The 57,671-nt window shown below is 61.8% G+C and carries 47 protein-coding genes, 1 pseudogene and 1 riboswitch (2 of these 49 cut by a window edge); of the genes and pseudogenes, 23 read left to right on the forward strand and 25 right to left on the reverse strand.

The window, feature by feature from the left end:
* Positions 1-613: the 3' portion of a transcriptional activator NhaR gene (gene nhaR / locus CYR32_RS05525; RefSeq protein ID WP_101823395.1), read on the forward strand. The gene continues 284 nt to the left of window position 1, outside the view; 613 of the gene's 897 nt are visible here — the last part of the coding sequence; its start codon lies off the left edge, out of view; it ends in the stop codon at positions 611-613.
* Between the two features lie 120 nt (positions 614-733).
* On the opposite strand, the gene rpsT is transcribed toward nhaR, so the two are convergent.
* Entirely contained in the window at positions 734-997 is a 264-nt protein-coding gene (rpsT, locus tag CYR32_RS05530; protein WP_101823543.1) for a 30S ribosomal protein S20, read from the reverse strand.
* Between the two features lie 397 nt (positions 998-1,394).
* Here rpsT and ribF point away from each other — a divergent pair, with 397 nt between their 5' ends.
* From ribF to ispH, 5 genes are read left to right on the forward strand one after another with little or no spacing between them, the layout of a single operon-like run.
* The gene (gene ribF, locus CYR32_RS05535) at positions 1,395-2,333 is read left to right on the forward strand and encodes a bifunctional riboflavin kinase/FAD synthetase (RefSeq protein ID WP_101823396.1); all 939 of its coding nucleotides are present in this window, start codon (positions 1,395-1,397) and stop codon (positions 2,331-2,333) included.
* A 32-nt stretch (positions 2,334-2,365) separates the two neighbouring features.
* A complete protein-coding gene (ileS, locus tag CYR32_RS05540) occupies positions 2,366-5,182 on the forward strand; it encodes an isoleucine--tRNA ligase (RefSeq protein ID WP_101823397.1) in 2,817 nt (938 codons plus the stop codon).
* Positions 5,182-5,697, forward strand: a complete 516-nt coding sequence (gene lspA, locus CYR32_RS05545) for a signal peptidase II (RefSeq protein ID WP_101823398.1) — start codon at positions 5,182-5,184, stop codon at positions 5,695-5,697. Before ileS ends, lspA begins: the two co-directional genes overlap by 1 nt.
* 3 nt (positions 5,698-5,700) lie before the next feature.
* The gene (gene fkpB / locus CYR32_RS05550) at positions 5,701-6,171 is read left to right on the forward strand and encodes an FKBP-type peptidyl-prolyl cis-trans isomerase (RefSeq protein ID WP_101823399.1); all 471 of its coding nucleotides are present in this window, start codon (positions 5,701-5,703) and stop codon (positions 6,169-6,171) included.
* Entirely contained in the window at positions 6,152-7,102 is a 951-nt protein-coding gene (gene ispH, locus CYR32_RS05555; protein ID WP_101823400.1) for a 4-hydroxy-3-methylbut-2-enyl diphosphate reductase, read from the forward strand. Before fkpB ends, ispH begins: the two co-directional genes overlap by 20 nt.
* Before the next feature lie 84 nt (positions 7,103-7,186).
* On the opposite strand, the gene CYR32_RS05560 is transcribed toward ispH, so the two are convergent.
* Entirely contained in the window at positions 7,187-8,062 is an 876-nt protein-coding gene (locus tag CYR32_RS05560) for an SMP-30/gluconolactonase/LRE family protein (RefSeq protein ID WP_101823401.1), read from the reverse strand.
* Positions 8,063-8,430: 368 nt separating this feature from the next.
* On the opposite strand from CYR32_RS05560, the gene dapB reads away from it, so the two are divergent.
* The 3 genes from dapB to carB all read left to right on the forward strand — a co-directional run bounded on the left by dapB (position 8,431) and on the right by carB (position 14,117).
* On the forward strand, positions 8,431-9,252 hold the full coding sequence (gene dapB, locus CYR32_RS05565; RefSeq protein ID WP_101823402.1) for a 4-hydroxy-tetrahydrodipicolinate reductase: 822 nt from the start codon (positions 8,431-8,433) through the stop codon (positions 9,250-9,252).
* Positions 9,253-9,719: 467 nt separating this feature from the next.
* Positions 9,720-10,868 (forward strand): glutamine-hydrolyzing carbamoyl-phosphate synthase small subunit, encoded by a 1,149-nt coding sequence (gene carA, locus CYR32_RS05570; protein ID WP_101823403.1) that lies wholly within the window; start codon positions 9,720-9,722, stop codon positions 10,866-10,868.
* Between the two features lie 18 nt (positions 10,869-10,886).
* Positions 10,887-14,117, forward strand: a complete 3,231-nt coding sequence (carB, locus tag CYR32_RS05575) for a carbamoyl-phosphate synthase large subunit (RefSeq protein WP_101823404.1) — start codon at positions 10,887-10,889, stop codon at positions 14,115-14,117.
* 143 nt (positions 14,118-14,260) lie between these two features.
* Here carB and CYR32_RS05580 read toward each other — a convergent pair whose 3' ends face one another.
* The gene (locus CYR32_RS05580; RefSeq protein WP_101823405.1) at positions 14,261-14,722 is read right to left on the reverse strand and encodes a winged helix-turn-helix transcriptional regulator; all 462 of its coding nucleotides are present in this window, start codon (positions 14,720-14,722) and stop codon (positions 14,261-14,263) included.
* Positions 14,723-14,887: 165 nt separating this feature from the next.
* Here CYR32_RS05580 and CYR32_RS05585 point away from each other — a divergent pair, with 165 nt between their 5' ends.
* The 4 genes from CYR32_RS05585 (at position 14,888) to kefC (ending at position 19,549) form a co-directional block, all read left to right on the forward strand.
* The gene (locus CYR32_RS05585; protein ID WP_241523751.1) at positions 14,888-16,066 is read left to right on the forward strand and encodes an MFS transporter; all 1,179 of its coding nucleotides are present in this window, start codon (positions 14,888-14,890) and stop codon (positions 16,064-16,066) included.
* Positions 16,063-16,950 (forward strand): EamA family transporter, encoded by an 888-nt coding sequence (locus tag CYR32_RS05590; RefSeq protein WP_101823407.1) that lies wholly within the window; start codon positions 16,063-16,065, stop codon positions 16,948-16,950. The genes CYR32_RS05585 and CYR32_RS05590 overlap by 4 nt, the downstream gene beginning before the upstream one ends.
* 189 nt (positions 16,951-17,139) lie before the next feature.
* Positions 17,140-17,703, forward strand: a complete 564-nt coding sequence (gene kefF / locus CYR32_RS05595) for a glutathione-regulated potassium-efflux system oxidoreductase KefF (protein ID WP_101823544.1) — start codon at positions 17,140-17,142, stop codon at positions 17,701-17,703.
* On the forward strand, positions 17,696-19,549 hold the full coding sequence (gene kefC, locus CYR32_RS05600; protein ID WP_101823408.1) for a glutathione-regulated potassium-efflux system protein KefC: 1,854 nt from the start codon (positions 17,696-17,698) through the stop codon (positions 19,547-19,549). The genes kefF and kefC overlap by 8 nt, the downstream gene beginning before the upstream one ends.
* 60 nt (positions 19,550-19,609) lie before the next feature.
* Here the strand turns inward: kefC and iadA are convergent, their stop codons facing one another.
* The 4 genes from iadA to CYR32_RS05620 form a co-directional block, all read right to left on the reverse strand.
* Positions 19,610-20,773, reverse strand: a complete 1,164-nt coding sequence (iadA, locus tag CYR32_RS05605) for a beta-aspartyl-peptidase (protein ID WP_101823409.1) — start codon at positions 20,771-20,773, stop codon at positions 19,610-19,612.
* 9 nt (positions 20,774-20,782) lie between these two features.
* The gene (locus tag CYR32_RS05610; RefSeq protein WP_101823410.1) at positions 20,783-21,244 is read right to left on the reverse strand and encodes a YjiG family protein; all 462 of its coding nucleotides are present in this window, start codon (positions 21,242-21,244) and stop codon (positions 20,783-20,785) included.
* Position 21,245: 1 nt separating this feature from the next.
* Entirely contained in the window at positions 21,246-21,899 is a 654-nt protein-coding gene (locus CYR32_RS05615; RefSeq protein ID WP_101823545.1) for a nucleoside recognition domain-containing protein, read from the reverse strand.
* A 280-nt stretch (positions 21,900-22,179) separates the two neighbouring features.
* Positions 22,180-22,794: a LysE family translocator gene (locus CYR32_RS05620; RefSeq protein WP_101823411.1), complete on the reverse strand. Its 615-nt coding sequence runs from the start codon at positions 22,792-22,794 to the stop codon at positions 22,180-22,182.
* Between the two features lie 129 nt (positions 22,795-22,923).
* Here CYR32_RS05620 and CYR32_RS05625 point away from each other — a divergent pair, with 129 nt between their 5' ends.
* From CYR32_RS05625 to CYR32_RS05640, 4 genes are all read left to right on the forward strand, one after another.
* Positions 22,924-23,724 carry a threonine/serine exporter family protein gene (locus CYR32_RS05625; RefSeq protein ID WP_101823412.1) on the forward strand — a complete coding sequence of 267 codons (801 nt, stop codon included), beginning with the start codon at positions 22,924-22,926 and terminating at the stop codon, positions 23,722-23,724.
* The gene (locus CYR32_RS05630) at positions 23,721-24,182 is read left to right on the forward strand and encodes a threonine/serine exporter (protein ID WP_165698184.1); all 462 of its coding nucleotides are present in this window, start codon (positions 23,721-23,723) and stop codon (positions 24,180-24,182) included. The genes CYR32_RS05625 and CYR32_RS05630 overlap by 4 nt, the downstream gene beginning before the upstream one ends.
* A gap of 247 nt (positions 24,183-24,429) precedes the next feature.
* Positions 24,430-24,912 carry a type 3 dihydrofolate reductase gene (folA, locus tag CYR32_RS05635; RefSeq protein WP_101823414.1) on the forward strand — a complete coding sequence of 161 codons (483 nt, stop codon included), beginning with the start codon at positions 24,430-24,432 and terminating at the stop codon, positions 24,910-24,912.
* 167 nt (positions 24,913-25,079) lie between these two features.
* Positions 25,080-26,975, forward strand: coding sequence for a PhoX family protein (locus CYR32_RS05640; protein ID WP_101823415.1), 1,896 nt, complete (start codon positions 25,080-25,082; stop codon positions 26,973-26,975).
* Between the two features lie 136 nt (positions 26,976-27,111).
* Here CYR32_RS05640 and apaH read toward each other — a convergent pair.
* The 6 genes and pseudogenes from apaH to lptD form a co-directional block, all read right to left on the reverse strand.
* A pseudogene (gene apaH / locus CYR32_RS05645) lies at positions 27,112-27,918 on the reverse strand (bis(5'-nucleosyl)-tetraphosphatase (symmetrical) ApaH); the annotation flags it as partial.
* Between the two features lie 3 nt (positions 27,919-27,921).
* A complete protein-coding gene (gene apaG, locus CYR32_RS05650) occupies positions 27,922-28,299 on the reverse strand; it encodes a Co2+/Mg2+ efflux protein ApaG (RefSeq protein ID WP_101823417.1) in 378 nt (125 codons plus the stop codon).
* The gene (gene rsmA / locus CYR32_RS05655; RefSeq protein ID WP_101823418.1) at positions 28,299-29,135 is read right to left on the reverse strand and encodes a 16S rRNA (adenine(1518)-N(6)/adenine(1519)-N(6))-dimethyltransferase RsmA; all 837 of its coding nucleotides are present in this window, start codon (positions 29,133-29,135) and stop codon (positions 28,299-28,301) included. Before rsmA ends, apaG begins: the two co-directional genes overlap by 1 nt.
* Positions 29,128-30,132 (reverse strand): 4-hydroxythreonine-4-phosphate dehydrogenase PdxA, encoded by a 1,005-nt coding sequence (gene pdxA, locus CYR32_RS05660; RefSeq protein ID WP_101823546.1) that lies wholly within the window; start codon positions 30,130-30,132, stop codon positions 29,128-29,130. The genes rsmA and pdxA overlap by 8 nt, the downstream gene beginning before the upstream one ends.
* Positions 30,119-31,417 (reverse strand): peptidylprolyl isomerase SurA, encoded by a 1,299-nt coding sequence (gene surA, locus CYR32_RS05665; RefSeq protein WP_101823419.1) that lies wholly within the window; start codon positions 31,415-31,417, stop codon positions 30,119-30,121. The genes pdxA and surA overlap by 14 nt, the downstream gene beginning before the upstream one ends.
* 63 nt (positions 31,418-31,480) lie before the next feature.
* Positions 31,481-33,823 (reverse strand): LPS assembly protein LptD, encoded by a 2,343-nt coding sequence (gene lptD / locus CYR32_RS05670; protein ID WP_101823420.1) that lies wholly within the window; start codon positions 33,821-33,823, stop codon positions 31,481-31,483.
* Positions 33,824-34,004: 181 nt separating this feature from the next.
* Here lptD and djlA point away from each other — a divergent pair, with 181 nt between their 5' ends.
* On the forward strand, positions 34,005-34,823 hold the full coding sequence (djlA, locus tag CYR32_RS05675) for a co-chaperone DjlA (RefSeq protein WP_101823421.1): 819 nt from the start codon (positions 34,005-34,007) through the stop codon (positions 34,821-34,823).
* 53 nt (positions 34,824-34,876) lie between these two features.
* On the opposite strand, the gene CYR32_RS05680 is transcribed toward djlA, so the two are convergent.
* The 4 genes from CYR32_RS05680 to CYR32_RS05695 form a co-directional block, all read right to left on the reverse strand.
* Positions 34,877-36,172 carry a Gfo/Idh/MocA family protein gene (locus CYR32_RS05680; RefSeq protein WP_101823547.1) on the reverse strand — a complete coding sequence of 432 codons (1,296 nt, stop codon included), beginning with the start codon at positions 36,170-36,172 and terminating at the stop codon, positions 34,877-34,879.
* Positions 36,173-36,400: 228 nt separating this feature from the next.
* A complete protein-coding gene (gene rluA / locus CYR32_RS05685; RefSeq protein ID WP_101823422.1) occupies positions 36,401-37,087 on the reverse strand; it encodes a bifunctional tRNA pseudouridine(32) synthase/23S rRNA pseudouridine(746) synthase RluA in 687 nt (228 codons plus the stop codon).
* Positions 37,088-37,143: 56 nt separating this feature from the next.
* Entirely contained in the window at positions 37,144-40,050 is a 2,907-nt protein-coding gene (gene rapA, locus CYR32_RS05690) for an RNA polymerase-associated protein RapA (RefSeq protein WP_101823423.1), read from the reverse strand.
* Between the two features lie 195 nt (positions 40,051-40,245).
* A complete protein-coding gene (locus CYR32_RS05695) occupies positions 40,246-42,615 on the reverse strand; it encodes a DNA polymerase II (RefSeq protein WP_101823424.1) in 2,370 nt (789 codons plus the stop codon).
* Positions 42,616-42,804: 189 nt separating this feature from the next.
* Here CYR32_RS05695 and CYR32_RS05700 point away from each other — a divergent pair, with 189 nt between their 5' ends.
* Positions 42,805-43,572, forward strand: a complete 768-nt coding sequence (locus CYR32_RS05700; RefSeq protein ID WP_101823425.1) for a DedA family protein — start codon at positions 42,805-42,807, stop codon at positions 43,570-43,572.
* Between the two features lies 1 nt (position 43,573).
* On the opposite strand, the gene thiQ is transcribed toward CYR32_RS05700, so the two are convergent.
* The 4 genes from thiQ to sgrR all read right to left on the reverse strand — a co-directional run bounded on the left by thiQ (position 43,574) and on the right by sgrR (position 48,714).
* Complete coding sequence (gene thiQ, locus CYR32_RS05705) at positions 43,574-44,272, reverse strand: thiamine ABC transporter ATP-binding protein ThiQ (RefSeq protein WP_101823548.1); 699 nt, start codon at positions 44,270-44,272, stop codon at positions 43,574-43,576.
* Positions 44,256-45,884, reverse strand: a complete 1,629-nt coding sequence (gene thiP, locus CYR32_RS05710; RefSeq protein ID WP_101823426.1) for a thiamine/thiamine pyrophosphate ABC transporter permease ThiP — start codon at positions 45,882-45,884, stop codon at positions 44,256-44,258. The genes thiQ and thiP overlap by 17 nt, the downstream gene beginning before the upstream one ends.
* The gene (gene thiB / locus CYR32_RS05715; protein ID WP_146000668.1) at positions 45,860-46,861 is read right to left on the reverse strand and encodes a thiamine ABC transporter substrate binding subunit; all 1,002 of its coding nucleotides are present in this window, start codon (positions 46,859-46,861) and stop codon (positions 45,860-45,862) included. The genes thiP and thiB overlap by 25 nt, the downstream gene beginning before the upstream one ends.
* 42 nt (positions 46,862-46,903) lie before the next feature.
* Positions 46,904-47,011, reverse strand: a riboswitch (TPP riboswitch).
* Positions 47,012-47,052: 41 nt separating this feature from the next.
* A complete protein-coding gene (gene sgrR, locus CYR32_RS05720; RefSeq protein WP_101823427.1) occupies positions 47,053-48,714 on the reverse strand; it encodes an HTH-type transcriptional regulator SgrR in 1,662 nt (553 codons plus the stop codon).
* Between the two features lie 100 nt (positions 48,715-48,814).
* On the opposite strand from sgrR, the gene sgrT reads away from it, so the two are divergent.
* Together sgrT and CYR32_RS05730 are read left to right on the forward strand one after the other, a co-directional pair.
* Positions 48,815-48,985, forward strand: coding sequence for a glucose uptake inhibitor SgrT (sgrT, locus tag CYR32_RS05725; RefSeq protein ID WP_101823428.1), 171 nt, complete (start codon positions 48,815-48,817; stop codon positions 48,983-48,985).
* Between the two features lie 196 nt (positions 48,986-49,181).
* Positions 49,182-50,375: an MFS transporter gene (locus CYR32_RS05730; RefSeq protein ID WP_101823429.1), complete on the forward strand. Its 1,194-nt coding sequence runs from the start codon at positions 49,182-49,184 to the stop codon at positions 50,373-50,375.
* 55 nt (positions 50,376-50,430) lie between these two features.
* Here the strand turns inward: CYR32_RS05730 and leuD are convergent, their stop codons facing one another.
* From leuD to leuA, 4 genes are read right to left on the reverse strand one after another with little or no spacing between them, the layout of a single operon-like run.
* The gene (gene leuD / locus CYR32_RS05735) at positions 50,431-51,033 is read right to left on the reverse strand and encodes a 3-isopropylmalate dehydratase small subunit (protein ID WP_101823430.1); all 603 of its coding nucleotides are present in this window, start codon (positions 51,031-51,033) and stop codon (positions 50,431-50,433) included.
* 11 nt (positions 51,034-51,044) lie between these two features.
* Positions 51,045-52,445, reverse strand: a complete 1,401-nt coding sequence (leuC, locus tag CYR32_RS05740; RefSeq protein ID WP_101823431.1) for a 3-isopropylmalate dehydratase large subunit — start codon at positions 52,443-52,445, stop codon at positions 51,045-51,047.
* Between the two features lies 1 nt (position 52,446).
* The gene (gene leuB, locus CYR32_RS05745; protein WP_101823432.1) at positions 52,447-53,538 is read right to left on the reverse strand and encodes a 3-isopropylmalate dehydrogenase; all 1,092 of its coding nucleotides are present in this window, start codon (positions 53,536-53,538) and stop codon (positions 52,447-52,449) included.
* A gap of 2 nt (positions 53,539-53,540) precedes the next feature.
* The gene (gene leuA, locus CYR32_RS05750) at positions 53,541-55,118 is read right to left on the reverse strand and encodes a 2-isopropylmalate synthase (protein ID WP_101823433.1); all 1,578 of its coding nucleotides are present in this window, start codon (positions 55,116-55,118) and stop codon (positions 53,541-53,543) included.
* An 827-nt stretch (positions 55,119-55,945) separates the two neighbouring features.
* On the opposite strand from leuA, the gene leuO reads away from it, so the two are divergent.
* Together leuO and ilvI are read left to right on the forward strand one after the other, a co-directional pair.
* Positions 55,946-56,887 carry a transcriptional regulator LeuO gene (gene leuO / locus CYR32_RS05755; protein ID WP_101823434.1) on the forward strand — a complete coding sequence of 314 codons (942 nt, stop codon included), beginning with the start codon at positions 55,946-55,948 and terminating at the stop codon, positions 56,885-56,887.
* 558 nt (positions 56,888-57,445) lie between these two features.
* Positions 57,446-57,671: the 5' portion of an acetolactate synthase 3 large subunit gene (ilvI, locus tag CYR32_RS05760; protein ID WP_101823435.1), read on the forward strand. It continues 1,493 nt past the right edge of the window; 226 of the gene's 1,719 nt are visible here — the first part of the coding sequence; it begins with the start codon at positions 57,446-57,448; its stop codon lies beyond the right edge, outside the window.

The following is a 57,671-nucleotide window of genomic DNA, read 5'->3' on the forward strand; positions in this document are numbered from 1 at the left end:
GCTGTTTGACGTCGGCGTGGCGGATGCGCTCTCCAAGCGGCTGGTCAGCCGGGTGCTGGAAACGGCGGTGGCGGAGCAGGGGCAGATTCATCTGCGCTGTTATGAGTCGACCCATGAGCTGCTGCTGGAGCAGCTGAGCCAGCACAAGCTGGACATGATCCTCTCCGACTGCCCGGTGGATTCCAGCCAGCAGGCGGGGCTGTTCTCACGGAAGCTGGGGGAGTGCGCGGTGGGCTTCTACTGCTGCGGGCCGCTGCCGTTGCAGCCTTTTCCTGAGTGCCTGCGCCACCGTAAGCTGCTGATCCCGGGCCGCCGGTCGATGCTGGGGCGCACCTTGCTCAGCTGGTTCAGCGCCCAGGGGATTCAGCCGGACATTCTCGGCGAGTTTGATGATGCGGCGCTGATGGCGGCGTTCGGCCTGCATAACCAGGCGATTTTTGTCGCTCCGGCGCTCTTTGCCGCCGAGATGCAGGGCACGATGCAGGTGCAGCAGTTAGGGCAGGTGGACTCGGTGAAAGAGGAGTATTACGTGATTTTCGCCGAGCGGATGATCCAACACCCGGCGGTGCAGCGCATCTGCCGGACGGACTTCTCCGCGCTGTTTAATAGCTGAAACCGGGGCACATCACCGGCATAAAAAAACCGGCAGGCGCCGGTTTCTTTTCAGCGGAATGCAGACGTAAAAAAACCGGCCTGAGCCGGTTTTTTCAACAAAGCAAACAGCGTAATGCGATTATTGCATTGCGTTGATTTGCGCAGTCAGGTTTGACTTATGACGCGCAGCTTTGTTTTTGTGGATCAGGCCTTTAGAAGCCTGACGGTCCACAAGGGGTTGCATTTCGTTAAATGCTTTCTGTGCAGTTTCTTTATCGCCAGTGGCGATAGCCGCGTATACCTTCTTGATGAAGGTACGCATCATAGAGCGACGGCTTGCGTTATGCTTGCGACGCTTCTCTGACTGTACGGCGCGTTTCTTAGCTGATTTGATATTAGCCAAGGTCCAACTCCCAAAATATTCTATTGAGGACAATTCAAAGGCCGAGGAATATGCCCTTTTAGCCTTCTTTTGTCAATGGATTTGTGCAAATAAGCGCCGTTTGTACGGCCGGCACTTGTTACGTTGTGATGGCGCAGGATTTTAACAGCTTCGTCCCGGGGAATACAGCCTTTCCCACGAAAATTCACCAGGCAGGCGAGAAAGGATTGAGAAAAGGCGCTAACCGGTTGTTTACATTCAGCCGCACCAGGCGAACCTGCCGCGGGGCGGCAGTAAAGGATTTTACCGCCTCCATAACTCCGGTATGGTAGGACATCCTACTAAACCCCCAATCGCGGGTTAACCTTAAAGGCTGTACAAGGTATAATCCGCCGATTTCCACTCTCTTGAGCCTGCTATGGAGCTTATTCGCGGCATTTACAATCTTCGGGCGCGCCACCGCGGTTGCGTGCTCACTATTGGTAATTTTGACGGCGTGCACCGTGGCCACCGGGCGTTGCTGGAGCAGTTGAAAGAACAGGGCGAACGGCTGGGGCTGCCGGTCACGGTGATGGTGTTTGAGCCGCAGCCGCAGGAGCTTTTTGCGGCGGACAAAGCCCCGGCGCGCCTGACCCGCCTGCGCGACAAAGCGCGCTATCTGGCTGAGGCCGGGGTTGATTACCTGCTCTGTGTACGGTTTGACCCGCGCTTTGCGGCCATGAGTGCCCAGTCGTTTGTCGCTGAGTTGCTGATGGAGAAGCTGGGGGTGAAATTCCTTACCGTGGGCGACGATTTCCGCTTCGGTGCCGGCCGCCAGGGGGATTTTACCCTGTTGCAGAAAGCCGGGGCTGAATACGGTTTTGCCGTGCAGAGCACCCCGACTTTCGAGGAGCACGGCCAGCGCATCAGCAGCACGGCGGTGCGCATCGCCCTGAAGAATGATGACCTGGCGCTGGCGGAGCGCCTGCTCGGCCACCCTTACAGCATCGCCGGCCGGGTCGTGCACGGGGACGCCCTGGGCCGCACCATCGGCTTCCCCACGGCCAACCTGCCGCTGAAGCGCCTGGTGGCCCCGGTCAACGGCGTCTACGCGGTGCAGGTATACGGCCTGGGGCCGCAGCCGCTGCCGGGCGTCGCCAATATCGGCACCCGGCCCACGGTGTCGGGCGTGCGCCAGCAGCTGGAAGTTCACCTGCTGGACGTTGCAATGAACTTATACGGGCGCCATATAGAAGTGGTGCTGAGCGCCAAAGTGCGTAATGAACAGCGGTTTGCTTCCCTCGATGCATTGAAACAGCAGATCGCCGACGATGTGGTGACTACCCGGAAATATTTCGGGCTGAAGGCACCGGTTTAACCTCTCTTGCCGAAAACGGAACCGAGAATCTGATGAGTGACTACAAAAATACCCTGAATTTGCCGGAAACAGGGTTCCCGATGCGCGGCGACCTCGCCAAGCGCGAGCCTGGTATGCTGCAACGCTGGTATGAGCAGGACCTGTACGGGATGATTCGTGCTGCCAAAAAGGGCAAAAAAACCTTTATCCTGCATGACGGCCCTCCGTATGCGAACGGCAGCATTCATATTGGTCACTCGGTTAACAAAATTCTCAAAGACATTATTATCAAGTCGAAAGGGATGGCCGGTTATGACTCGCCGTACGTACCGGGCTGGGACTGCCACGGCCTGCCGATCGAACTGAAAGTCGAGCAGCTGATCGGCAAGCCGGGTGAGAAAGTCACCGCGGCTGAATTCCGTGAAGCGTGCCGGAAATATGCCGCTGAGCAGGTCGCGGGCCAGAAAGCGGATTTCATCCGCCTCGGCGTGCTGGGTGACTGGGATCGCCCTTACCTGACCATGGACTTCAACACCGAAGCCAACATCATCCGTGCGCTGGGCAAAATCATCGCCAACGGCCACCTGCACAAAGGCGCGAAGCCGGTGCACTGGTGTACTGACTGCGGCTCCTCGCTGGCCGAAGCGGAAGTGGAGTATTACGACAAAACCTCCCCGTCGATTGATGTGATGTTCAACGCCACTGATGCCGCAGGCGTTGCCGCGAAATTCGGCGTCACGCAGTTCAACGGCCCGATTGCGCTGGTGATCTGGACGACCACGCCGTGGACCATGCCGGCCAACCGCGCCATCTCCCTGAACCCGGACTTTGCCTACCAGCTGGTGCAGGTGGACGGGCGCTGCCTGATCCTGGCGACCGACCTGGTGGAGAGCGTGATGAAGCGCGCCGGCATCACCGGATGGACGGTGCTGGGCGAGTGCAAAGGGGCTGACCTGGAGCTGCTGCGCTTCCAGCACCCGTTCCTGAGCTTTGACGTCCCGGCGATCCTGGGCGACCACGTCACGCTGGATGCCGGTACCGGTGCGGTGCATACCGCGCCCGGCCACGGCCCGGATGACTACGTAATCGGCCAGAAGTATGGCCTGGAAGTGGCTAACCCGGTCGGCCCGAACGGCTGCTACCTGCCGGGCACCTACCCGGCGCTGGACGGCCTGTTCGTCTTCAAAGCCAACGACGTTATCGTGAACCTGCTGCGTGAGCAGGGTGCCCTGCTGCACGTGGAGAAGCTGACCCACAGCTACCCGTGCTGCTGGCGTCACAAAACGCCGATCATCTTCCGCGCCACGCCGCAATGGTTCATCAGCATGGATCAGCACGGCCTGCGCAAGCAGTCGCTGGCTGAGATCAAAGGCGTGCAGTGGATCCCGGACTGGGGCCAGGCGCGTATCGAAAACATGGTCGCCAACCGCCCGGACTGGTGCATCTCCCGCCAGCGTACCTGGGGCGTGCCGATGTCGCTGTTCGTGCATAAAGAGACGGAAGTGCTGCACCCGCGCACCATCGAGCTGATGGAAGAGGTGGCGAAGCGCGTTGAGCAGGGCGGCATTCAGGCGTGGTGGGATCTCGACCCGGCTGAGCTGCTGGGCGACGACGCCGCAGACTACGTGAAAGTGCCGGACACGCTGGACGTCTGGTTTGACTCCGGCTCTACCAGCTTCTCCGTGGTTGATGCCCGCCCGGAATTTGACGGCCACACGCCGGACATGTACCTGGAAGGCTCTGACCAGCACCGCGGCTGGTTTATGTCATCCCTGATGATCGGCACCGCGATGAAGGGCAAAGCGCCATACAAAGAGGTGCTGACCCACGGCTTCACCGTGGACGGGCAGGGCCGCAAGATGTCCAAGTCCATCGGCAACACCGTCTCCCCGCAGGACGTGATGAACAAGCTGGGTGGCGACATCCTGCGCCTGTGGGTCGCCTCGACCGACTACACCGGTGAGATCGCCGTGTCTGACGAGATCCTGAAACGCGCCGCGGACTCCTACCGCCGCATCCGTAACACCGCCCGCTTCCTGCTGGCGAACCTGAACGGCTTCAACCCGGAAACGGACATGATAAGCCCGGAAGAGATGGTGGTACTGGACCGCTGGGCCGTGGGCCGTGCGCGGGCCGCGCAGCAGGACATCGAACAGGCGTACGCCCGTTACGATTTCCATGAAGTGGTGCAGCGCCTGATGCAGTTCTGCTCGGTGGAGATGGGGTCGTTCTACCTCGACATCATCAAAGACCGCCAGTACACCGCGAAAAGCGACAGCGTGGCGCGCCGCAGCTGCCAGACCGCGCTCTACTACATCGTGGAAGCGCTGGTCCGCTGGATGGCACCGATCATGTCCTTTACCGCGGATGAGATCTGGGGCTACCTGCCGGGCAAACGTGCGCAATACGTCTTCACCGAAGAGTGGTTCGATGGGCTGTTCGGGCTGGACGCCGCCGAGCCGATGAGCGACGCCTTCTGGGCCGAGCTGCTGAAAGTGCGCGGCGAAGTGAACAAGGTGATTGAGCAGGCCCGTGCCGACAAACGCCTGGGTGGCTCGCTGGAAGCCGCCGTCACGCTCTATGCCGACAGTGACCTGGCCGCGAAACTGCACAGCCTGGGCGCGGAACTGCGCTTCGTGCTGCTGACCTCCGCGGCCGCCGTTGCCCCGCTGGCGGATGCCCCGGCAGACGCGCAGGCAAGCGAGCAGCTCAAAGGGCTGAAAATCGGCCTGGCGAAAGCGGAAGGCGAGAAGTGCCCGCGCTGCTGGCACTTCACCACCGATGTCGGCCAGAACCCGGAGCACGCAGAGATCTGCGGTCGCTGCTATACCAACGTAGCCGGACACGGCGAAGAGCGTAAATTTGCCTGATGCGTAAACCGTTATTTTCTACCGGACTGCGCTGGCTGTGGTTGACGGTCGTGGTACTGATCGTCGACCTCGGCAGCAAGCAGTGGATTGTGAACCACTTTATGTTGGGCGAAACGCAGCCGCTGTTTCCGTTCCTGAACCTGCACTACGCGCGCAACTACGGCGCGGCGTTCAGCTTCCTGGCGGACAAGGGCGGCTGGCAGCGCTGGTTCTTTGCCGGCATCGCCATTGCCATCGCGCTGGCGCTGCTGGTGATGATGTTCCGCAGCAGCGCCCAGAAGAAGATCGCCAACAGCGCCTATGCGCTGATTATCGGCGGGGCGCTGGGCAACCTGTTTGATCGCATGTGGCATGGCTTTGTAGTGGACTTCGTTGACTTCTACATCGGCAACTGGCACTTCGCGACCTTTAACATCGCTGACACCGCCATCTGTATCGGTGCGGCACTGGTGGTGCTGGAGGGCTTTATCGCCCCCGGCACCCACGATAAGGCTGCGGCCGGAAACAAGGGGTAACTGATGGCAGACCACGTTCAACCTGACAGCGCCGTACTGGTGCACTTTACCCTGACGCTGGAAGATGGCTCAGTGGCGGAGTCTACCCGCGGCAACGGCAAACCGGCGCTGTTCCGCCTGGGTGACGGCAGCCTTTCGGAAGATCTGGAGGCGCACCTGTTAAACCTTCAGGTCGGCGACAAGCGCGCCTTTACCCTGTCGCCGGAGTCGGCGTTCGGCCAGAAAAGCCCGGATCTGATCCAGTTTTTCTCCCGCCGTGACTTTATCGAAACCGGTATCCCGGAGGTGGGCACCATTATGATGTTCACCGCGATGGACGGCAGCGAAATGCCGGGCGTGGTGCGCGAGGTGGCGGAGGAGTCGATCACCGTTGACTTCAACCACCCGCTGGCAGGCCAGCACATCAGTTTTGATCTGGAAGTGCTGGAGATTAACCCGGATCTGGAGGCCAATGATGCAAATTCTGCTGGCTAACCCGCGCGGCTTCTGCGCGGGCGTTGACCGCGCCATCAGCATCGTGGAGCGTGCGCTGGAGATTTACGGCGCGCCGATCTACGTGCGGCACGAAGTGGTGCATAACCGCTACGTGGTGGACAGCCTGCGCGCCCGCGGGGCGGTGTTTATTGAGCAGATCAGCGAAGTGCCGGACGGCTCGATCCTGATCTTCTCTGCGCACGGCGTCTCCCAGGCGGTGCGGGCGGAAGCGCGCAGCCGTGACCTCACGGTGTTTGACGCCACCTGCCCGCTGGTGACCAAAGTGCATATGGAAGTGGCACGCGCCAGCCGCAAAGGCACCGAAGCGATCCTGATCGGCCACGCCGGGCACCCGGAAGTAGAGGGCACCATGGGCCAGTACAGCAACCCGGAAGGGGGCATGTACCTGGTGGAATCCCCGGCGGATGTCTTCTCCCTGCAAGTGAAAAACGAGGAGAACCTCTGCTTCATGACGCAGACCACCCTGTCGGTGGATGACACCTCTGACGTGATCGACGCCCTGCGTGAGCGTTTCCCGAAAATTGTCGGGCCGCGCAAGGATGACATCTGCTACGCCACCACCAACCGGCAGGAAGCGGTACGCAACCTGGCGGATGGGGCTGACGTGGTGCTGGTGGTCGGGTCGCGTAACTCGTCTAACTCCAACCGTCTGGCGGAGCTGGCGCAGCGCATGGGCAAGCAGGCCTATCTGATCGACTCCGCTGCTGACATCCAGGAAGCCTGGCTGAAAGGCGCGGCGAGCATCGGCGTCACCGCCGGGGCCTCCGCGCCGGACGTGCTGGTGCAGGATGTGATCGCACGCCTGCAGGCGCTGGGCGGCGGCACGGCGATTGAGATGAGCGGCCGCGAAGAGAACATTGTGTTTGAAGTGCCGAAAGAGTTGCGGGTCGACGTCAAACAGATCGACTGATCGTCCCGCGCTCCGCATTGTTAAGGGTCTGCCTCGGCAGACCCTTTTTTATGCGCGGCGTACGCAACCGCGCGGAGGCGTGACTCAGCCCGGCAGAATAAAGCGGTGTTGCGGAACGCCGGTTTCATTCGTTTCGACCTGCAACAGCGCGCCGTCCAGTTCGCCGGGGTTCTCCAGCCCTTTGCGGGCGGAGGTGATAAACAGCGTCTTGCGCTCCGGGCCGCCAAAGGTACAGCAGCTTGGCTGGCTCACCGGCAACGGGATCGCCTCTTCCGCCAGCAGTTCGCCGTCATTGATCTGGTAGGTAAACAGGCAGTGATGGCCGAAGCAGGCATTCACTAACCGGCCACTGGTGGTGAGGGTGGAGCCGTCCGGCGTCAGCTCGCCGCTGGAGTAGCAGCTCAGGGTGCGCGGGTTGATGCGTTTGCTGTTACCGGAGTAGAAGCGTTTGGCGCTGCTGTCGGCGAACCAGACGCGGTTCTCATGCCATACCAGCGTATTGGGGATGGTGAGCTTGTCCATCATCATTTCCGGCGCGGCGTCCCCGGCGGCGTAGCGATACCAGGCCCCGATCGGGTCATTTTCGGTTAAATCCATGGTGCCGAACCAGAGCGAGCCGTCAGGCGCGATGGCCGCTTCATTCGGCCGGGTTTTGGCGATCTCTTCCGGGTAGTCGCAGAGCACGGCAATCTCCCCGCTGGCGAAGTCATAGGTGGTGATGCCCAGCTGGGAGACCAGCAAAAACAGCTCTTCCTTATCCGTGAGCAGCACGCCGCTGGTGACACCCGGCAGGGTGCGGATTTCTGTTTCCCGGCGTGACGGCCAGTAACGCAGCAGGCGCTGGCGGTTGATGTCTACCCAGAGCAGCGACTGGCTGCGATCGCACCATACGGGCGTTTCACCCAGTTCGGCCCGGTAGTCATTAACCGGGGTGACGTCAGAACGTAGAAATGCGGCCATACGGGGATTGTCCTCTCTGTAAAAAATCGTTCGCACCGCAAAGGGGCGGCGCACTCTCTCAGCGTAGCCAAAAGCGCCTGACGGCGCTGGCAGAATCGGATCATTCCGGCTGTGTGGCGCGCTGGCTGAAATTGCATGACTATGCGAACATCATGCATGGACAAAACAGGCAGGGCGGGTGATTAAAAATCACCCATTTGTGCCGATTTTTGCCTAATCTTTTAACATCATAGGGATAGATTTTACTGATGTTAACAAGCCTATATCATAAATTTCTTATTATCCGAGAATTTATCTGGCTGTGGTGAGAGGGCGTGGCTACCCTGAAGGTGATTCACGGCGAACGATAAAAACAGAAGAGAGAATGTATGCATAATTCTGATATCCGCATTGCGATTGCGGGATCGGGCGGCCGCATGGGCCGACAACTGATTCAGGCCGTGCAGCAGGCCAACGGCGTGGTACTGGGGGCGGCCCTGGCACGCCCCGGCTCCTCGCTGGTAGGGGTCGATGCGGGTGAACTGGCCGGGGCCGGCATGCTGGGCGTGAAGGTCAGCGACAGCCTGGAAGCCGTCATCGACGCTTTTGACATCCTGATCGATTTTACCCGCCCGGAGGCGGCGCTGGCCTACCTGGAAACCTGCCGCCGCCACGGAAAAGGGATGGTCATCGGCACCACCGGCTTCGACGACGCCGGAAAAAACGCGATTAAACAAGCGGCTGAAGAGATCGGCATCGTCTTTGCCGCCAACTTCAGCGTGGGCGTCAATGTGGTGCTGAAGCTGTTAGAGAAGACGGCCAAAATCATGGGCGACTACACGGACATCGAAATCCTGGAAGCGCACCACCGCCATAAAGTGGATGCCCCTTCCGGCACCGCGCTGGCGATGGGCGAAGCGATTGCCGATGCGCTCGGCCGCGATCTGAACGCGTGCGCGGTCTACGCTCGTGAAGGCCACACCGGTGAACGTGACCCAAAAAGCATCGGTTTTGCCACCGTACGCGCCGGGGATATCGTTGGTGAACACACGGCGATGTTTGCTGATATTGGCGAGCGCGTTGAGATTACCCACAAGGCCTCCAGCCGCATGACCTTTGCCAATGGCGCCGTTCGCGCTGCTGCCTGGGTTTCCGGCCATAAAAACGGGCTTTATGACATGCGGGATGTGCTGGATCTCCATAATTTATAGTTTTTCCAAACCATTGTGATGTGGTTTTTTGATCATAATTATTTGATTAACGGGCAATTCCTTGATTGCCCTTTTTTTATTATGCAAAAACAGGAGTTAAGAATTTATAAACAGGCGTGATAGACAAAATAGTTACTTTACCTTCCTTGTTTTCCGTGTCGCCTGACTGGGTTGTATAAAAAACATCCTTATTCTCGTTTTTCCTCCTCTTTCCTGCTGCCGGCAGACTCGCAACCGTTTACTCCCCCGACTTATGCGGTGTTTTTGCCGTTGATAAGAGGCAATTTGTCTGAATGCAGAGAAAACATAACAAAAAAGGTGGGTTTGGGTAGACAAAGGGGATCGCCCTCATTAGAATGCGCGCAATTTGCCGAAAATTAGCTCTTGCAGCGATTTTTGCATTGATTTAGTGCGCCTGTTCTGAATTAATATGCAAATATTGTGATTGATTATTCCTGGAGGATGCTTTGATTAAGTCAGCGCTGTTGGTTCTGGAAGACGGAACCCAATTCCACGGTCGGGCCATCGGGGCCGAAGGTACGGCAGTGGGGGAAGTGGTCTTCAATACGTCGATGACCGGTTATCAAGAAATCCTCACTGATCCCTCCTATTCCCGCCAGATCGTTACCCTTACTTATCCCCATATCGGCAATGTCGGCACCAACGCCGCCGATGAAGAATCCTCCACTGTTCATGCGCAAGCCCTGGTTATCCGCGACCTCCCGCTCATCGCCAGCAACTACCGCAATGAAGAAAACCTCTCCGACTACCTCAAGCGCCTCAATATCGTCGGCATTGCAGACATCGACACCCGTAAGCTGACGCGCCTGCTGCGTGAGAAGGGCGCCCAGAACGGCTGCATCATCGCCGGGGACAACGTTGACGCCGCGCTGGCGCTGGAGAAGGCCAAAGCCTTCCCGGGCCTGAAAGGCATGGATCTGGCGAAAGAGGTCTGCACCCGCGAGAGCTACAGCTGGCAACAGGGGAGCTGGGCACTGGAAGGCGGCCTGCCGGAAGCGGCCGAGGCGTCCGCGCTGCCGTTCCACGTGGTGGCCTATGACTACGGCGTGAAGCGCAACATCCTGCGGATGCTGGTGGATCGCGGCTGCCGCCTGACGGTCGTCCCGGCACAGACCCCGGCAGACGAGGTGCTGGCGATGAACCCGGACGGCATCTTCCTGTCCAACGGCCCGGGTGACCCGGAGCCGTGCGACTACGCCATCGCGGCAATCCAGCGCTTCCTGGAAACCGACATGCCGGTATTCGGCATCTGCCTCGGCCACCAGTTGCTGGCGCTGGCCTGCGGCGCGAAAACCCGCAAGATGAAGCTCGGCCACCACGGCGGCAACCACCCGGTGAAAGACTGGGACAACAACACGGTGATGATCACCGCGCAGAACCACGGCTTTGCCGTCGATGAAGAGGATCTGCCGCCGACGCTGCGCATCACGCACTCTTCGCTGTTTGACCACACGGTGCAGGGCATCCACCACACCAGCAAGCCGGCCTTCAGCTTCCAGGGCCACCCGGAAGCCAGCCCCGGCCCGCACGATGCCGCACCGCTGTTCGACCACTTTATCGAACTGATCAAGACTTACCGTTCCACCGCCAAATAATCAGGAGCCATAACAGCCATGCCAAAACGTACTGACATAAAAAGCATCCTGATCCTCGGCGCCGGCCCGATTGTTATCGGCCAGGCATGTGAGTTCGACTACTCCGGCGCGCAGGCCTGTAAGGCGCTGCGTGAAGAGGGTTACCGCGTCATCCTGGTGAACTCCAACCCGGCCACCATCATGACCGACCCGGAAATGGCCGATGCCACCTACATCGAGCCGATCCACTGGGAAGTGGTGCGCAAAATCATCGAAAAAGAGCGCCCGGATGCGGTGCTGCCGACCATGGGCGGCCAGACGGCGCTGAACTGTGCGCTGGAGCTGGAGCGCCAGGGCGTGCTGGAGGAGTTCGGCGTCACCATGATTGGTGCCACCGCCGACGCCATCGACAAGGCGGAAGACCGCCGCCGCTTTGACCAGGCGATGAAGAAAATCGGCCTGGACACCGCCCGCTCAGGCATCGCGCACACCATGGAAGAGGCGCTGGCCGTGGCGGCTGACGTCGGCTTCCCGTGCATCATCCGCCCGTCGTTCACCATGGGCGGCACCGGCGGCGGCATCGCCTATAACCGCGAAGAGTTTGAAGAGATCTGCGAACGCGGCCTCGACCTTTCCCCAACCAACGAGCTGCTGATCGATGAGTCGCTGATTGGCTGGAAAGAGTATGAGATGGAGGTGGTGCGCGACAAGAATGACAACTGCATCATCGTCTGTTCGATCGAGAACTTCGATGCGATGGGCATCCACACCGGTGACTCCATCACCGTGGCCCCGGCGCAAACGCTGACCGACAAAGAGTACCAGATCATGCGTAACGCCTCGATGGCGGTACTGCGTGAGATCGGCGTCGAGACCGGCGGCTCCAACGTGCAGTTCTCGGTAAACCCGAAAAACGGCCGCCTGATCGTCATCGAGATGAACCCGCGCGTCTCCCGCTCCTCGGCGCTGGCCTCGAAAGCCACCGGCTTCCCGATCGCCCGCGTCGCCGCCAAGCTGGCGGTGGGCTACACGCTGGACGAGCTGATGAACGACATCACCGGCGGGCGCACCCCGGCCTCGTTCGAGCCTTCCATTGACTACGTCGTTACCAAGATCCCGCGCTTCAACTTCGAGAAGTTCGCCGGTGCCAACGACCGCCTGACCACCCAGATGAAATCGGTGGGTGAAGTGATGGCCATCGGCCGCACCCAGCAGGAGTCGCTGCAAAAGGCGCTGCGCGGCCTGGAAGTCGGCAAAACCGGCTTTGATCCGATGGTCAGCCTCGACGATCCGGAAGCCCTGACCAAGATCCGCCGCGAGCTGAAAGATGCCGGTGCGGATCGTATCTGGTACATCGCCGACGCCTTCCGCGCCGGGATGTCCGTGGACGGCATCTTCAACCTCACCAACATCGACCGCTGGTTCCTGGTGCAGATTGAAGAGCTGGTGCGGCTGGAAGAGAAAGTGGAAGAGGGCGGTGCCAATGTGCTGACCGCCGACTTCCTGCGCCAGCTCAAGCGCAAGGGCTTCGCCGATGCGCGCCTGGCGAAACTGGCAGGCGTCTCGGAAGGCGAGATCCGCAAGCTGCGCCACAAATACAACCTGCACCCGGTCTACAAACGGGTGGATACCTGTGCGGCGGAGTTCTCCACCGATACCGCCTACATGTACTCCACCTATGAGGAAGAGTGCGAATCCAACCCGACCAACGACCGCCCGAAAGTGATGGTGCTGGGCGGCGGGCCGAACCGTATCGGCCAGGGTATCGAGTTTGACTACTGCTGCGTCCACGCCGCGCTGGCGCTGCGCGACGACGGCTATGAAACCATCATGGTCAACTGCAACCCGGAAACCGTCTCCACCGACTACGACACCTCTGACCGCCTCTACTTCGAGCCGGTGACGCTGGAAGATGTGCTGGAAATTGTGCGCATTGAGCAGCCGAAAGGGGTGATTGTGCAGTACGGCGGCCAGACCCCGCTGAAACTGGCGCGTGAACTGGAAGCGGCCGGCGTGCCGATCATCGGCACCAGCCCGGACGCGATTGACCGCGCCGAAGACCGTGAGCGCTTCCAGCAGGCGGTGAACCGCCTCGGCCTGAAGCAGCCGGCCAACGCCACCGTGGCGACCATTGAACAGGCGGTGGAGAAGTCCGCCGGGCTGGGTTACCCGCTGGTGGTGCGCCCCTCCTACGTGCTGGGCGGCCGGGCGATGGAGATCGTCTACGACGAAACCGACCTCAAGCGCTACTTCCAGAACGCGGTGTCTGTTTCCAATGACGCGCCGGTACTGCTGGACCGCTTCCTGGATGACGCCGTAGAAGTGGACGTTGACGCTATCTGCGACGGCGAGCGGGTGCTGATTGGCGGCATCATGGAGCATATCGAACAGGCGGGCGTGCACTCCGGTGACTCCGCCTGCTCCCTGCCGGCCTACACCCTGAGCAAAGAGATTCAGGATGAGATGCGCCGCCAGGTCGAGAAGCTGGCCTTCGAACTCTGCGTGCGCGGCCTGATGAACGTGCAGTTCGCGGTGAAAGACAACGAAGTCTACCTGATCGAGGTAAACCCGCGTGCCGCCCGTACCGTACCGTTCGTCTCCAAAGCCACCGGCGTGCCGCTGGCGAAAGTGGCGGCGCGGGTGATGGTCGGCCAGACGCTGGCGGAACAGGGTGTGACGGAAGAGGTCATCCCGCCGTACTACTCGGTGAAAGAGGTGGTGCTGCCGTTCAACAAATTCCCGGGCGTTGACCCGATCCTCGGGCCGGAAATGCGCTCCACCGGGGAAGTGATGGGCGTCGGCCGCACCTTCGCGGAAGCCTTCGGCAAAGCGATGCTGGGCAGCCACTCCGGCCTGAACATGAAAAAGAGCGGCCGTGCACTGCTCTCCGTGCGCGAGGGGGATAAATCCCGCGTGGTGGATCTGGCCGCCAAGCTGCTGAAACGCGGTTTCGAGCTGGACGCCACCCACGGCACCGCCGTGGTGCTGGGCGAGTCGGGCATTAACCCGCGCCTGGTCAACAAGGTGCATGAGGGCCGCCCGCACATTCAGGACCGCATCAAAAACGGTGAGTACACCTACATCGTCAACACCACCGCCGGGCGTCAGGCGATTGAGGACTCCAAGCTGATTCGCCGCAGCGCCCTGCAATATAAAGTGCATTACGACACCACCCTGAACGGCGGCTTCGCCACCGCGATGGCACTGAGCACCGACCCGACAGAGCAGGTGATCTCAGTGCAGGAGATGCACGCGCAACTCAAAGGCTGATTTTTCTCACCTCAGCAAAAACCCCACGGCAACGTGGGGTTTTTTTATGCCTGTCCTGCCAGCGCATCACGCTTGCGGCCGTGCGCCAGGCGGGAAGGGGCATCGCGCCCGGCACCCTGCCGGCGTCCCCCACAGGGCAGATATCACGCTTTTTTGCCTGCCATCACACGCTGGCGGTGGCAGTCGCCGGGTTCCAGTTTATGCCCGTGAAGTGAACGCACCTCCAGCGGCTGCACTGGCTGCCCGCAGGCGTTATCCAGCAGCACAGAATGTGTCTCGCCCTGCTCAAACAGATAGCGTTCTCCCCATTGCCGTATGGCCACCACAATCGGAAAGACGGAACGGCCCTTTTCGGTCAGGACATATTCGCTGTACGCACTGCCGTCTGACGCGGGGCAGATCTCAAACACGCCGATATCAACCAGCAGTTTCAGGCGGGAAGCCAGAATATTTCTCGCCAGGCCCAGATTCTTTTGAAACTCACTGAATCTGCGCACATCGTCAAACGCCTCACGGATGATCATCAGACACCAGCGTTCACCAATAGCTTCTAACGTCCTGGCGACGGGGCATTCGCTGGTTCTGAGCGATTCCTGTTTTGCCATCTCTTTTGCTCTCCGTTTGCCCGTTTATTGACGCCAGCATAATCCTCACCAAAAGAAGTTGCAAAAAAAAACCACTGAGGGTAATTCTAGGGAACATGTAGTTTCAAAAAAAAACCAGATAAGGGCATGACGATGGACGCAAAGGCAGATACACAGGCGGAGGCTATGGAACAGATCGCGTCAGCAGAGGCCCCGGTGCTTACCCCGCGGATAACCCTTCTGTTCTCACTCACGAGTGCCCTGGCGGTGGCCAATGTCTATTCGGCCCAGCCTTTACTGGAGTCGATGTCAGTCAGCCTGAAGGTGCCGCCCGGCACGATAGGCAGCGTCATCACCGCCACCCAGGCAGGGTATGCCGCCGGGTTGATCTTTCTGGTGCCGCTTGGCGATCGGGTAAACCGGAAAACGCTGGTGATCACGCATCTGTTACTTTCCGTGCTGGCGCTGACCGCGGCGGGGTTATCACAAAATCTGGCCACCCTGTTATGCGCGATGTTGTTTACCGGCCTGATGGCGGTGGTGGTGCAGCTCATGGTGGCCTGGGCTGCGATACTGGCGGCCCCCCAGCGGCGCGGGCAGGTCGTCGGCACGGTGACCAGCGGTATTGTGCTGGGGATACTGCTGGCCCGTTTTATATCAGGAACCATTGCCGATCTCGCCGGCTGGCGGGTTGTTTACCTGACTGCGGCCGGCCTGATGTTACTGATCGCCTGTTTACTGGGAAAAGTGATGCCGTCCACTGCGCCCCGGAGGCCAACACCCACCTATCTTTCCCTGCTGCTGTCCGTTTTCCGCCTGTTTTTCACGGAGCCTCAGCTGAGGAAGCGGGGGCTTTTTGCCCTGCTTATCTTTGCTGCGTTCAGCATGCTGTGGACGTCGATGGTCATGCCGCTCAGTGCCATGTCGTTGTCACATACCCAGATAGGCCTGTTTGGGTTAGCGGGCATTGCCGGTGCGCTGGCGGCGTCAAGAGCAGGTTTATGGGCAGATGGAGGCCGGGGGCAGCAGGCGACCGGCACAGCGCTGGCGGTGCTGACCCTCTCATGGCTGCCCATCGCTTATACCGAAACGTCTTTGCTGTGGCTTCTCATCGGCATCATCACGCTGGACTTCGCGGTGCAGACCATCCATGTGACCAACCAAAGCATCCTGATTGCGGCCAGGCCGGACGCGGCAAGCCGCCTGGTCGGTGCCTACATGTGTTTTTATTCCGTGGGCAGCGCACTGGGCGCCATTACCGCCACGGCGCTTTATGCGCTCTGGGGGTGGCCGTCAGTCTGCTTCGCGGGGGCACTCGTGAGTGCCTCTGCTTTTCTCTTCTGGGCAGGATCGCGTCAATCATGAAATTACATCATCTGTTGCTCGCCATTCTGATCACGGCAATCTGGGGCATTAACTTTTCAGTTATCAAGCTGGGGCTGAGTTCGGTGGAGCCCTTCACGCTGGCAGGCATACGCTTCACGCTATGCGCGTTACCACTCCTGCTGTTTATCAAAAAACCGGATGTCCCGTGGCGCTACCTCATCAGCTATGGTCTGGTGTTTGGCATTGGCCTGTGGGGGCTGGTCAATCTGGGGATCAGAACCGGGCTTTCAGCAGGCATTGCGTCACTCTTGCTGCAATTCAGCGCCTTTTTTACCCTGCTGCTGGGCCGCCTGGTATTGAAAGAGAGCCTCAGCCGTTATCAAATCGCCGGGTTCATGATTGCCTGCGGGGGATTACTGAGCATTGTTTTCATCACGGATGGTTCCGTGACCTTCTCCGGGATGCTGCTGGTGCTGGCGGGTGCCATCGCCTGGAGTATCGCCAACATCATTAATAAGAAGGCGGGCACCAGGCAGGTCTTTGCCTTCCTGGTCTGGTCGAGTGCCTTTTCGCCGGTGCCCCTTTTTCTGCTGGACTGGCTCGCCAACGGCACCCACGGCTATATGTCGCTGGTCAGCCACATGGACGCGCGCGCCCTGTTGTCAGTGCTGTTTCAGGTCTACCCCAATACCCTGTTTGGCTACTGGGTATGGAATTCCCTGCTTAAACAATACCCGGTGTCCACCGTGGCTCCGCTGTCGTTGCTGGTGCCGGTGTTTGGGCTTCTGGGTTCCAGGGTGATAGTGGGGGAAACGCTTTCACAGGTGAAAATCCTCGCCCTGCTGCTGATTATTTCTGGGCTGGTTGTCGGGTTGTATGGCCGGCGGCTGACGCGTTTTTTGGCAGAATGGCGTACCGGGTAGCCTGAAGGCCGTTAAGCATTCCGCGTGGCGCATCTTTATAAACCCGCCGCCTGGTGCCCGCGTTTCTTTTTTTTCCATTTCTCACACCGGGTTAACCCCGTAGAATGCCTGTTTCCGAAAGGCGGCGAAAGCGGGTTATATTTTCCCGATGACAACGGCCAAAAGTACAGGCTTTACTGTGAGATCCTTATGATCCTGATTATCTATGCGCACCCCTATCCACACCACTCGCACGCCAATAAGCGCCTGATCCAGGCGGCCGGTGAGTTGGATCAGGTTGAAGTGCGATCGCTTTACGATCTCTACCCCGATTTCACGCTGAACGTGGCCGCCGAACAGCAGGCGCTGAGCCGCGCCTCGCTGGTGGTCTGGCAGCACCCGATGCAGTGGTACAACATGCCGCCATTGCTGAAGCTCTGGTTTGACAAAGTACTCTCCCACGGCTGGGCCTACGGCCACGGCGGCAATGCGCTGCGCGGCAAAAAAGCGCTCTGGGCGGTGACCACCGGCGGCGACAGCCACCACTTCGAGCTGGGCAGCTTCCCGGACTTCGCCGCGCTGGCGCAGCCGCTGGAGGCCACCGCGCTCTATTGCGGTATGCAGTGGCAGCCGCCGTTTGTGCTGCACGGCACCTTTAACTGTGACCCGGCCCGCCTGGAAGCGGCCGCGGTACGCTACCAGGCCCGGCTTGCTGACTACCTGACGCCGGTCTCTGATGACGCAACTACCCTGGCCGGAGGTGCACATGGATAACCATGAGATGATGATTGAGGGGCTGATCTACCTCGGCTCCGCGGCGCTGATTGTGCCGGTGGCGGTGCGCTTCGGCCTCGGCTCGGTGCTGGGCTACCTGATCGCCGGCTGCCTGATCGGCCCGTGGGGGCTGCGGCTGGTGGCTGATGCCGAATCCATCCTGACTTTCGCCGAAATCGGCGTGGTGCTGATGCTGTTTATCATCGGCCTGGAGCTGGACCCGAAACGGTTGTGGAACCTGCGGGTGGCGGTGTTCGGCGGCGGCGGGCTACAGATGGTGGGCTGCGGGCTGCTGCTCAGCGCCTTCTGTTACGCCCTGGGGCTGACGTGGCAGGTGGCGGCGCTGATTGGCCTGACGCTGGCGCTCTCCTCCACGGCGATCGCCATGCAGGCGATGAGCGAGCGTAACCTCTCCGGCACCCCCATCGGCAACAGCGCTTTTGCGGTGCTGCTGTTCCAGGATATTGCCGCCATTCCGCTGGTGGCGATGATCCCGCTGCTGGCGACCAGCGGCGGCACCACCACCTTCGCCACCTTTGCGCTCTCCGCCGGGAAAGTGGTGATGGCCCTGACGCTGGTGGTGTTGCTGGGCCGCTACGTGACCCGCCCGCTGCTGCACTTTGTGGCGAAATCGGGGATGCGTGAAGTGTTCAGCGCCGTGGCCCTGTTCCTGGTGTTCGGCTTCGGCGTGCTGCTGGAGATGGCCGGGCTGTCGATGGCGATGGGCGCGTTCCTCGCCGGGGTGCTGCTGGCCAGCTCCGAATACCGCCATGCGCTGGAAAGCGACATCCAGCCGTTCAAAGGGCTGCTGCTCGGGCTGTTCTTTATCGGCGTGGGGATGTCGATCGACTTCGGCACCCTGATTCACCACCCGCTGCTGATCCTCACCCTGCTGGGCGGCTTTATGCTGCTGAAAGGCGCGCTGCTGTGGCTGATCGCCCCGGTGCTGAATGTGCCGCGTGCGCAACGCGGGTTGTTTGCCATCCTGATCGGGCAGGGCAGTGAGTTCGCGTTCGTGGTGTTCAGCACCGCCCAGACCGCCGGGGTATTGCCCGCTGACTGGGCGAAGGCGCTGACGCTGGCCGTGGCGCTCTCTATGGCGGTGACGCCAGTGCTGCTGGTGCTGGCGAAACGCTTCCAGAAAGCGGCCCCCGCCAGCCAGCGCCCGGCGGACACCATCGACGAGCACGCCAGCGTGATCATCGCCGGGTTTGGCCGCTTCGGGCAGATCACCGGCCGTATGCTGCTCTCCAACGGCATCAACGCGGTGGTACTGGACCACGACCCCGATCACATTGAAACGCTGCGTAAGTTCGGCAATAAGGTGTTCTACGGCGACGCCACCCGGGTGGAGCTGCTGGAGTCCGCCGGGGCGGCGCAGGCGAAAGTGCTGATCAACACCATTGATGACGTGGACGCCAACCTGCAACTCACCGATCTGGCGCGCGAGCACTTCCCGCACCTGAAGATCATCGCCCGTGCGCGCGATGTGGACCACTACTACCAGCTGCGGTTGCGTGGCGTGGACGCGCCGGAGCGTGAGCTGTTTGAAGGCTCGCTGCGCACGGCGCGCCATGCGCTGGAAGCGATCGGGTTTGGTGCTTATGAGGCGCGGGAGAAAGCGGATATCTTCCGCCAGCACAACCTGAAGGTGCTGGAGGAGACACTGCCGAACTACGAGGACACCGAGTTCCGCATCGCCAGTATGCAGCGGGCGAAAGAGATGCTGACCGAAGCGATGGCGATGGACAACACCCGCCTGACGCAGGTGCAGCAGACCGGCTGGCAGGGCCGCACGGAAGACGCGGAGATCCCGGTCGAGGACGAAAAAGCGCGCCCGGCATAACCGGCGCGACAGTGAAAAAGGCGGCCTGCGGGCCGCCTTTTTATTGCCTGCAAACCGGGCCTATTCAAAGGTGCCTTTGGTGATGGCTTTCCCCTGATCCACCACCCGTTTCCCCTTCGCCCAGACCTGCTGCACCGCCAGCTCAGGCGTCAGCACCAGAAGATCGGCGTCATACCCCGGCCGCAGCGCGCCTTTGGCCGCCAGCCCCAGGAACGCCGCGACATTGCAGGTAAAGGGCTGCAACGCCTCCGCCAGCGGGAAATGGTGGCGCTGCACCAGGTGACGCAGCGCCTGCGGCAGGCTGTCAAAGCCCGCGACGCCGATGCCCGTGAGGTTGCCGTGCGCATCAAACACCGGCTGGCTGCCATTGCCGTCGGAGCTCACCGTCAGCCGGGCGAGCGGCACCTCTGCGGCCACCGCCCGCGCCACCGCCGTGGCCGCATCGATCGGCTGCTCAATGCCGCTGGTGAAGTCGAGGCAGCCGCCGTCATGCGCGAAGCCCAGCGCGGCGGCGAACAGCGGCTCACTGCGGTTAAGGTGGGTCGGCAGCAGTTTGGTGATCGGCACATCGCTGTCACGCAGTACCTCATACAGTGGGGCGAGCAGGCGCGGGCTGTTGCCCATATGGAACACGCTGATGCCCGCTTTGCCCCCCAGCATCCCGCCCACCCGCGCCTGGGCGGCCATCTCCGCCAGCCGTGCCGCCGACGGGGCGGATGAGCGGTGGTCGGCCACCGCGCACTTCACGCCGATCACCTTATCGATCAGCACCAGATCGCGGGCGATGCTGCCGGTCAGGGTCGGGGAAGGCAGTGCATACGAGCCGGTCAGCATATAGGCGGTGATCCCCTCATGCTCCAGCGCGCGGGTTTTGGCCAGCAAGGATTCCGGGTGGCGGGTGATGCCGTCGGTGCCGAGCAGCCCCAGCACCGTGGTGATGCCCGCCTCCACCAGCCGCGAGAAGGCCACTTCCGGCGTGCGGCTGTGCGGCCCGGCTTCACCGCCGCCGCCAATCAGGTGCACATGCTGGTCGATCAGGCCGGGGCAGAGCAGGTGGCCGTGCAGATCCACCACCTCACAGCCGGGCAGCCGCTCCCCTTCAATATGCGGCGCAATGGCAATGATTTTCCCGCCGCTGACCAGCAGATCCTGTTGCCCCAGCGCCGCCGGGGCATACACCTCCGCCCCGCGTAATAACACCAGCCCAGCCAAAGAAAGATCCATCTTCCGCTCCTATACCAAAGCCTGCATCACCCAGAGGGAGAGCAGGGCGTTAATCACACAGACCGCGATGATGTGCGGGTAGTACCGGGCTTCCACCGCGGCGGTGCCGAGGCAGCGCCCGACGTTCTGCACCGGGTTGCCCATCAGGTAGATGGCGGGCAGCAGCACCGTGGCGTCGTGCCCGTTCAGCGCCCCGGCGACCACCAGGCTGGCGCAGACCCCCACCGCGCCGCCCATGCTCATCAGGGCGGTCAGCAGCACCGCCGCCGCTTCGCCCGGCAGGCCCCAGAGCGCCATGACCGGGCGGCAGACGCTGCCGACCAGATCCAGCAGCCCGGTGACTTTCAGCGCCTGAATGATGACAAACGCCATCAGCACATTGGGCAGCAGGTTGGTGGTGGCGATGGTGAAGCCGCGCCGTGCACCGTCGATAAACAGCGCCATCACATTTTTACGTGCCTGTACGCTCATCTTAATGCTCCTCCGCCCGCCGGTGTTGCAGGCTGGAGATCCAGACGCGCAGCAGGTTCGCACCGACAAATTTGAACAGCAGAATCACCGCCAGCGGCGTGATCACCGGTACGGTAATCACCGTGAACAGCGCCGCGCCGGAGGAGAAGTAGTTGGTGATCAGGGCGCTGCCGCTGGTCTGGAAAGCGGCGAAAATTGCTTTCTCCTCCTCGGTGATCAGCCCCTCTTCGGCCAGCTCTTTGGTCATCCCCGCGGCGGCGTCGGTGTTTTGCAGGTTGGCGATCATCGCCAGGGAGCAGATGCCGGGAATGCCCATCAGCGGGCGCAGGACCGGCGTCATCAGCTGTTGCGCGGCACGCAGGCCGCCCAGCCCTTCGGTCACGGCGATGATGCCGAGCGACAGGATCACCGACGGCGCCAGCTCCAGCGCAAACAGGAACCCCTCTTTGGCCCCGGTGCCGCCGACGCCGCGAAAGGAGACCGCCGTCTCCCCCGCCGCGTTGATCTTGCCGAAGGTGCCGTTGAGCACCGTGAAATCAAACACCCGCCACCAACCGGTGCTGGTGGAAAACAGGCCGGAAAAGAAAATGATCGTCATAAAAAACGCCAGGTAGGCTGTCCATCCTACGGGCGCGCTGCGCTGCTCAGGTTCCATGAATACCCCTTTCGGTTGCGGTGAACTCACCGGTGCCATGCGGCGGAATTGCCGGAAACGCACCATAAAACAGCGGGCTGGGGAAAAATCCGGGGTGAGATCAACAAACAGGGCGTTTCAGCACACGACAGAAAAAAGTGAGGCGAAGGGCACTCTTTAGCGCAGGGATTGTTAAGCAGGTTTGAATGATCGGGGAAAGCGGGGTTTCCGCGGCACTAAGAAAATGTAACCGGCGGGCAAGAAAAAGGCGGGCCGAGCCCGCCTGTCACTCCGGACGCAATCAGCTCAGGGCCACCTTGATGCCGAGCGCGATCAGCACGCCGCCCAGCAGACGGTCGATGATCTTCTGCGCTTTCGCCAGGCCGCGGCGCACCGGCTCGCTCTGGATCAGCACCACCAGCAGCGGCCACCACACGGCGGAGAGGCCGAGGATAATTCCGGCGTACCAGAGCTTTTCGCCCACGCTGGAGTTGACCTGCAACACCTGGGTAAACACCGCCAGGAAAAACAGCGTCGCCTTGGGGTTCAGCAGGTTACAGAGGTAGCCCTGCACAAAGGCGGTTTTCAGGCTCACCGGCTGCACGCTGAACTGGCTGAGGTTCATCTTGCTGTTGCCTTTGGCGCGCAGCGCCTGGATACCGACCCAGATCAGGTAGGCGGCACCGGCATATTTCAGCACGTTAAACAGCCACGGCGTGGTGGTGATCACCACCGCCAGCCCGGCCACACAGTAGGTCATATGGGTCGCCACGCCGCAGGTCACGCCCAGGGCGGTGATCATGGCGGCAGAGCGGGGGTATCGGGCGGCGTTTTTAATCACCAGGAAGAAATCGGGGCCAGGGGAGAGCATACCCAGGGCCGCGATGGTCGCGACAAACAGAGAGGTTTCTAACATTATTCACAAAGCCGGGAACGGAAAACGGGAATGATAGCCTCCCCGGTAAAATTTCGCATCACGCTTATTGGTTATTCGCCGCGGCTGTGTTAACAATCCCCTTTATTTTGTAGGGAATAAGAGGGGTTTATGCACGCGCTTTCCTCACCGCCGCCTCCGGCGGCCCACCCGCAGCAGCGGGAGATTACCCGGCTCTGCATCCAGTGCGCGCTGATGCTGCTCCAGCACGGCGCGGAAAGTATGCTGGTGGAGCAGCTGGCGGCGCGCCTCGGCATCGCGCTCGGCGTGGACGCCGTCGAGAGCGCCATCTCCGCCAACGCGATTGTGCTCACCACCCTGAGCGGCGGCCACTGCCTGACCACCACCCGGCGCAACAGCGATCGCGGCATCAATATGCATGTGGTCACCGAGGTGCAGCACACGGTGATCCTGGCGGAGCATAAGCTGTTGCAGTGTGATGACGTGGCGAAACGGCTGGCGAACATCCGCCCGCTGCGTTACCCGCGCGGGCTGGTGGTGCTGATGGTCGCCTGCGCCTGCGCCTGTTTCTGCCGGCTGAATAACGGCGGCTGGGGCGGGGCGGGGGTGAGCTTTGTGGCGGGCGGGGTGGCGATGGCGGTGCGCCAGTGGCTCACCGCGCGGCAGATGAACCCGCTGATCAACTTCTGCCTGACCGCCTTCGTCGCCACGGCGCTCTCCGGCCTGCTGTTGCGGCTGCCGCTGCTGCATGCGGCCTCCGGCGTGGCGATGGCCGCCAGCGTGCTGCTGCTGGTGCCGGGTTTCCCGCTGATTAACGCGGTGGCGGACATGTTCAAGGGGCACGTCAATACCGGGCTGGCGCGCTGGGCGATGGCGAGCCTGCTGACGCTGGCGACCTGCATCGGCATGGTGATGGCGATGGCGCTGTTTGATCTGCCGGGGTGGGCATGAACCTGTTGCTGTTGCTCGAGGATATGGTGCTGTCGGCGATCCCGGCGCTGGGGTTCGCGATGGTGTTCAACGTGCCGCGCCGGGCGCTGCCCTACTGCGCGGCGCTGGGGGCCATCGGCCACGGTGCGCGGCTGCTGATGATGCAGGCCGGGCTGAGCATTGAGGGGGCGTCACTGCCGGCGGCGGTGCTGATCGGCGTGATCGGCATCCATTGGTCGCGCTGGTTGCTGGCGCACCCGAAAGTGTTTACCGTGGCGGCGGTGATTCCGATGTTCCCCGGCATCTCTGCCTATACGGCGATGATCTCGGTAGTGGAACTGGCCCGGCTGGGCTACAGCGAGGCGCTGATGGCGCGCATGGTGACCCACTTCCTGCGCGCCGGGTTTATCGTCGGCGCGCTGTCGATCGGCCTGTCGCTGCCGGGGTTGTGGCTCTACCGTTCGCGGCCCGGCGTCTGAGCGCGCCGGGCCGGAAAGACGATCTTATTCTGGTTTCTGTAGCTTTAAACACCATGAAACACGCGAATAAGTCACTATTTGTGGCGAAATAAACGGTAAAATGACGGCTTCGCTAAGAGCTGTCTTATAAATTCTTACGGAGAGAGGAAGCCTATCGACGGCTTTCCTCCCTTTCCGTATAGTGGCAGCACTTTTCGGTGACGCATTTTTTCCGACGACAACACTTTCCGACACACAAGGTTTAACAATGATTATCAGCCTGATCGCTGCACTGGCGGTGGATCGCGTTATTGGTATGGAAAACGCCATGCCATGGCATTTACCGGCTGACTTGGCGTGGTTTAAACGTAACACGCTCAACAAACCGGTAATTATGGGACGCAAGACGTTTGAGTCTATTGGACGACCGTTACCGGGCCGCCACAATATCGTTATCAGCAGCCATCCGGGTGACCACGATGGCGTCACCTGGGCGACCTCCGTCGCGGAGGCGATTGCCGCCGCCGGTGATGCCGCCGAGGTGATGGTGATCGGCGGCGGGCGGGTTTACACCCAGTTCCTGCCGCGCGCAGACCGCCTCTACCTGACGCATATTGATGCCGAAGTGGAAGGTGACACCCATTTCCCGGACTACGAACCGGATGAGTGGGAGAGCACCTTCAGCGAGTTCCACGACGCAGACGATAACAACTCCCACAGCTACTGCTTCGAAATTCTCGACCGCCGTTAAGGCACCCGAGCGCCCGGCGCGTGAGTTTCACGCGCCTGTTTCCCCGCATTGCCCGCTGTAACAATTCTTGTTTTTTGTAACAATCTTGTCACTTTCCCTGTTTACACTGGCCCGCATCGTTGGCAGCCGGCAGCTTTGCTGCGCTTATTAAGCATAGGGAATTCCGCATGAGTGACAATACTGAACTGAACGCCGATCGTCTGGTCAACCCGACCCGCCGCAAATTGCTGCTGGGCAGCGCCGGGGCCGTGGGGCTGGCCGGTTTCCTGGGCGGCATCGGCGTGTTGCCGGGCAAAAGCTGGGCCGCAGGCACCGCCGCGGGCGTGACCGGCAGCCCGCTGCTGGGCTTTAAGGGCATCGCCGCCTCCACCGAAGACAAGGTGGTACTGGCCGAAGGCTACCGTGCGGATGTGCTGATCTCCTGGGGTGACCCGCTGCACCCGGATGCCCCGGCCTTCGACCCGAACGGCGGCAACAGCGCGGCCGATCAGGAGAAGCAGTTTGGCGACAACAACGACGGCATGAGCTTCTTCCCGCTGGATGAGAACCGCGGCGTGATGGCGATCAACAATGAATATGTCAACGAACAGTACCTGTTCGCCCACGGCGGCAGCAAAGCCACCAGCCTGGAGGATGTGCGCAAGTCCCAGGCGGCGCACGGCGTCTCGGTGGTGGAAGTGCGCCGCGTCGGCAACTCCCCGCGTTGGGAAAAAGTGATCGACTCCCGCTACAACCGCCGCATCACCGCCGCCACGCCGATGACCTTCAGCGGCCCGGCCGCCGGCAATGCGCTGCTGAAAACCGAGGCTGACCCTAGCGGCACCAAGGTACTCGGCACCTTCGGCAACTGCGCCAACGGCAAAACCCCGTGGGGCACCTACCTCACCTGTGAAGAGAACTTCGACACCTATTTCGGCACCAAACAGGCCGGTTTTGTCACCACCGCCGACCAGAAACGCTACACCCTGAAGCCGGACGAGCCGGAGCGCAACTGGCCCGATTTTGACCCGCGCTTTGACGTGGCAAAAAACCCGAACGAATTTAACCGCTTCGGCTGGATCGTTGAGATCGACCCGATGGACCCGTCCTCCACGCCGATCAAGCGCACCGCCCTCGGCCGCTTCAAGCATGAGAACGCCGCCGTAACCGTGGCGAAAGATGGCCGCCTGGTGGTTTACATGGGCGACGACGAGCGCGGCGAATTCATCTACAAATATGTCTCCGACGGCAACGTGGATACCGCCAACCCGGCGAATAACCGCAGCCTGCTGGATGAGGGCACCCTCTATGTGGCGCAGTTCAATGCGGATGCCAACGGCACCCCGCTGAAAGGCACCGGCAAATGGCTGGCGCTGCGCTTCGGGGAGAACGGCCTGACGCCGGAGAACGGCTTCCAGGACGCGGCACAGGTGCTGATCTTCGCCCGCAAAGCGGCGGCGAAAGCCGGTGCGACCCGCATGGACCGCCCGGAATGGATCGCGGTGAACCCGCATGACGGACGCGCTTACTGTACCCTGACCAACAACAGCAAGCGTGGCGGCGAGGGAATGCCCCTGAACGCGGCGAACCCGCGCCCGGATAATATCTACGGCCAGATCATCCGCTGGGATGAGGGCGGCGACGCCACCGCCACCGACTTCCGCTGGGACATGTACGCGCTGTGCGGCAACCCGATCGCCCACCCGCAGGGGGTGAACCGCGGCACACCGAACATCACGGCGGAAAACACCTTCAACAGCCCGGACGGGCTGGGTTTTGACCGCGACGGCCGCTTGTGGATCCTGACCGACGGCAAATACACCAACAAGGATGACTACCAGGGGCAGGGCAATAACCAGATGCTGGTGGGTGACCCGAAAAGCGGTGAGATCCGCCGCTTCCTGGTGGGGCCGAAATCGTGCGAGCTGACCGGCGTCGCCTTCACCCCGGACTACCGCACGCTGTTTGTGAACATCCAGCACCCGGGCGAGGAGGGGGATTCGCACTTCCCCAATAACAGCCCGCGGCCGCGCTCCTCGGTGCTGATGATCACCCGTGAGGATGGCGGCATCATCGGCGCGTAACCTGCGCCGGCCGCAGCCATAAAAAAAGCCGCCGGGCAGAAACCCGGCGGCTTTTATCTTTTAACAGGAAACCATGTTCTTTTACCGAAAACCCTCAGGAGGCTTTCGGCGTGGCGGCGTGCTCACCGCGCGGCAGGGCGTGCTGGGTGAAATAGGTTTTATCTTCCCAGCGCAGCAGCGTCAGGTTGCCGCCCCAGCAGCAGCCGGTGTCGAGGGCGTAGATGCCCTCCGGCGTGCCGCGCCCTTCCAGCGAGGCCCAGTGGCCAAAGATGATCGCATAGCCCTGATCCGCCACCGGGCTGGGCAGCGCAAACCACGGCTTCAGCGGGGCAGGGGCGTGCTCCGGCGTATCTTTGCAGATCATGTCGAGCTGGCCGTTAGGGAAGCAGTAGCGCATCCGCGTCAGGGCGTTGGTGCCGAAACGCAGCCGCGCCAGGCCGGTCAGCTCCGGCAGCCAGTTGTTCGGCATGTCACCGTACATCGCATCCAGGAACAGCGGGTAGCTGTCACTGCTCAGCACCGCTTCCACTTCACGCGCGCAGAGTTGCGCCGTCTCCAGATCCCACTGCGGCGTGATGCCGGCGTGCGCCATCACGATGCGTTTCTCCTCATCCACCTGGAGCACCGGCTGGCGGCGTAACCAGTTGATCAGCTCGTCCGCGTCGGGTGCCTCCAGCAGCGGCGTGATGTGGTCTTTCGGCTTATTGCGGCTGATGCCGGCGAACACCGCCAGCAGGTGCAGGTCGTGGTTGCCCAGCACCATGCGCACCGCCGGGCCGAGGGAGCGCACATAACGCAGCACGTTCAGCGAGTCCGGCCCGCGGGCGACCAGGTCGCCGGTGAGCCAGAGGGTGTCATGGGCCGGGTCAAAGTCCACCTGCGCCAGCAGCGCGCGCAGCTCGTCGTAACAGCCGTGGATATCGCCTATCAGGTATGTCGACATAGATCAGTTAATCATGGTTGGAATGGCGAGACGGAACGCCGGAATGGCCACACGGAAGGTCTCGCCGTTCTGGTCGATCATCTCGTAGTGCCCTTGCATGGTGCCGAGCGGGGTCTCCAGGATGGCGCCGCTGGTGTACTGGAACTCATTGCCCGGTGCAATCAGCGGTTGCTCGCCGACTACCCCTTCGCCCTGAACTTCCATTTTGCCGCCATTGCTGTTGGTGATGAGCCAGTACCGGCGCAGAAGCTGCACCGGGTGACGCCCCAGGTTGCGGATCGTGATGGTATAGGAAAAGACATAGCGATCCTCTTCCGGGAAGGAGTGGGATTCAATGTAAACACTCTGTACCTGAACGCAAACGCGGGGCGACTCAATCATTACAGCGACTCCTGTGGTTCCTGCTGCAAAGGCGGGTTGGCGGAGAGCCAGTTCGCCAGCGCGCAATATTGCGCCACTGAGAGGTTCTCCGCGCGCTGGGTGGGGTCAACCCCCAGTTCCGTCAACTGCTCCGGCGTAAAGAGGTGGCCGAGGCTGTTACGGATCGTTTTACGGCGCTGGTTAAACGCCTGGGTGGTGATGCGGCTCAACATGCGCACATCGCCGACCGGGTGCGGCAACTCGCGGTGCGGCACCAGGCGCACCACGGCGGAGTCCACTTTCGGTGGCGGGGTAAAGGCCGTCGGCGGCACTTCCAGCACCGGGATAACGTTACAGAAGTATTGCGCCATCACCGTCAGGCGGCCATAGGCTTTGCTGTTCGGCCCGGCGACCAGGCGGTTCACCACCTCTTTCTGCAACATGAAGTGCATGTCGCGGATCGCCTGAGTATAGCTGAAAAGATGGAACATCAGCGGCGTGGAGATGTTGTACGGCAGGTTGCCGAACACGCGCAGCGGCTGGCCCGCCTCGGCGGCCATCTCCGCGAAGTCCACGGTCATGGCGTCCTGCTGGCGGATGGTCAGCTTGTCTTTCAGCGTCGGGTGCACTTCAAGGCGGGCCGCCAGGTCGCGGTCCAGCTCGATAACGGTCATCTTATCCATGCGTGCGCCGACCGGTTCGGTCAACGCGCCGAGGCCGGGGCCAATCTCCACCACGGCTTCGCCGGGCTGCGGGTGAATGGCCGACACAATGCTGTCGATGACGAACTGATCGTTTAAGAAGTTTTGTCCAAAACGTTTGCGGGCAAAGTGCCCTTGGTGGACTCGATTATTCATTACTGTTGGTTATCATTTTAATGGCAAGGTTTAAGGCCGTTTTGAAGCTGCCTGCATCGGCAGTGCCGCTGCCGGCCAGCTCTAAAGCGGTACCGTGGTCAACTGACGTCCGGATAAAGGGCAGGCCGAGGGTGATATTCACCGCGCGGCCGAACCCCTGATATTTTAGCACCGGCAGACCCTGATCGTGGTACATCGCCAGCACCGCATCCGCATGTTGCAGATATTTGGGCTGGAACAGGGTGTCCGCCGGCAGCGGGCCGGTCAGTTGGATCCCGCGCTCACGCAACGCGTCGAGGGCAGGGATGATGGTATCGATCTCTTCCCGCCCCATATGCCCGCCTTCGCCGGCATGGGGGTTCAGGCCGCACACATAGATATGCGGGCGGGCCAGACCAAATTGGGTGCGCAGGTCGTGGTCAAGAATGGTGATCACTTCATGCAGGCTCTGTGGGGTAATGGCGTCCGCCACCGCTTTCAGCGGCAGGTGGGTAGTCGCCAGCGCCACGCGCAGCTCTTCAGTCGCCAGCATCATCACCACACGTTTGCAGCCGCTGCGGTCAGCGAAGAACTCCGTATGGCCGCTGAAGGCGACGCCCGCGTCGTTGATGACCCCTTTATGCACCGGGCCGGTGATCAGCGCCGAAAACTCGCCGTTCAGGCAGCCGTCACAGGCGCGCGCCAGGGTCTCCACCACGTAGGCGCTGTTGGCGACGTTCAGCGTCCCGGCGACGGCCGGTTCCGCCAGCGCCACCGGCAGCACCGTGAGTTCACCGGCCTGCGGGGCGAAAGCCTGCCCCGGCTGGTAGGTGCGCAGGGTCAGCGGCAGCCCAAGCTGGGCGGCGCGCACAGACAACAGGGCCGGATCGGCACACACCACCAGCTCAACAGGCCAGGCCTGCTGCGCCAGGGCGATCACCAGATCCGGCCCAATCCCGGCGGGTTCGCCGGGCGTAATAACAATGGGTTTATGGCCCACGGGGTTACTGTTGTGCATTGCCATCCAGAATTTTCACGTAGGCACTGGCGCGCTGTTCCTGCATCCAGGTCTGTGCCTCTTCAGCAAATTTGCGGTTGAACAGCATCCGGTATGCCCGGTCTTTCTGGGCCGCGTCGGTTTTATCCACCTGGCGGGTATCCATCAGCTGGATCAGGTGCCAGCCAAAGGCGGAGTGAACCGGCTGGCTGAGTTCACCTTTCTGCAACTTCAGCAGCGCATCACGGAAGGCCGGATCGTACATGTCCGGTGAGGCCCAGCCGAGATCGCCGCCCTGCATGGCAGAGCCGGGATCCTGGGAGAGCTGTTTCGCCAGGGTGGCGAAGTCCGCTTTGCCGCTCTTGATCTGCTGTATCGCATCCTGCAGTTTGGCGCGCGCCTGGTCATCAGTCAGCACCACGGACGGCTTCAGCAGGATGTGGCGGGCGTGGACTTCCGTCACCGACACCGTCTGGTTGTTGCCGCGGATGTCGTTCACGCGCAGGATGTGGAAGCCGACGCCGGAGCGGATCGGGCCGACCACCTGGCCTTTTTGCGCCGTCTGCAGGCGTTCCGCAAACAGGGTCGGCAGCTCTTCCAGCTTGCCCCAGCCCATCTGGCCGCCTTTCAGCGCCTGCTGGTCAGCGGAGTAGGTGATCGCCAGTTTGCCGAAATCGGCGCCGCTGTTGGCTTCCGCCGCCAGCTTGTTCGCCAGCGCTTCCGCCTGGTCAACCTGATCCTGGGTCGGGTTTTCCGGCAGCGGGATCAGGATGTGGCTCAGGTTAAATTCCGCACCGCTGCCGTTCTGGGCGGCGATCTGCTTCGACAGCGACTCCACTTCCTGCGGCAGGATGGTGACGCGGCGGCGCACTTCGTTGTTACGCACTTCCGAAATCAGCATCTCTTTACGGATCTGCGCGCGGTAGGTGCCGTAGTTCAGGCCGTCATAGGCCAGGCGGCTGCGCAGCTGGTCCACGCTCATGCGGTTCTGGGCGGCAATGTTCGCGATCGCTTTGTCGACGTCCGCGTCGGTCAGGGTGATGCCCATTTTCTGCGCCATCTGCAACTGGATATTGTCCATGATCAGACGCTCCAGAATCTGGTGGCGCAGGGTGTTGTCATCCGGCAACTGCTGGCGGGCATCTTTTGCATTCATTTTCACTGACTGCATCAGGCCATCTACGTCACTCTCCAGCACAACGCCGTTGTCTACAACGGCGGCAACCCGGTCAACTTCCTGCGGTGCTGCGAACGCGGTATTGGCACAGATAGCCAAGCCGAGAATCAGCGTTCTCCAGTTCTTCATACCTTTTCCATTTTTGTCATCCGCATAGCGGGTTAAAGTTTACACATCTGCAGTTGCACTTAATCAGAATGCACGCTGATACGGCAGGATACCCTGCTTCAGCATCTCATCCGTCCCGAGCGAATGGTTACTGCTCAGGCCGCGCAACTCAATATTAAATGACACCCTGTTATCGTATTGGCTCGACTGGGTCGTGTTGTCCCAGTCGGTGATTTTGCGCTCATACCCGAGGTTGATGGCCCAGCAACAGGTGCTGTACTGCACCCCGATCAGCTGATCGGCCGGCTGTTTCGCCTCAATATCGTAGTAGTAAGCGGCCACCACGGCCCAGCGGTCGGCCAGAGGCCAGCTCGCTGTCATACCCACCTGAGAGATACCCTGCTGGTAACCGGGGTTCTGCACGCTCGGCAGCGTCGCCTGGATATATTCCGGGCTGGCGTAGCGGTAGTTCAGCTGCACCATGCGCTCGGCGTCTTTCCGGTACTCCAGCACCGCGTCACCCAGGGCCACCGCATCGAGACGGGTGTCATACTGCACACCCCCGCGCAGGCCCCAGTTGTTGTCGATTTTCCAGTAGGTATCCCCTGCCCACACCAGGCTGCCGGTATCGTCGCTTTCATCAAGCGAGGAGTTCGGGTCACCGGTGCGCGGCTGGGTGAAGTAGTAGATTTGACCCGCGGAAACGTTAAAACGTTCAACCAGTGCGTCATCATAAATACGCGAGGTCAAACCGGCGGCTACCTGGTTGGCGGAGGCGATACGATCCAGGCCGCTGTAACTGCGGTCACGGAACAGGCCGGTATAGTCCGATTGCAGCAGGGTGGAGTCGTAGGTGTAGATGTCACTCTGGTTGCGGTACGGGATGTAAAGGTACTGCGCACGCGGCTCGAGGGTCTGGGTGTAGCCTTCGGCCCAGGTCATGCTGCGGTCAAACACCATTTTGCCGTCGGTTTTGAACTCCGGCATGGTGCGGTTGACGTTGTCACGCAGCGCCAGGTTATTGTTGGTATTGAAACCGTCCGGCACATCCTGCTGGTAGTGCGTGGTCAGCAATTTGGCTTCGGTATCCAGGCTGCCCCAGCTGTTGGCCAGCGGCAGGCTGATGGTCGGCTCCAGGTGCAGACGGGTCGCTTCCGGGTTGTCCGGGTTGACGCTGGTGAACTTGACGGCCTGGCCATAGATATTGAAGTCAAACGGGCCGACATCATTCTGGTAATAGGTGATGTCGAGCTGCGGCTGCGCCCGGTAGGCGTTGGCATTCCCGGCGTCGGCAAAGACCTGGAACTGTTTCGACGCCAGTTTCACATCCCAGTGGGTGTCCGCATAGCCGACGCTGAATTTCTGCGTCGCGTAGCCGTCGGTGGTGGAGCCGTAGGTGGAGTCGAGGTCGGTGAAGTATTTGGAGTCACTGACTTTCAGGTAGTCGACGTTGAAACGCCAGACCTGGTCCATCACCCCGTCATGTCGCCAGTAGAAGAGCCAACGGGTGTTGTCGTCATCTTCCGGGTAATCTTTTTCGTACTCGCGGTCACTCGGCAGCCAGTCGAACTCGATCAGGCCCGCGCCCGGTGTGGTCAGGTAGCGGAATTCGTTCTGGAACTGCATCCCCCGCTTGCTGATGTAGTGCGGCGTCAGCGTGGCGTCAAAGTTCGGCGCGATGTTCCAGTAATACGGCAACATAAACTCGAAGCCGTTATTGCTGCCGAACTTGGCATTCGGGATCAGGAAACCGGAGCGGCGGCGGTCACCCACCGGCAGTTGCAGATAAGGGCTGTAGAACACCGGCACCGGGCCGATTTTAAAGCGCGCATTCCAGATCTCCGCCACTTCTTCCTGGCGGTCGTGGATCACCTCAGACCCGACCACGCTCCAGCTGTTGTCACCGGGCAGGCAGGAGGTAAAGGTGCCGTTGTCGAGGATGGTGTAGCGGTTGCTGTCACGCATCTTCATTTTGTCGGCGTCACCGCGGCCCTGGCGGCCTACCATCTGGTAGTTGCCCTGGTCCATGTCGGTGTCTTTGGTGTTCAGGTTGGAGAAGGCGCGCGGGCCTTTCAGCTTGATCTGGTTGTCGTCGTAATGGACGTTGCCGGTCGCGGTCACGGTGCGCGTCGGCTCCGCCTGGTTCGCCACCTGCGTCTGATTCAGCTCGACCTGGTCCGCCGTCAGCGTACTGTTACCCTGCTGGATATTGACGTTCCCGGAGAAGACAGCGTTATCCGGGTAGTTGGCCTCGCTCTTGTCGGCCTGGATATGCACCGGCAGCGTGTTGGGGTCGCCTTTGACCAGCGGCTTATTATAGGTGGGGACGCCGATCATGCATTGTTCAGCGAGGTCGGCCAGCGCACCCTGGCTGTAGAGTGCCGAGCCAATCATGGTGGCCAGCAGTGTTGGGAGACATTTTTTCATACGCGGTATTCGGTGTTCCGTCATCAGAGGCGTCATGTCGGCAAACGGTCAGAGACTATATCACTCATCAGCGTTGCGCTAGTGTTAAATCCAGCCATAGGTCGGTCGTCGTTAGGCATCCGGATAAATGCCGGGTATGATAAAGCAAATCTTACGCAACGGCATGTGAATTGAGGAGTATATGCAGTATTGGGGAAAGCTGCTCGGCGTTGTACTGGGCTTGATGTCCGGTGCAGGCTTTTGGGGCGTAGTATTAGGATTGCTGATCGGCCATATGGTTGACAGGGCGCGGGCCACCCGCAGCCGCGGCTATTTTGCCGACCAGCAGACAAGGCAAACCGTCTTTTTCCGCACCACCTTCCAGGTCATGGGGCACCTGTCCAAATCCAAGGGGCGGGTGACGGAAACGGATATCCAGACCGCCAACCTGTTTATGCAACGCCTGAACCTGCATGGCGAACAGCGCACCATGGCCCAGCAGGCGTTCCGTGAGGGGAAAGAGAGCAACTTCCCGTTGCGTGAGCGGCTGCGCGAATTGCGCAGCGTCTGCTTCGGCCGTTTCGACCTGATCCGCATGTTCCTGGAGATCCAGTTGCAGGTGGCGTTCAGTGACGGCGTGCTGCACCCGAATGAGCGCCAGGTACTGTATGTGATTGCTGAAGAGCTGGGCATTTCGCGTGTCCAGTTTGACCAGTTCCTCCGCATGATGGAGGGCGGGCAGCAGTTCGGCGGCGGCCAGCAGCAGGGCGGGTACTCCCACGGCGGGTTCCGGCAGCCGCAGGGGCCGACGCTGGCGGACGCCTGCAAAGTGCTGGGCGTAAAGGAAGAGGATGACGCCACCACCATCAAGCGCGCCTACCGCAAGCTGATGAGTGAGCACCACCCGGACAAGCTGGTGGCCAAAGGGCTGCCGCCGGAGATGATGGAGATGGCGAAGCAGAAAGCGCAGTCGATCCAGGCCGCCTATGACCTGATCAAACGCGAGAAAGGGTTCCGCTGAGCCGGTTGCCGTGCAAGTACGAAGCCGCCCCCCGGGGCGGCTTTTTTGTGCCCTCAGCGCCCGCGCAGCTTACGTACTACCTCAAACTCATCGAAAAACACCGGCGTGCCGCGCTGCATCGACAGGTTACCGGCGACGCCGGTCAGGATCGAGAGCGTCCCGGCGCGGTGGTCGGCGGCGCGCCGGAGCGGGTCAGCGGGCGGGGTGCCGAACAGGTCAGCCAGCATCGCCTGGTCGCCGCCGCCGTGCCCGCCCTCACCGGCGGTGAACGCCGCCTCCCACGGTGCGCCGAACATCGGGAACACGGTGATGCGGCAGGCGTCGAGGTTGCCTTCTTCCTCACGCAGGCCGCCGCCGTTGACGTAGGAGTTCTCCTCGACTTTCATCTCCAGCCGCCCCTTGCTGCCGTTAAACACCACGTTCAGCCCCTCCCACGGCAGGTAGGCGTTAAGGGAGTAGGTGAGCTGCGTGCGGTTGCGGTATTTCACCATCACCGACAGCGTATCCTCAATGTTGATGCCGTCACCGAAGACGCTCTGGTCGCGGTAGTAGCTGTCTTCGTGCTCCGCCTCTAAATAGAGGGCGCGCAGTTGCGGGTTCTCCTCCATAGGCAGGGCGAACGGGTCACCCACCGCCTGCGGCGCGCCGTGGGTGCGGCTGTAGAAACGGGTTTCGCCGCGCTTCTCCGCATTTTCACGGCCGTAAAAGCGCAGGTCGCCCAGGGCGAACACCTGCTCCGGCGAGCTGTCGAGCCAGAAGTTCATCAGGTCGAAATGGTGGGTGGATTTGTGCACCAGCAGCCCGCCGCTGTTGCGCTTTTCACGGTGCCAGCGGCGGAAGTAGTCCGCGCCGTGCTCGGTGTTCAGCAGCCACTCAAAATGCACCGAGAAGACCTCGCCAATGGTGTTGTTCATCAGCAGTTCGCGCACTTTGCTGTGGTGCGGGGCGTAGCGGTAGTTGAACGCCACGCGCACCCGGCGGCCGGTCTGTTCGATCGCTTCTGCGATGCGCAGCGCGCGGGCGGCGTCGATGGTCATCGGCTTTTCGGTGATCACATCGCACCCGGCGTGCAGCGCCCGCACAATGTAGTCGTCATGAGTGCGGTCGATGCTGGTGACAATCACGGTGTCCGGCCGGGTCTCGGCGATCATCGCCTCAAACTGCCCGGCGTGCCAGGTGGAAACTGGCGCGGCCCCCGCCTTTTCCAGCAGGCGGTTGGCGTAGTTCATCCTCGTCTGGTTGGTGTCGCAGAACGCCACCCACTGCGCGCTCTCCCGGTAGGTGCCGGCAATCGCCTCAATGTACAGCCCGGCGCGGCCGCCGGTGCCGACCAGTGCATATTTTTTCATCATGCTGTCTCCTGACGCTTACGCCCAACCGGGCGCAGAAAAAGGGGGGCGCACGCTGCCACGGGTCGCCTGTTTTTTGCGGATTGCCGGTGCGCTGACAAACGGCAAGAAAAGCAACCACCTGCCAATGGATAACAGGCGGCCGCGCTTAACGCTAAGCGATGCGGCGGGGAAAAAAGGTGAGGCAGGTCACAACCGGGGAGCCTGCCCCGCAGGGCAGGGGGAGAATCAGAAATCCGCCGGGGCGCGGAAGGTCATCGAGGTGTGGTAGTGCGGGTGGGCCAGCGTCAGGGTTTCGGCGTGCAGTTGCAGGCGGTTCGCCATCGCTTTTGCTTCCGGCGGCGCATAGAAATTATCGCCGAGGATCGGGTGGCCGAGCGCCAGCATATGCACCCGCAACTGGTGCGAGCGGCCGGTGATCGGGGTCAGCCGCACGCGGCTGGTGCCGTCCTCATCCCGTGACAACACCTGATAGAGGGTCTGCGCGGTTTTGCCGGTCTCAAAACAGACTTTCTGCTTCGGCCGGTTCGGCCAGTCGCAGATCAGCGGCAGGTCGATCAGCCCCTCATCGTCGGCCACATGCCCCCAGACGCGCGCCAGATAGCTCTTTTTCGGCTCGCGTTCACGGAATTGCCGCTTCAGCTCGCGCTCGGCCGCTTTGGTCAGCGCCACCGCCAGCACGCCGCTGGTGGACATATCCAGCCGGTGGGCGGACTCCGCCAGCGGGAAATCACGCTGGACGCGGGTGATCACGCTGTCCTGGTGCTCTTCCGCGCGGCCGGGCACCGACAGCAGGCCGCTCGGCTTGTTCACCACCATGATGTGGTAATCCTGGTAGAGGATCTGAAGCCACGGCTCCAGCGGCGGGTTATAGCCTTCCAGCGGGGGTGTCTGTGATGCGATGTGGTCGCTCATGGTGTTGGATCACTGTAGAGAGGAAAACAGCCGGGCGCGGCGCGCCCGGCCCGGGGTTACTGGTGGCTCACCACCACCAGACGGATGGCATCCAGGCGCCAGGTGGCGTCGTTGAGGTTCGCCAGTACCTGCTTGCGGTTGAACGCCAGTGCCTCGATTTCATCGTCACGGATGTTCGGGTTCACCGCACGCAGCGCTTCCAGGCGCGCCAGCTCGCTGCTGGTCTGCTCGTCCGCTTCGATCTTCGCCGCCTCGATCAGCGCACGCGCCTCGTCGGCCACCAGCGCTTCCGCATGTTGCAGCATGGCGTGGACATCCTGCTGCACGGCATTCACCAGCTTACTGGAGGTGTGGCGGTTCACCGCATTGAGCTGGCGGTTAAAGCTCTCAAACTCCACCTGCTTGGCGAGGTTGGTACCTTTGCGGTCCATCAGCATACGGATCGGCGTCGGCGGCAGGAAGCGGGTCAGTTGCAGGTGCTTCGGTGCCTGCGCCTCCACCACATAGACCAGCTCAGTGAGCAGGGTGCCCACCGGCAATGCCTTGTTCTTCAGCAGCGACACGGCACAGCTGCCGGTGTCACCGGAGAGGATTAGGTCCAGCCCGTTGCGGATCAGCGGGTGCTCCCAGGTGATGAACTGCGTGTCCTCGCGGGACAGCGCCTGCTCACGGTCGAAGGTCACGGTGCAGCCATCCTGCGGCAGGCCCGGGAAGTCCGGCACCAGCATATGGTCAGACGGCGTCAGCACAATCAGGTTGTCACTGCGGTCATCCTGGTTGATGCCGACAATGTCGAACAGGTTGAGCGCAAAGTTCACCAGATTGACGTCGTTGTCGCCTTCGGCGATCGCCTCAGCCAGCGCCTGCGCCGCCTCGCCGCCGTTGGAGTGCTGCTCCAGCAGGCGGTCGCGCCCCTGTTCAAGCTGACGGCGCAGCGCGTCATGCTCGGTGCGGCACTGGTGTACGAACTCCGGCAGCCCCTCCTGGTCAGACGGCGTGGCGAGGAAGCCGATCAGCTGCTCATAGTGCTTGTCGTAGATGGTGCGGCCGGTCGGGCAGGTGTGCTCGAAGGCGTCCAGCCCGTCGTGATACCAGCGGATCAGCACCGCCTGCGCCGTCTGCTCCAGGTACGGCACCATGATCTGGATGTCGCGCTGCTGGCCGATACGGTCGAGGCGGCCGATGCGCTGCTCGAGCAGATCCGGGTTGAACGGCAGGTCGAACATCACCAGGTGGCTGGCGAACTGGAAGTTACGCCCTTCAGAGCCGATCTCCGAGCAGAGCAGCACCTGCGCGCCCTCTTCGGCGGAGGCGAAATAGGCCGCCGCGCGGTCACGCTCGATGATCGACAGCCCTTCGTGGAACACCCCGGCGCGGATGCCTTCGCGCTCACGCAGCACCTGCTCGAGTTGCAGCGCGGTCTCCGCTTTGGCGCAGATCACCAGCACTTTTTCGTCGCGGTTGCTGGTCAAAAAGCCCATCAGCCACTCGACGCGCGGGTCGAAGTTCCACCAGGTGCCGTTCTCGCCTTCGAACTCCTGATAGATGCGCTCCGGGTAGAGCATGTCGCGCGCACGGTCTTCGGTGCTCTTTTTCGCGCCCATGATGCCGGAGACTTTGATCGCCGTCTGGTACTGCGCAGGCAGCGGCAGGCGAATCTCATGCAGCACCCGGTGCGGGAAGCCCTTCACGCCGTGACGGGTGTTACGGAACAGCACGCGGCTGGTGCCGTGGCGGTCCATCAGCAGGGCGATCAGCTCGCGCCGCGCCGCTTCACCCTCGTCACCCCCGCCGTTGGCGGCGGCCAGCAGCGGCTCGATGTCCTGTTCGGCGACCATGTCGCCCAGCAGGTTCTGCTCCTCATTGGAGAGGCGGTCACCGCTCAGCAGCAGGGTCACGGCGTCCGCCACCGGGCGGTACTGCGCCTGCTCGGCCACAAATTCGTGGTAGTCGTGGAAGCGGTTTGGGTCGAGCAGGCGCAGGCGCGCAAAGTGGCTCTGCGGGCCGAGCTGCTCCGGCGTGGCGGTCAGCAGCAGCACCCCGGCGGTGTGTTCCGCCAGCTGCTCAATCACCAGGTATTCGCGGCTTGGGGCCTCTTCGCTCCAGGCGAGGTGGTGCGCTTCATCCACCACCAGCAGGTCCCAGGCGGCATCGGCCATCTGCTCCAGGCGGCTTTTGTTGCGGCGCACGAAATCCAGCGAGCAGATAACCAGCTGCTCACTCTCAAACGGGTTGGTGGCGTCATGCAGCGACTCGGCATAACGCTCATCATCAAACAGGGAGAAACGCAGGTTGAAACGGCGCAGCATCTCCACCAGCCACTGGTGCTGGAGGGTTTCCGGCACCACGATCAGCACGCGCTCGGCACGGCCGGAGAGCAGCTGCTGGTGGATGATCATCCCGGCTTCGATGGTCTTGCCGAGGCCGACCTCATCCGCCAGCAGCACGCGCGGCGCATGGCGCTGGCCCACTTCATGGGCGATGTGCAACTGATGCGGGATCAGGCTGGCGCGCATGCCGCGCAGGCCGCTCCAGCGCAGGCGGAACTGCTCACGCTGGTATTTGCGCGCACGCAGGCGCAGCGCAAAGCGGTCCATACGGTCGATCTGCCCGGCGAACAGCCTGTCCTGCGGCTTGCTGAAGGTGAGTTTGCTGTCCAGCAGCACCTCACGCAGGGCTACCGCCGGCTCGTCAGTATCCAGACGGGTGCCGATGTAGGTCAGCAGGCCGTTCTCCTCTTTAACCTCGTCAACTTTCAACTGCCAGCCTTCGTGGCTGTTGATGGTGTCACCCGGGTTGAACATCACGCGGGTGATCGGTGAGTCGTTTCTGGCATAGAGGCGGTTCTCACCTGTCGCGGGGAAAAGCAGTGTCACCATACGCGTGTCGAGCGCGACTACAGTGCCTAATCCTAATTCGCTTTCCGTGTCGCTTATCCAGCGTTGACCAAGTTTAAAGGGCATAGTTACTCTCTGTGTTGATGTATCGGGCCGTGCGTTTTTTACTGCGTTGTGTGCGTCATCCGGGCAATAGCCACGCGGCGGTGCCGGGGCGCGGAGTCTCTGGGAGAGGTGCAAAAATGGAAAGGGCGCTATGGTAATGGAAGGTCGCGGTTTCGTCACCTGCCAAACGCCGTTATTTATCGGAAAGCGGCTGCATCAGAACAATCCCATTTGCCCGGTAACCAGTGTAGCAAAATCGTCCTGAAGGAAAGGCAAAATGCCGTCCGCCACCGGTTCGAGCTGCCGCTCAATATAGTGCTCGTAGTCAACCGGCGCGTGGCGCGCCTCCAGCGGCTCCGGCCCGGCGGTGGTCATCACGTAGCTGATCCAGCCCCCTTTCTGGTACTGCAACGGCCGCCCCTGGGCGCGGTTGGCGTCGTCCGCCAGCTTTGCGGCGCGCGCATGGGGCGGCACGTTGCGCTGGTACTCCGCCAGCGGGCGGCGGATCCGTTTACGGTAGACCAGCCGGTCATCAAACTCCCCGGCGCGGGTACGCGCCACGTAGTCACGCACATAGTCCTGATAGGGCTGCCGGTGGAAGATGCGCTGGTAAAGTTCCTGCTGGAAAACCTGCGCCAGCGCCGTCCAGTCGGTGCGCACCGTCTCCAGCCCTTTATAAATCATCGTCTCTTCGCCGTTGCGGCGCACCAGCCCGGCGTAGCGTTTTTTGCTGCCTTGCTCCACCCCGGCACCGCGGATGGCGGGCATCAGAAAGCGGCAGAAGTGGGTCTCAAACTCCAGCTCCAGGGCGCTCTCCAGCCCCATCTCCCCGCGCAGGTGCTGCTGCCAGAACTGGTTCACCTTCGCCACCAGCGCCCGGCCGATCTGCTGCGCGGCGGCCTCGTCGTGCGGCTGCTTCAGCCAGACAAAAGTGGAGTCGGTGTCGCCGTAGATCACCTGATACCCCTCCGCCTCAATCAGCGCGCGCGTCTGGTGCATGATTGCATGGCCGCGCAGGGTAATGGAGGAGGCGAGGCGCGGGTCGTAAAAGCGGCAGGCGCTGGTGCCGAGCACGCCGTACAGCGCATTCATGATGATCTTCAGCGCCTGGGAGAGCGGGGCGTTCTGCTGCTGTTTGGCCGCCTCGCGCCCCTGCCAGATCTGCCGCACAATCTCCGGCAGGCAGTGGGTGGTACGGGAGAAGCGCGCGCCGCGGAACCCCTCAACAGAAGCCTGCTCATCGGGCTGGTGCAGCCCGGCCACCAGCCCCACCGGGTCGATCAGAAAGGTGCGGATTATCGACGGGTAAAGGCTTTTGTAATCCAGCACCAGCACCGAGTCATAGAGGCCGGGGCGCGAGTCCATCACAAAGCCGCCGGGGCTGGCCTGCTCCTCCACGTCGCCCCGGTTAGGCGCAACAAAGCCGGCGCGGTGCATGCGCGGGAAATAGAGGTGGCTGAACGCGGCCACCGAGCCACCGTTGCGGTCAGCCTCCAGCCCGGTGACGCTGGCGCGCTCCAGCAGGAACGCCGTCAGATCGGTTTTGGCGAAGATACGCGTCACCAGCTCACAATCTTTCAGGTTGTAGCGCGCCAGCGCCGGTTTGTCCTCACGGAAACGCTGCTCAATCTCCGCCAGCCGCTGGTAGGGGTTATCGATCGCTTTGCCTTCGCCCAGCAACTGCCGCGAGACCGACTCCAGGCTGAAAGAGGGAAAGTTCCAGAAGGCGGACTTCAGCGCCTCGATGCCGTCCACAATCAGCCGCCCGGCCGCCGAGGCGAAAAAGTGCCCCTGGCTGAAGTTGTGCTCGCGCCAGGTCAGCGGCGCGCCGCCGCGCCCCAGCCGCAGCGGGATGCCGTAGCGGTCGGCATGTTTCTGTAACACCCGCAGGTCAAACTGGATCACGTTCCAGCCGATGATCACATCGGGGTCGTGGTCGGCCAGCCACTGGTTGAGCTTTTCCAGCAGCAGCGGGCGTGAGGCGACATACTCCAGCGTGAAATCCTCACGCTGCGGCGTGCCGTTCTCCGGCCCCAGCATGTAGACCTGCCGCTGGCCGCAGCCCTCAATGCCGATGCAGTAAAGCTCGCCGCTGCCGCTGGTTTCGATGTCAATGGACGCCAGTTTCAGCGGCGGGCGATAACCGTCGGCCGGTTTCATCCGGGTGTTGACCAGCGTGTTGTCCGCGCCCGGCTCGCCGCTGAACCAGACCGGCGCGGTGATGTAGCGCTCCATCAGGAAGCGTTCCGGCGGGCGGATGTCCGCCTCATACAGCGTGACGCCCTGATCCTTAAGCGCCCGCTCCAGCCGGGAGAGCTGGCGCTGCTGGCGGCAGTAGAGCGCCAGTTGCGGCCGGTGGCGGAAATCGCACAGCGCCACCTCACGCAGTTCTGCGCCGCTTTCGCCATGCAGCAGCGGTTCGGCCTGCGCGCGCTGCGCCGCAGGCAGAAACGCCACCGCCTGTTGCGGCGGCAGGCAGACTTTCTGCGGCCCGCTGTCGGTGGCGAGCCAGAAGGTGATCTCAATGCCGCTGGGCGTGTCGCGCCAGTGGCGGGTCAGGATAAAACCCTGGCGGGCTGGGGTCATGGTGCGCTCTTTTCAGGGCGGGGGCGGATGGGCGTAGTATGGTTTTTTATACAGGTGATGTCCAACCCCGGCGACATTTCGAAAAGTTACATACAATTCACATACAATTCATTGATTGACTGCATGAATACCGGCGATGACAATTCAGCGCCAAAATGATGAATTTATGCCACAACCTTGTTGGAATTTATGGAATCTTACCTTGAACATCTGATTACCCAGTCCGTGGCCTTTTCACTGATGGCCGTGGGGCTGGTGGCGTTCCTGGAGTCGCTGGCGCTGGTCGGGCTGCTGCTGCCCGGTACCGTGATGATGGCGTCACTCGGCGCGCTGATCGGCAGCGGCCGGGTTAATTTCTACGAAGCCTGGGCCGTCGGGATTATCGGGTGTTTTGCCGGTGACTGGATCTCCTACTACATCGGCCACCGCTTCAAGGGGCCGCTGCACCGCTGGTCTTTCCTGAAGAAGCATAAATCGCTGATGAGCAAAACCAGCCACGCGCTGCATAAGCACAGTTTTGCCACGGTGCTGGTGGGGCGCTTTATCGGCCCGACCCGCCCGCTGGTGCCGCTGGTGGCCGGGATGCTGGACCTGAAACCGCTGACCTTCGCCGTGCCGAACGTGGTGGGCTGCCTGACCTGGCCGCCGGTCTACTTCCTGCCGGGCATCCTGGCCGGGGTGGCGATCGGCATTCCGGCCGGGGCGGATGTCGCGCACTTCCGCTGGCTGCTGCTGGCGGCGTTTGTGCTGGTCTGGCTGGCCGCCTGGCTCGGCTGGCGCTGGTTCCGCGAAGGCAAGCGCAGCCAGGACTGGCTCTCACGCCGCCTGCCGCCGGCGCGGCTGCGCTGGGTCTGTGGGCTGGCGACGGTCGCGGCGATCGTCTGCCTGGTGATGCTGTTCCGCCACCCGCTGATGCCGGTCTACCGCCACCTGCTGTGGCAGGTGATGGCGTTCTGAGTCAGCCGTGGATGCCGAGGACGCGCGCCTCGGCGGCGCTGCCGTCAATCAGGGCGGCGGTCGGGCCGTCGTAGTAGATCCGCCCGTCCACCACCAGCAGCGTACGCGGGGCGATGCGCGCCGCGTCATCCAGGTTATGCGACACCATTAATAGCGTCAGCGCCCGGCGGCGGCATACGTCGTCCAGCAGCGCCAGCATGTCGCTGCGCAGGGCCGGGTCGAGGGCCGAAAACGGCTCATCCAGCAGCAGCAGCGGCTGGCTGCGCAACAGACAGCGCGCCAGTGCCACCCGCTGCCGCTGGCCGCCGGAGAGCTGCGACGGCAGCCGTTCCAGGCATTCCCCCAGCCCGACCTGCGCGGCAATCTCCTCCAGCGCCTGCCGCTGGGCGGCGTCCAGCTTCAGCCCGGGGTGCAGCCCCAGCCCCAGATTCTGCCGCACCGTGAGGTGGGCAAACAGGTTGTTCTCCTGAAACAGCATCGACACCGGCCGCTTTGCCGGTGGGGTCTCGCGGTGCTCCGCCCCGGCAATCTGCAGGGTGCCGCTGCTGGCGGGGAGGAAACCGGCAATCAGCCCGAGCAGGGTGCTTTTGCCCGCCCCGCTTGGGCCTAACACCGCCACGCGCTCGCCCGGCATCACCGACAGGTCAAAACGCATCGGCAGGTGGTGGTAGAGGTAGGTCAGCTTATCCAGCGTCAATATCGGTTCGGGCATTCTTCCGGCGCTCCGGTAAACGTTCAATCAGGGTGAACAGCAGGAAACAGAGCAGCAGCAGAAGCAGCGCCGTTACGGCTCCGTCCTGGCTGCGGTAGGCCCCCATCTGCTGATAAAGGTAAAACGGCAGGGTGCGGAACTGCTCATTGCCGAACAGCGCCACCACGCCGAAATCCCCCATCGACAGCACACAGGCGAAGGCCATCGCCTGCGCCAGCGGCAGGCGCAGCGCGCTCAGCTCCACCCAGCGCAGCCGCTGCCAGCCGCCCATGCCCAGCGCCCGGCAGAGCGGGGTGTAGCGCTCCGCCAGATCGCGCATCGGGTTATCCAGCACTTTGAGCGCGTAGGGCACTGCCATCAGCGCATTGGTGAGGATCACCAGCGGCCAGGGGGAGGCAGGCACGCCGCCGGTAGCACTCAGCAGCAGGAAAAAGCCGGTCGCCAGCACGATGCCCGGCATCGCCAGAATCACCATGCCGCTCAGCTCCAGCGCCTGCGCCCGGCCAGCTTGCTGACGCAACCGCCATTCGCGGCTGCTCCAGAGCAGCATCATGGTCAGCACCACGCAGAGCAGCCCGGCACCCAGCGCAATCCGCAGTGAGGTGGTAAGCGCCTGCCACAGCACCGGCTGTTGCAGCACCCCCAGCAGCGCGCGGTTGGCACCGTCCGCCACCACCGCCAGCAGCGGCGGCAGGATCAGCAGCAGCGCCAGCGCAATCGCTGCGCCGTCGGTGAGGCGGGCGAGGGTGCTGTCCTGCGGGTTGCGCCACTGCGCCGCCTGCGTATGCCCGGCGGGCAGCGCCTGGCTGAGGCGCTGGCTCAGCAGCACCAGCCCCAGGCAGCAGCCGAGCTGGATCAGCGCCAGCATCGCCGCCCGGCTGAGGTCATAGTCGTAACTCAGCGCCTGATAGATCGCCAGTTCAATCGTTGTTGCCTGCGGCCCGCCGCCCAGCGACAGCACCGTGGCGAAGCTGGCGAAACAGAGCATAAAGATCAGGGCGGCCGCAGGCAGCAGTTGCCGCCGCAGCGCGGGCCACTCCACAAAACGCCACTGTTGCCAGCCGTTCATGCCGAGCTGCGCCGCCAGCTGGCGCTGCTCCACCGGGATATTCTCCAGTGACTGCAACAGCAGGCGGGCGGCCAGCGGCAGGTTAAAGAAGACGTGCGCCAGCAGGATGCCCTGCAACCCGTAGGGCGAGAAGGTGTAGGGCACGCCGAGCCAGCCGCAGATCTGCGCCAGCCAGCCCTGCCGCCCGTAAACGCTCAGCAGGCCGAATACCGCCACCAGCACCGGCAGCACCAGCGTCATGGCGCAGAGCCGCAGCAGCAGCGCCCGGCCGGGGAAGCGGCGGCGAAACAGCGCCCGCGCCAGCCAGAGCGCAGGCACCACCGAGCAGAGCGAAGAGAGCAGCGCCTGCAGGAAGGTGAAGCGCACCACATGCCAGAGGTAGCTGTCCGCCGCCAGCGTATGCCACGCCAGCGGCGGCGCATGGAACAGGATTGCCCCGAACGCCAGCCCGGCGACCCCCAGCAGCAGCGCGCCCGCCAGCAGGCCGGGCAGTTGCCAGCCGGGCATCAGCGGCTGACGGCGGTTTGCCATGTGCGGATCCAGGCGGCGCGTTGGGCAGCGACCTCGGCGGCGCTGTAGCTCAGCGCAGTGGCAGGGACGGTCAGGCGCTCAAACCCGGCAGGCAGCGCCACCGGCGTCACCGGGTACATCCAGTTACCGGTGGGGATGCTGTTCTGGAAAGCGGGCGTCACCATAAACTGCATAAACTGCTGCGCCAGTTGCGGCTGGCGGCTGGCAGCCAGCTTCCCGGCCACTTCAACCTGTAAATAGTGGCCTTCGCTGAAGGGGGCGGCGGCGTAGTTGGCCTTTTTCTCTTCAATCAGGTGGTAGGCCGGGGAGGTGGTGTAGCTCAGCACCATGTCGCTCTCGCCCTTGAGGAACAGGCCGTAAGCCTCGCTCCAGCCTTTGGTGACCGTGACGGTTTTCTTCGCCAGTTTCTGCCAGGCGTCTGCCGCCTGGTCGCCGTAGACTTTCTGCATCCAGAGCAGCAGGCCGAGGCCGGGGGTGCTGGTGCGCGGGTCTTCATAAATCACTTTCAGCGGGCGGTCGCTCTCTACCAGCTCACGCAGGCTGGTGGGCGGGTTCTTGAGTTTCTCTTTGTTATAGACAAAAGCGAAGTAGCCGTAGTCATACGGCACAAAGGTGTTGTCCTGCCAGCCGCCCGGCACCTTCAGCGCGGCGGTGTCGAGGCCGGACGGGGCGAACAGGCCGGTCTGTGCCGCGGCTTTTAGCAGGTTGTTGTCCAGCCCCAGCACCACATCGGCCGGGCTGTTTTTGCCCTCCATGCGCAGGCGGTTGAGCAGCGAGACGCCATCCTCCAGCGCCACGAATTTCAGCTCACAGCCGCACTCCGCCTCAAAGGCTTTTTTCACCGCCGGGCCGGGGCCCCAGTCGGCGGCGAAAGAGTCATAGGTGTAGACGGTCAGCACCGGTTTGGCAGCCAGCGCCGGGGCAGACAGGGTAATAGCAGAGACAACACACAGATAAGGCAGGATCTTTCGTGACACTTTGCGCTCCTCAGAAAAAGGGTGGCAAAGGATTTTGAGCAAGCGTTGCGCAGTCTCAAATCCCTCCGCCGGTATTAACCGGATCAGGTTCGACGGGACTCTCTCAGCAACCCCGGCCAGAAAAGCGGCGTCGCACCCCGTTGAGAACGCAGGCATTGTAAAGGCTTACGCCGGTTGGCGAAAGGGCGGGCTTACGGCTCCGGCGGCGCAAACCAGGCGGATTTGAAGTCAAACCAGCCGAGGCTGTTCATGCGCACGCCGCGCATACTGCGCTGGCCCTGGAGTTGCAGCCAGTGGTGGAACAGCGGGTGGATCTGGTGGCGCTGCACCAGCGAGCGGCACCACTCCGCCGGCGGCAGTTCGCCGGCCCGCCATTTCTCCGCCGCCGCCGGGAGATCGTCCTCCAGGCAGTGGCGCAGCAGCGGCAGCTCATACAGCCCGGCGAAGAGTGAAAATTCCAGCGGTTGGGTGAAGTTGACGCTGCCGAGCCAGAGGTCACTCTCCGCGTCGCCGTTGACCCACGCCTCATAGCTCACCTCCTGCATGACCAGGGTGATGCCCGCCGCCGCCAGCACCGGCAGCAGGGCGCGGCCGATCGCCGCGAACTCCGGGTGGTGGCGGTAGCAGGTCAGGGTCAGGGTAGTCAGCCCGGCGGGCCGGGCGGGCGGCGCGTCCGGGGTGCGGTGGTGCCAGCGCGGCAGCAGGCCGGAGGCCGGTGACCAGTAACGCTGGTAGAGGCGCTCCGTATGGTGCAGCAGCGCCAGCGGGTTGAGCAAGTCAGTGAGCCAGGCGCGCACTTCCGGCCGTGCCGCCACCGGGGAGCGCCGGTCAAACAGCAGGAAATAGCAGCCCTCTTCAAGGCGGCTCTCCAGCTCGCCGTGGGCGGTGTCGTCTGACTGCAACTGCACGCCCTGGGAGACCAGCTCCTCGCTCAGCTCCGGCTGCACCCAGATGCTGACCTCATCAATCAGCGCGCGGTAGCCGAAGTAGTCATCAAAGGCGCGGATCGTCAGCTGGGCCGGGCGGTTGTGTACCACGGCATAGGGGCCGGTACCCACCGGCCCGCGGGCGAAATCCGGCAATTGCGGCCACTCGCGCGGCAGGATCATCGCCGGGACGCTGCCGAGCAGCCACGGCAACTGGTGGTCCGGCATGCTGAGGTGAATGTCGATGACATGGGGCGTCGGCGACGTGACCGTGCGCAGGTGGGTGAAGAGCGGCAGCCCACCGACGCGCGTCAGGGAGGTGATGACATCCTCCATCTCCAGCGGCCGCCCGTGGTGGAACGGGATCGCCGGGCGGAGGTAGAAGCGCCAGTGCAGCGGTGACAGCGCCTGCCAGTGGTGGGCGAGATCCGGCTCCAGTTCCCCGTTTTCCTCATTTATCCGCGTCAGGCCGTTGAAGATCTGGCGCGCCAGGTGGGTTTCTGAGCGGCGCATCGGCGAGCCGGGCAGCAGGTTGAACATCGGGCGGTAGTAGAGCACCCGCAGCAGGTGCCGCCCCTGGCGGAAACGGCGGCCGAGCTGGGCAAGCAGCATCTGGCGGGCGGCCTGCTTGTCCCCGACCAGTTGCACCAGCTGATCCACACTGCCCTGGTCGAGCAGCTCTTCAGCCCGCTGCTGCTGGAGCGCCAGCCCGGTGCGCAGAAAGGTGAGGGCCGAGCGCCGCCCGCGCCCCGCCTCGGCCTGCCAGTGCAGCCAGCCCTGCTGCTGCATGGCGTTGAGCAGCGAGCGGACATGGCGGCGCGAGCAGCTTAAAATCTCCGCCAGCGCCTGAAGGGTGGTCTCAGCGGGCTGGCCCTGAAAGTGCTGCCAGAGGCGGATGAACTGCTGCTGTAAGCGTGAAGTCGGCATAAAAGGGGAACTCCCGGCGATCACTTCATCAATTTTTCTTTCCCCATATTACGCCGATACTCTCTTTCAGCAACCCACGCCGCCACCCGGAGAAGAGAAGATGACACGCCTGCTGACCAGCCAGTTTTACCGGCGCTATTTCACGGCCGTCTCACCACAAGGGGAGTGGCTCGCCTGGATACCCTGCCAGCACCGCATCACGCTGCTGGAGCAGCTGATGCAGTGGCAGACCCCCACTATGACCGACGAGCAGTACCACTCCCACACCTGAAGCGCCGGTCACCGCTTTCTGAGTAATGGTGCGTTTCACCAGCCAGCCGGGTCCTCCGCTGGCTTTTTTATTGCCGTTAACTGAACCAAAAAAGCGTGGGATTGCAGGTTTTTGCTGCTGTATCCGCGGCAAAAGCCGTCTACACTCCACGTTTCACCGGGTTAAACACCGCTTTTCTTTGCAGGGATAAATACTTATGGCCAACCGCTCTCTGGCGCAGCGCGTCGGCGCGTTCCGCCGGCTCAATCCTGTTTTTGTCGCTTTCCTCGCCGTGACCTTCCTGAGCGGGATTGCCGGTGCCCTGCAGGCACCGACGCTAAGCCTGTTCCTGACCACCGAGGTCAAGGCCAGCCCGCTGTGGGTCGGGCTGTTTTACACCATCAATGCCGTGGCCGGGATTGCGGTGAGTTTTCTGCTGGCGAAACGCTCCGACCACAGCGGCAACCGGCGCAGCCTGATCCTGGTCTGCCTGCTGATGGCGGTGGGCAACTGCCTGCTGTTCGCCTTTAACCGCCACTACCTGACGCTGATCACCGGCGGGGTGCTGCTGGCGGCAGTTGCCAACGCCGCGATGCCGCAGCTGTTTGCGCTGGCGCGCGAATATGCCGACAACTCCGCCCGTGAAGTGGTGATGTTCAGCTCAATGATGCGTGCGCAGCTCTCGCTGGCGTGGGTCATCGGGCCGCCGCTCTCCTTTACCGTGGCGCTGAACTACGGCTTCACGTGGATGTTCAGCCTGGCGGCGGTGTTTTTCCTGGTCAGCGCTTTCGTGGTGTGGTGGGTGCTGCCGTCGGTGCCGCGCGCGGCGCAGCCGGTCGATCAGGTGGTGGTCTCCACCAAAGCCTGGAACGACGTGAATGTGCGCACGCTGTTTTTCGCCTCGCTGCTGATGTGGACGGCCAACACCATGTACATCATCGATATGCCGCTCTATATCAGCCACGATCTCGGGCTGCCTGACCGGCTGGCCGGGCTGCTGATGGGCACCGCGGCGGGGCTGGAGATCCCGGCGATGCTGCTGGCGGGCTACTACGTCAAACGTATCGGCAAGCGGAAAATGATGATTGGCGCGGTGATGGCCGGGGTGCTGTTCTATGGCGGGCTGGTGCTGTTTCAGGGCAAAACCGCGCTGCTGCTGTTGCAGCTGTTCAACGCGATTTTTATCGGCATTGTCGCCGGGATCGGGATGCTCTATTTCCAGGATCTGATGCCGGGGCGGCCCGGCTCCGCCACCACGCTGTTCACCAACAGCATCTCCACCGGGGTGATTGTCGCCGGGGTGGTGCAGGGGCTGGTGGCCGAGCACATCAGCCACTATGCGGTCTACTGCGTGGCCGCCGCGCTGATGCTGGTGGCGCTGCTGCTGACCTGCCGGGTGCGGGATGTGTAGGATACCGTGATAAAAAAAGCCCGCCGGGAGAGGCGGGCTTTTTTATGGGCGGCAATCAGCGCATAAAGGCGGGTTGCTTCGCTTCGTACCGGCTGATGTCGGCGTCGTGTTGCAGCGTCAGGCCGATGCTGTCCAGCCCGTTGATCATGCAGTGGCGGCGGAAGCTGTCGATCTCAAACGGGTAGCGGTGGTCACCGGCAATCACCTGCTGCTGCTCCAGATCCACTGTGAAGGTGATGCCTTCGTGGCTTTCCACCAGTTGGAACAGCGTATCCACATCCGCTTCGCTCAGCGTCACCGGCAGCAACTGGTTGTTGAACGAGTTACCGTAGAAAATGTCGGCAAAGCTCGGCGCGATGATCACTTTGAACCCGTAATCCGTCAGCGCCCACGGGGCATGTTCACGCGAGGAGCCGCAGCCGAAGTTTTCCCGCGCCAGCAGGATGCTGGCCCCCTGGTAACGCGGCGCGTTCAGCACAAATTCCGGGTTCGGCACCTGGCCGGCGTCGTCCAGGAAGCGCCAGTCGTTAAACAGGTGCTGGCCAAAGCCGGTGCGCGTCACTTTTTGCAGGAACTGTTTCGGGATAATGGCATCGGTGTCGACGTTGGCCGCGTCCAGCGGCGCAACCAGACCGGTATGCTGGGTAAATTTTGCCATGAAAATGCTCCTTAATTCAGTTCGCGGATGTCAGCGAAGTGGCCGGTGACCGCCGCCGCTGCCGCCATCGCCGGGCTGACCAGGTGGGTGCGGCCGCCACGGCCCTGACGGCCTTCAAAGTTACGGTTGCTGGTGGAGGCGCAACGCTCGCCGGGGTTCAGGCGGTCGTTGTTCATCGCCAGGCACATGGAGCAGCCCGGCAGACGCCATTCGAACCCGGCCTCCAGGAAGATCTTGTCCAGCCCCTCCTGTTCCGCCTGCGCTTTCACCGGGCCGGAGCCCGGCACCACGATCGCCTGCACGCCGGTCGCGACTTTGCGCCCGCGGGCGATGGCCGCCGCTGCCCGCAGATCTTCAATACGGGAGTTGGTGCAGGAGCCGATAAAGACTTTATCGATCGCCACGTCAGTGAGTTTGATGCCCGGCTTCAGGCCCATGTAGGCCAGCGCTTTCTCGGCAGAGGCGCGCTCGACCGGGTCGCTGAAGGAATCCGGGAACGGGATGTCCTGGTTCACGGCGATCACCTGCCCGGGGTTGGTGCCCCAGGTCACCTGCGGCGCGATGTCGGCGGCGTCCAGCGTCACGACGCTGTCGAAGTGCGCGCCCTCATCCGACTTCAGCGTCGACCAGTAGGCCACAGCTTCATCCCAGTCAGCGCCTTTCGGCGCGAACTGGCGGCCTTTCAGGTAGGCGAAGGTAGTGGCGTCCGGCGCGACCAGCCCGGCTTTGGCACCCATCTCAATCGCCATGTTGCACAGCGTCATGCGGCCTTCCATGCTCAGCGCTTCAATCGCTGACCCGCAGAACTCCACCACGTGGCCGGTGCCGCCGGCGCTGCCGGTTTTGCCGATCACCGCCAGCACGATGTCTTTGGCGGTGATGCCGGAGGCCGCATCGCCGTTGACTTCAATTTTCATGGTTTTGGCGCGGCCCTGTTTCAGGGTCTGAGTCGCCAGCACGTGCTCCACCTCGGAGGTGCCGATGCCGAACGCCAGCGAGCCGAACGCGCCGTGGGTGGCGGTGTGGGAGTCACCGCAGACGATGGTCATGCCCGGCAGTGTCATGCCCTGTTCCGGGCCGATAACGTGGACGATGCCCTGGAACGGGTGGTTCAGGTCATAAAGCTGCACGCCGAATTCCGCGCAGTTCTTGATCAGTTCCTGCATCTGGATGCGGGCCATTTCGCCGGAGGCGTTAATGTCTTTGGTCTGGGTCGAGACGTTGTGGTCCATGGTGGCGAAGGTTTTGCCCGGCTGGCGTACCGGGCGGCCCATGGCGCGCAGGCCGTCAAACGCCTGCGGCGAGGTCACTTCATGCACCAGGTGGCGGTCGATATAGAGCAGCGGCGTCTCGTTGGGCGCTTCGTGAACCACATGGGCGTCAAACAGTTTCTGGTATAAGGTCTTGGCCATGTTATGCCCCTTGTTGCACAAAGCGGGCGATGGTGTCGCCCATGTCGCTGGTCGAAATGGCGGTGCCGTTACCGGCCAGATCGGCGGTACGGTAGCCCTGTTCCAATGCCTGGTTGACGGCGCGCTCAATGGCGTCTGCCGCCTCATCCGCGCCCAGGCTGTAACGCAGCAGCAGCGTCAGGGAGAGGATCTGGGCGATCGGGTTGGCGATGCCTTTGCCGGCGATGTCCGGCGCGGAGCCGCCCGCCGGCTCATACAGGCCGAAGCCCGCTTCATTCAGGCTGGCAGAAGGCAGCATGCCCATCGAGCCGGTGATCATCGCGCACTCGTCAGAGAGGATGTCACCAAACAGGTTGGAGCAGAGCAGCACGTCAAACTGGGACGGGTCTTTAATCAGCTGCATGGTGGCGTTATCAATGTACATGTGGCTCAGCGCCACGTCCGGGTAATCTTTCGCCACGCCGTTGACCACCTCACGCCACAGGATCGAGCTTTGCAGCACGTTGGCCTTGTCGATGGAGGTGACTTTGCTGCGGCGCTTGCGGGCCGACTCAAAGGCGATGCGCGCGATGCGCTCAATCTCGAAACGGTGGTAAACCTCGGTGTCGAACGCTTTCTCCTGCGGCCCCTGGCCTTCGCGCCCTTTGGGCTGGCCGAAGTAGATGCCGCCGGTCAGCTCACGCACGCACAGGATGTCGAAGCCGCGCGCGGCGATGTCAGCGCGCAGCGGGCAGAAGGCTTCCAGCCCGGCGTAGAGGCGCGCCGGACGCAGGTTGCTGAACAGCTTGAAGTGCTTGCGCAGCGGCAGCAGCGCGCCGCGCTCCGGTTGCTGGTCCGGCGGCAGGTTTTCCCATTTCGGGCCGCCGACCGAACCGAACAGAATCGCATCCGCTGCTTCACACCCGGCCAGGGTCTCTGCCGGCAGCGGGCTGCCGTGCTTGTCGATCGCCGCGCCGCCAACATCATATTCGCGGGTGGTGATCGCCAGATTAAAACGCCGGCTGACGGCGTCGATCACTTTATAGGCCTGGGCCATCACTTCCGGGCCGATGCCGTCACCCGGCAAGATGGCAATGTGGTGGGTTTTGCTCATGTTCACACCATTTCCTGATTGTTTTGTTGTGGGGTGGCGGTTTGCAGGCGCTGTTTCTCTTTTTCTACCTGCTTGCTGCGCCAGATGCAGTTCAGCACGTGCACCATCGCTTTGGCGGAGGACTCGACAATATCGGTGGCCAGGCCCACGCCGTGGAAGCGGCGGCCCTCAAAGGAGACCACGATGTCCACCTGGCCCAGCGCGTCGCGGCCGTGGCCTTTGGCTGTCAGCTGGTATTTCACCAGCTCAATCTGGTAGCCGGTGATGCGGTTGATCGCCTGATAGACCGCGTCGACCGGGCCGTTACCGGTGGCCGCTTCGGTCAGCACCTCGTCGCCGCAGCCCAGGTTCACGGTGGCAGTGGCGGTGATGCTGGAGCCGGACTGCACGTTGAAGTTGTCCAGACGGTAGAACTCCGGCTCTTCCTGCTGCTTATTAATGAACACCAGCGCTTCCAGGTCGTAGTCGAACACCTGGCCTTTTTTGTCTGCCAGCTTCAGGAAGGCGCTGTAGAGGGCGTCCAGGTTGTAGTCGCTCTCTTTGTAGCCCATCTCTTCCATACGGTGTTTCACTGCCGCGCGGCCAGAGCGGGAGGTCAGGTTCAGCTGCACCTGGTTCAGGCCGATCGACTCCGGCGTCATGATTTCGTAGTTCTGGCGGTTTTTCAGCACGCCGTCCTGGTGGATGCCGGAGGAGTGGGCGAAGGCGTTGGAGCCGACAATCGCTTTGTTGCCCGGGATCGGCATGTTGGTGATCTGGCTGACGATCTGGCTGGTGCGGTAGATCTCTTTATGGTTGATGTTGGTGTGCACGTTCAGGATGTCTTCACGGGTTTTGATCGCCATGATGACCTCTTCCAGCGCGGTGTTACCGGCCCGTTCGCCGATGCCGTTCAGCGTGCCCTCAACCTGGCGCGCCCCCGCCTGCACGGCGGCGATGGAGTTGCCGACCGCCATGCCCAGATCGTCATGGCAGTGCACGGAGATGATCGCTTTATCGATGTTCGGCACGCGGTTATAGAGCGTGGAGATGATGCCGCTGAACTGGTGCGGCGTGGTGTAGCCCACGGTGTCCGGGATGTTGATGGTGGTGGCCCCGGCGGTGATGGCCGCTTCCACAATGCGGCACAGGTTATCGATCGGCGTGCGGCCGGCATCTTCGCAGGAGAACTCCACATCGTTGGTGTAGCGGCGGGCGCGCTTCACTGAGCGGATCGCCATCTCCATCACGTCATCAAAGGTACGTTTCAGTTTGGACTCAATGTGCAGCGTGGAGGTGGCCAGGAAGACGTGGATACGGAACGCTTCCGCCACCCGCAGCGCTTCGGCGGCGACATCGATGTCATTGTCCACGCAGCGCGCCAGCCCGCAGACCCGGCTGTTTTTAATCTGGCGGGCGATGGTCTGCACCGATTCAAAATCGCCCGGGGAGGAGACCGGGAAGCCGACTTCCATGACGTCAACACCCATTCTTTCCAGTGCCAGCGCAACCTGCAGTTTTTCGTTCACGCTCAGGCTGGCTTGCAGGGCTTGTTCACCGTCGCGCAGGGTGGTATCGAAAATAATGACTTGTTGGCTCATGGGGTTAATCCTTGTTGTGGTCTCGTTTCGCGCCCAGCGGGTAAAAAAAAACCCGCGCAACGGCGCGGGTTTTAATCTGGGAGAGGGCTGAATCAGTTCGGGATCCCGTCCACCGCCATACCGCGCAAATAAGCTGCGTGAAGTAGTAGGCTGGTTAGGCGGGTGATCATAAACATAATGTGTCAGCGTCCCGTGTCTTGTGAAAAATTCGTTGTCTAATTTGATACGTTATCAGGGAACCCTTGTCAACCCTGGGTCTTAAAATAGGGCAAACGGCCCGGATCCGCCCCAACAGGATAAAACACTGCACCTGAAACTGTTACTGACGGAATATGTTGCCGTTCCGCGCACCGGCCGGTGATTTGAAAAAACGCGACGGCGGAGATTATTTGATTTTTATCATGGCGTGATTTTTTGTTTGGGGTGTTAATCCCAATTTATCGTTTTTAGTTATCTATTATTATTTGTGATGTGAGGGTTGAACCATGCCGGAGACAATAATCCATAAATCATGATGTTAATGATGGTTTCATTGAGAGTGAATTTATTATTCAGCTTTGGTGATGTTGTCTGTTATAAGAGCATGTGTTCATATTAGCGCGACAAATAAACAGGCATGATGGTTAATTGTGATAGTTATTTATTATTTACTGATAAATAACGAATGGTTAACCTCCCCACGCAATGGCGCACCTGTTTAGGTCATCCGTGCTTTTCCCCTCTCATTCTTATCACCGGCCGTGTGAAAGGGGAGGCCCTGTTATTTTTCTCCGGGACATATAGCCTGACCGGCTATTACTCTGTCTGCCGGCCTACTGGAGTTAACCATGTCTGAAATTATTTCAGAGCAAGCGCAGCCGTGCGAAGAAGTGCAATTGCGTGATTTTGATTTAAACCTGCTGACAGTCTTTGATGCGGTCATGCAGGCGCAGAATATTACCCGCGCCGCCGAAAGTCTGGGCATGTCACAACCGGCGGTCAGCAATGCGGTGGCCCGGCTGAAAATGATGTTTAATGATGAGCTGTTTGTGCGCTATGGCCGCGGCATCCAGCCCACGGTGCGCGCCCGCCAGCTGTTCGGCCCGGTGCGCCAGGCGCTGCAACTGGTGCTGAATGAGCTGCCCGGCGCGGGCTTTGAACCGGCCACCAGCGACCGGATGCTTTCCCTCTCCATCAGCAGCCCGCTGGATATCCGCCTGGCACCTAAAATTTATAATGTGGTGGCGGAGCACGCCCCCAATGTGCAATTACGGCTCAACTCTTGCCTGGATAATAATATTGAACATCAATTACGTTATCAGGATGTGGAGTTTTTTATCAGTTATAAAGAGTTTGATAATAACGCCTTCTGCAGTGATGTGCTTTTCCAGGATGAGGTGGTATTAGTCTGCTCCTCTTCCCATCCGCGCACCCGCTCGCTGAATAACCGTGAGATGTATCTTAAAGAGTGCCATGCCGTGGTGAATTTCGCGCAGGTCGGGTCGTTCAGTGCCGAATTTTATTCCACTACTGAGGCGCGCCGGACGATCGTTTATCAGGCCAATGATTTAAGCAGTGCGATGAATATTGTCTCCCAGACCGAAATGGTCACCCTGGCACCGCGCTGGCTTGCGTCTGAATATATGCAGATGCTCAATATTACGCTGCTGCCGGTAACCTGGATGGAAAATACCATGAAGTGCTACCTGACCTGGCATAAATCAGCCGATAAAGACCGCGCCCACCAGTGGCTGCGCACGCTGCTGAACCACTGTAAATCCTCCCTGTAATCCCTGTAATCCCTGTAATCCCTGTCTCCCGGGCCGCGCCGCGGCCCGCTTTCACACGCTTAATAAGCCATTGATGCTGGGTGCTGGGCACCACGCAAACGATTATCCTGTGGTGTGCGGCCGCATTTTTCTCTCCTGGTGCGGCTTTCCGGCGCTTCACCGCGAAGGGGCAGCCAAAAAAACGCGGCGCGCCCCGGCCGGCAGGGGCGATTATGCAACATGGTGCAGGCTGCACCATCACGGGGCCAGCGTAATGTGCAACCGGCGGTTATTTTCCTGCACCATTTACTTCTGCATTTATTCCCCGCCGCACTATATTTTCTGAACCTGACGGCGCTTCTCCAGTGAATAATCTCTTTCCATCACCTATTAACAGGGCGCAATTAATTGACCAGCCGCGCCGCAGCTTTTTTGCCGTTTGCCTGACCTAAATTCAGGCGTTAAGGTACATCGTTATATCCAACCAATAATAATAGCCGGGCAGTGCCCTATACCCACAGAATGGCGGGGAAGGAGTCTCCCCATTCAGTAATGAAAACAGAAGCCTGGAGGCGAATCATGGAGATGTTGTCAGGAGCCGAGATGGTAGTCCGGTCGTTAATCGATCAGGGTGTCAAGCATGTGTTTGGTTACCCCGGCGGGGCGGTGCTTGATATCTACGATGCGTTGCACACCGTGGGCGGGATCGATCATATTCTGGTGCGCCATGAGCAGGGCGCCGTGCATATGGCGGATGGCTACGCCCGCGCCACCGGGGAGGTCGGCGTGGTGCTGGTGACTTCCG

Origin of the sequence: Chimaeribacter coloradensis (assembly GCF_002858715.1) — a bacterium.
Lineage (GTDB): Bacteria > Pseudomonadota > Gammaproteobacteria > Enterobacterales > Enterobacteriaceae > Chimaeribacter > Chimaeribacter coloradensis.

Excerpts from the sequence above, each read along its gene's own strand:
- ribF (WP_101823396.1), top strand. The coding sequence starts at position 1,395 with ATGGAGCTTATTCGCGGCATTTACAATCTTCGGGCGCGCCACCGCGGT.
- ileS (WP_101823397.1), top strand. The coding sequence starts at position 2,366 with ATGAGTGACTACAAAAATACCCTGAATTTGCCGGAAACAGGGTTCCCG.
- lspA (WP_101823398.1), top strand. The coding sequence starts at position 5,182 with ATGCGTAAACCGTTATTTTCTACCGGACTGCGCTGGCTGTGGTTGACG.
- fkpB (WP_101823399.1), top strand. The coding sequence starts at position 5,701 with ATGGCAGACCACGTTCAACCTGACAGCGCCGTACTGGTGCACTTTACC.
- ispH (WP_101823400.1), top strand. The coding sequence starts at position 6,152 with ATGCAAATTCTGCTGGCTAACCCGCGCGGCTTCTGCGCGGGCGTTGAC.
- CYR32_RS05560 (WP_101823401.1), bottom strand. The coding sequence starts at position 8,062 with ATGGCCGCATTTCTACGTTCTGACGTCACCCCGGTTAATGACTACCGG.
- dapB (WP_101823402.1), top strand. The coding sequence starts at position 8,431 with ATGCATAATTCTGATATCCGCATTGCGATTGCGGGATCGGGCGGCCGC.
- carB (WP_101823404.1), top strand. The coding sequence starts at position 10,887 with ATGCCAAAACGTACTGACATAAAAAGCATCCTGATCCTCGGCGCCGGC.
- CYR32_RS05580 (WP_101823405.1), bottom strand. The coding sequence starts at position 14,722 with ATGGCAAAACAGGAATCGCTCAGAACCAGCGAATGCCCCGTCGCCAGG.
- CYR32_RS05585 (WP_241523751.1), top strand. The coding sequence starts at position 14,888 with ATGGAACAGATCGCGTCAGCAGAGGCCCCGGTGCTTACCCCGCGGATA.
- CYR32_RS05590 (WP_101823407.1), top strand. The coding sequence starts at position 16,063 with ATGAAATTACATCATCTGTTGCTCGCCATTCTGATCACGGCAATCTGG.
- kefF (WP_101823544.1), top strand. The coding sequence starts at position 17,140 with ATGATCCTGATTATCTATGCGCACCCCTATCCACACCACTCGCACGCC.
- kefC (WP_101823408.1), top strand. The coding sequence starts at position 17,696 with ATGGATAACCATGAGATGATGATTGAGGGGCTGATCTACCTCGGCTCC.
- iadA (WP_101823409.1), bottom strand. The coding sequence starts at position 20,773 with ATGGATCTTTCTTTGGCTGGGCTGGTGTTATTACGCGGGGCGGAGGTG.
- CYR32_RS05610 (WP_101823410.1), bottom strand. The coding sequence starts at position 21,244 with ATGAGCGTACAGGCACGTAAAAATGTGATGGCGCTGTTTATCGACGGT.
- CYR32_RS05615 (WP_101823545.1), bottom strand. The coding sequence starts at position 21,899 with ATGGAACCTGAGCAGCGCAGCGCGCCCGTAGGATGGACAGCCTACCTG.
- CYR32_RS05620 (WP_101823411.1), bottom strand. The coding sequence starts at position 22,794 with ATGTTAGAAACCTCTCTGTTTGTCGCGACCATCGCGGCCCTGGGTATG.
- CYR32_RS05625 (WP_101823412.1), top strand. The coding sequence starts at position 22,924 with ATGCACGCGCTTTCCTCACCGCCGCCTCCGGCGGCCCACCCGCAGCAG.
- CYR32_RS05630 (WP_165698184.1), top strand. The coding sequence starts at position 23,721 with ATGAACCTGTTGCTGTTGCTCGAGGATATGGTGCTGTCGGCGATCCCG.
- folA (WP_101823414.1), top strand. The coding sequence starts at position 24,430 with ATGATTATCAGCCTGATCGCTGCACTGGCGGTGGATCGCGTTATTGGT.
- CYR32_RS05640 (WP_101823415.1), top strand. The coding sequence starts at position 25,080 with ATGAGTGACAATACTGAACTGAACGCCGATCGTCTGGTCAACCCGACC.
- apaG (WP_101823417.1), bottom strand. The coding sequence starts at position 28,299 with ATGATTGAGTCGCCCCGCGTTTGCGTTCAGGTACAGAGTGTTTACATT.
- rsmA (WP_101823418.1), bottom strand. The coding sequence starts at position 29,135 with ATGAATAATCGAGTCCACCAAGGGCACTTTGCCCGCAAACGTTTTGGA.
- pdxA (WP_101823546.1), bottom strand. The coding sequence starts at position 30,132 with ATGCACAACAGTAACCCCGTGGGCCATAAACCCATTGTTATTACGCCC.
- surA (WP_101823419.1), bottom strand. The coding sequence starts at position 31,417 with ATGAAGAACTGGAGAACGCTGATTCTCGGCTTGGCTATCTGTGCCAAT.
- lptD (WP_101823420.1), bottom strand. The coding sequence starts at position 33,823 with ATGAAAAAATGTCTCCCAACACTGCTGGCCACCATGATTGGCTCGGCA.
- djlA (WP_101823421.1), top strand. The coding sequence starts at position 34,005 with ATGCAGTATTGGGGAAAGCTGCTCGGCGTTGTACTGGGCTTGATGTCC.
- CYR32_RS05680 (WP_101823547.1), bottom strand. The coding sequence starts at position 36,172 with ATGAAAAAATATGCACTGGTCGGCACCGGCGGCCGCGCCGGGCTGTAC.
- rluA (WP_101823422.1), bottom strand. The coding sequence starts at position 37,087 with ATGAGCGACCACATCGCATCACAGACACCCCCGCTGGAAGGCTATAAC.
- rapA (WP_101823423.1), bottom strand. The coding sequence starts at position 40,050 with ATGCCCTTTAAACTTGGTCAACGCTGGATAAGCGACACGGAAAGCGAA.
- CYR32_RS05695 (WP_101823424.1), bottom strand. The coding sequence starts at position 42,615 with ATGACCCCAGCCCGCCAGGGTTTTATCCTGACCCGCCACTGGCGCGAC.
- CYR32_RS05700 (WP_101823425.1), top strand. The coding sequence starts at position 42,805 with ATGGAATCTTACCTTGAACATCTGATTACCCAGTCCGTGGCCTTTTCA.
- thiP (WP_101823426.1), bottom strand. The coding sequence starts at position 45,884 with ATGGCAAACCGCCGTCAGCCGCTGATGCCCGGCTGGCAACTGCCCGGC.
- sgrR (WP_101823427.1), bottom strand. The coding sequence starts at position 48,714 with ATGCCGACTTCACGCTTACAGCAGCAGTTCATCCGCCTCTGGCAGCAC.
- sgrT (WP_101823428.1), top strand. The coding sequence starts at position 48,815 with ATGACACGCCTGCTGACCAGCCAGTTTTACCGGCGCTATTTCACGGCC.
- CYR32_RS05730 (WP_101823429.1), top strand. The coding sequence starts at position 49,182 with ATGGCCAACCGCTCTCTGGCGCAGCGCGTCGGCGCGTTCCGCCGGCTC.
- leuD (WP_101823430.1), bottom strand. The coding sequence starts at position 51,033 with ATGGCAAAATTTACCCAGCATACCGGTCTGGTTGCGCCGCTGGACGCG.
- leuC (WP_101823431.1), bottom strand. The coding sequence starts at position 52,445 with ATGGCCAAGACCTTATACCAGAAACTGTTTGACGCCCATGTGGTTCAC.
- leuB (WP_101823432.1), bottom strand. The coding sequence starts at position 53,538 with ATGAGCAAAACCCACCACATTGCCATCTTGCCGGGTGACGGCATCGGC.
- leuA (WP_101823433.1), bottom strand. The coding sequence starts at position 55,118 with ATGAGCCAACAAGTCATTATTTTCGATACCACCCTGCGCGACGGTGAA.
- leuO (WP_101823434.1), top strand. The coding sequence starts at position 55,946 with ATGTCTGAAATTATTTCAGAGCAAGCGCAGCCGTGCGAAGAAGTGCAA.